Below are 56,779 nucleotides of genomic sequence, written 5' to 3'. Positions count from 1 at the left end.
AGCAGATCCTCTCCAAGAGCCACCTGGCCGAGCACCTCTACGACGGTGAAACCGAGCGCGATTCCAATGTGCTGGAAGTCCACGTCAACCACCTGCGACGCAAATTGGGGCGCAGCGTGATCGAAACCCGCCGTGGCCAGGGTTATCTGTTCGGTGGACAAGGCCGGTGAGGTCGATTCAACGCCGCTTGAGCCTGGGCCTGATCAGCGTGATGGTGGTGGTCGGCCTGGTCATGGCGCAAACCAGCCTGTGGCTGTTCGAAATAGGCTTGCAGCGTTACCTCGAAGATGGATTGCGCAACGACAGTGAGAGCCTGCTGCTGGCAATGGTGCGCGGGCCGCAGGGTTTGCAACTGGATGAGCGCCACCTGTCGCCGGCCTATCAGCGGCCGTTTTCCGGGCATTACTTCCGCATCGATTTTGCCGACAACCACTGGCGTTCCCGCTCGTTATGGGACCAGGAGCTGCCGCCACTGGCCCAACCCGGATTAAACAGCAACCTGCAGCTAGGTCCGGATGGCCAGCAGTTGTTGGTGTTGCGTACGGACTATCGGCGCCAAGGCCAATCGATCTCCATCAGCGTCGCCCAGGATTACACCCCGGTGCGCGAGAGTTTTCGGCGCATCCGCCAGATCGGTCTGGGCCTTGGCCTGGCCGGGTTGCTGGTGATTTTGCTGCTGCAACGGATCACCGTACGCCGCGCCTTGCGCCCGCTGGAAACTGCCCGTGAGCAGATCGCCCAGTTGCAGCAGGGACAACGTTCGCAACTCGACGACCGGGTGCCGGTGGAACTGGAGCCGCTGGTGGCGCAGATCAACCATCTGGTGGCCCACACCGAAGACAGTCTCAAGCGTTCGCGCAATGCGTTGGGCAACCTCGGCCATGCCCTGAAAACACCATTGGCGGTCTTGCTGAGCCTGGCATCCAGTGAGCAGCTCGACGCGCATCCGCAACTGCGAAAGACCCTCAAGGCACAGCTGGAACAGGTCCAGACGCGGCTCAATCGCGAACTCAATCGCGCGCGCCTGTCCGGCGACGCGCTGCCTGGTGCGCTGTTTGATTGCGATGGGGAACTGCCAGGTTTGCTGGCGACCCTGAACATGATCCACGGCGAACACCTTGAGCTGAGTTACCGCGCACCGACCGGCCTGCAATTGCCGTGGGATCGTGAAGATCTGCTGGAGTTGCTGGGTAACCTGCTGGACAACGCTTGCAAATGGGCGGACGCCGAGGTTCGCCTGAGTGTGGTCGAGACTGTGCAAGGCTTTGAACTCAGCGTGGAAGACGATGGCCCGGGGATTCCCGAAGATCGCCGCGATCAGGTGTTCAGCCGGGGGACGCGGCTGGATGAGCAGACTGACGGGCATGGCTTGGGGTTGGGAATCGTGCGTGACATCGTCGACGCCTGGGGCGGGACACTGTCGTTGCTCGAGAGCGAGTGGGGCGGCTTGAAGGTGCTCATCGAGTTGCCCGCCCGCAATCTGTAGGAGCGAGCCTGCTCGCGATGGTCGTCAACGCTGACGCGGGGAGTCTGGTTCCCCGCGGTGTTCTTGAGTCCATCGCGAGCATGCTCGCTCCTACGGGGATCTGTGGCAGCTACAGGGCTCGCATTCACTGTAGGAGCGAGCCTGCTCGCGATGGTCGTCAACGCTGACGCGGGAAGCCTGACACCCCCCGGCGTTCTCGGGTTTTTCGCGAGCATGCTCGCTCCTACAGGGGGTCTGTGGCAGCCACAGGCTAAGACCAACGGGCCTATGTATTATTAATCTCCCGATCCTTGGTTTCCGGCAGGAAGAACGTGCCAAGTATCGCCGTCATCACCGCGATGACGATCGGGTACCACAGCCCGTAGTAGATATCCCCCGTGGCCGCCACCATGGCGAATGCTACCGTTGGCAGGAAACCACCGAACCAGCCATTGCCGATGTGGTAGGGCAGGGACATCGAGGTGTAGCGGATGCGCGTCGGGAACAGCTCCACCAGCCAGGCGGCAATCGGGCCGTAAACCATGGTCACGTAGATCACCAGGATGGTCAGCAATAGCAACACCATCGGGTAGTTGGTCTTGGCCGGGTCGGCTTTTTCCGGGTAACCGGCTTCCTTGAGCGCACCGCCGAGGGTGGCGGTGAAGGCGTCGTTGCGGGTCTTGAATTCGGCGGCGGGCAGGCTGCTGCCTTCGAAACTCTGGATCACTTTATCGCCGATGCGCACCTGGGCAACGGTGCCCGGTTCGGCCTTCTCGTTCTTGTAGGGGATAGCCCGCTTGGCCAGCAGGGTCTTGGCCAGGTCGCAGGAACTGGTGAATCTGGCCTTGCCCACCGGGTCGAACTGGAACGAACACTGGTCGGGATCGGCAATGACCGTGACCGGGTTCTTCTCCTGGGCAACAAATACGTCGGGGTTACCGTACTGGGTCAAGGCATGGAAGATCGGGAAGTAGGTCAGTGCCGCGAGGATGCAACCGGCCATGATGATGCCCTTGCGGCCTATACGGTCGGACAGGCTGCCGAAGATCACGAAGAACGGCGTACCGATCAGCAGTGAGCCGGCAATCAGCAGGTTGGCGGTCTGCGGGTCGATCTTCAACGTCTGCAGCAGGAAGAACAGCGCATAGAACTGCCCGGTGTACCAGACCACGGCCTGTCCGGCGGTACCGCCGAGCAGGGACATGATGACGATCTTGAGGTTGTCCCAGCGGGCGAAGGACTCGGTCAGCGGCGCCTTGGAAGCCTTGCCTTCAGCCTTCATCTTCAGGAACACCGGCGACTCGCTGAGTTGCAGGCGGATATACACCGAGATGATCAGCAGCAGGATCGACAGCAGGAACGGAATACGCCAGCCCCAGGCTTCGAAGGCTTCAGTGCCAAGCAAGGTGCGACAGGCGAGGATCACCAGCAGTGACATAAACAGGCCGAGGGTCGCCGTGGTCTGTATCCATGAAGTGAAGAAGCCGCGCCTGCCTTTGGGGGCGTGCTCCGCGACGTAGGTCGCCGCACCGCCGTACTCGCCACCCAGGGCCAGGCCTTGCAACAGGCGCAGGGTAATCAGGATGACCGGTGCTGCAACGCCTATGGTCGCATAACCTGGCAACAGGCCGACCACGGCTGTGGAAATACCCATGATCACGATGGTGATGAGGAAGGTGTGCTTGCGCCCGATCATGTCGCCCAAGCGGCCGAACACAATGGCGCCGAAAGGCCGAACGGCGAAGCCGGCGGCAAAAGCGAGCAGGGCGAAGATGAATGCGGTGGTTTCGTTGACGCCGGCAAAGAAGTGCTTGGCAATGATCGCAGCGAGTGAGCCGTACAGGTAGAAGTCGTACCATTCGAAAACGGTACCCAGTGACGAGGCAAAAATGACTTTGCGCTCCTCCTTGGTGATCCCGTGCCCGGACGCGTTGCCCGAGGTTGCATTGTCGATTGCCGCCATGAGTGTTCTCCGTTTTTTTTGTTGTAGGCCGGAGTACCTTCACTGAATATCTTCGCACCCTGGCCCTGGGGCTGATGTCGTCGGATTACGGGGCTTGCATTCCAGGTTGACGCCAGAAAACGCTGCAAGATTCCATGAAGCATAATCGGCTTGTGGCATATATCCACTTGCCATCATTTTGTTGAGCCGTGCGCAGAAAAAAATGTGGGAGCGGGCTTGCTCGCGAAAGCGCAGTGTCAGGTAGTAGATTTCTCACTGACACTGCGCTTTCGCGAGCAAGCCCGCTCCCACAGGGGCATTTTGCCGGGTTTAAACGCGGAACTGATCCATCAGGCTCTGCTGCTGGTTAGCCAGGCTGTTGAGTGACTGGCTGACCCGCGCGGACTCATTGGCCTGGCCCGACAGTGATTCGGTCACATCGCGGATGGTCGCCACGTTGCTGTTGATTTCCTCGGCCACCGCGCTCTGCTCCTCGGCGGCGCTGGCGATCTGCATGTTCATGTCATTGATCACGGTGACTGCATCGCCGATCTGGCGCAGCGCGGTCACCGCCTGGCTGACCTGCTCGACGCTGCCCTGGGCCTGACGATGGCTGTTGTTCATCGAGCCGACCACATCCTGAGTGCCGCTTTGCAGTTGCTCGATTACCAGGCGGGTTTCTTCCACGGACTCCTGGGTGCGTCGTGCCAGATTGCGTACTTCATCGGCCACCACGGCAAAACCGCGCCCGGCTTCACCGGCCCGGGCGGCTTCGATCGCCGCATTGAGGGCCAGCAGGTTGGTCTGTTCGGCAATGGCGCGGATCACTTCCAGCACCGAGCCGATCTTCTCGCTGTTGGCCGCCAACCCCTCAACCTGGGCCATCGCCGTGCTCATGTCGGCGGCCAGGGTGTCGATGCTGGCGGTGGTGCGGTCGATCACGGTCAGGCCCTGGCGGGTCGCCTGATCGGCGTCCCGTGCGGCATGGGCCGCTTGCGCCGCGCTGCGGGCGACGTCCTGGGCGGTAGCGCTCATTTCGTGGGACGCGGTGGCCACCTGATCGACCTGGCGGTACTGCTGCTCCATGCCGGCGCTGGTCTGGGTAGCGATGGCGGCCGACTGGTCAGCGGTGCTGCGCGCGTCCTGCACCGAGCGTTTGACCTCGGCAATGACCGGTTGCAGCTTGTCGAGGAAACGGTTGAACCAGCCGGCCAGTTGGCCCAGTTCGTCCTGCTTGTCGTAGGCCAGACGACGGGTCAGGTCACCTTCGCCGCTGGCGATGTCTTCGAGCATGTGCGCCACGCCGAGGATCGGCCGGGTGACACTGCGGGCCATTAGCCACACCAGCAGCAGACCGATCAAGGCCGCCAGGGCGCCAAGGCCGAGTTCGACCAGGGTGCCGGCGGTGTTGCTTTCATCCAGTTGCTGTTTCAGGGCTTCGGCGCGGCTGACCAGGACTTTCTCCGGCACGTCGAGCAACACGCCCCACGACTTGCCACCGGGAATCGGCTGGAACGGCGCCAGCACTTTCAACTGCTGCTGACTGTGCAGGCTGGTGGTCGTGCTGCTGGAAGCGAGCAGGCTCAGCAACTGTGCGCCACTGACCTTGTCCACGGCCTCCAGGCGCTGGCTGAGCTTGCTGGTGTCCGGGCTGTAGCCGGCGAGCAAACCGGCGGGGCTGATGATGCTGACGCTGGTCTGGCCGTCATAGAGTTTTTTGCTTGCGCTCTGGCTGAGGCTTTGCAGGCTGTCGAGGTTGATGTCCACCGACAGCGAGGCGATGACCTTGCCATTGACCATCAGCGGAAAAACGATGCTGGTCATCAGCACGTTCTGGCCGTCGATCTGATAGAAGTAGGGTTCAATCACGCAGGGCTTGAGCGTGGTGCGCGGGCAGGTGAACCAGGCATTGGCCGGCTCGCCGCTGGGGCCGGTTCTGGTGTCGGCCAGTTCATTTTCCGGCAACGCCATGGAGGTCACCTTGCCCGGCGTCGGTTGCGACCAGTACAGCGCAAAACGGCCTTTGTCGTTGCTGCCCAGCTCCGCCTGGCCGCTGAACAGTTCATCCTTGCCGTCCAGCGCGTTGGCTTCGAATACAAGGGACAGGCCCAGCAATTCAGGGTTGGCCTGCAGGGCCGCCTTGACTTGGCGGGTCAGGTCTTCGCGCAGGTCGAAGGCGTCGAGAAAGCGCTTCTCGGCCTGCTCGCGCAGAAACAGCACTTGGCGCGAAAAACCGTGACCATATTGATAGGCGTCCATGAACTGTTGGCGAATCCCCAGCGCCTGGTTTTCACTCTGGGATTCGATCCGGGCTTGAGCCGCTTCAGTCAGCATCTCCATGCTCGAGGCTTTAACCAGCTCGGAGCTGTGCTCCATGCGATAGAGTGAAAGACCGACCAGAAGGGTCACGATACCCGCCAGGCACAGGCCGGCGAGCAGGGTGATTTTCCATTGAATGGAAAGGTGTCTGAGTGACATGGCGGCGTCCTTTATTCGATAAATATCTAAGACTTTGCCCTTTAACGGCCTCAAAACAGCTTTCTTGAGCTACAAGCTGCAAACTGCCAGTGAAAAACACAGATGCTTGCACCTTCACACTTGCAGCTTGTCGCTGCTTCATTCAAAGTGCGCGCCCTCTAATAAAACCCATTACTTTTTCCGCTGGCGGCTCATGCAGACTGCCGGACGGACTCTTTCCGTTTGTCTCGAGGTAGTGAAATGAATGCAGTGATTGCCGCGGTCGGCATCATGCTGATCCTCAGCCTGTCCCGCGTGCACGTGGTGATCGCGCTGATCGTGGGCGCATTGGTGGGCGGGCTGACCGGCGGCCTGGGCATCGACGCGACGCTCAAGGCGTTCAACAGCGGCCTGGGTGGCGGTGCGACCGTGGCATTGTCCTATGCGCTGCTCGGCGCCTTCGCCGTGGCCATCGCCAAGTCCGGCCTGGCCCATGCCCTGGCGGACAAGGCCCTGGCGATGGTTGAGCGGCAGCACGCCAGCGGTGGCCGACAGATCAAGTGGCTATTGATCGGGCTGTTAGGTGCGGTGGCCATCGCCTCGCAGAACATTCTGCCGATTCATATCGCCTTTATTCCGTTGCTGGTCCCGCCGCTGTTGTACGTGTTGACCAAGCTGCAACTGGATCGCCGCCTGATCGCCTGTGTGATGACCTTCGGTCTGATCACGCCGTACATGTTCCTGCCAGTGGGCTTCGGCAACATCTTCCTCAATGAGATTCTGCTGGCCAATGTCGCCCGCAGCGGTGTGGACATCAGCGGGATCAACGTGACCCACGCCATGGGAATCCCGGCGTTAGGCATGGTGGCAGGCTTGCTGATCGCGTTTGTCAGCTACCGCAAGAAGCGCGTCTACGACCTGGAAAAGATCGAGCAGGTCGAGCAGGTGGCGGTGCAATACAACCCGCTGAGCCTGATGGTGGCTGGGGTGGCGATTGCCGCCGCGTTCGTCATTCAGTTGCTGCTGGACTCGATGATCATCGGTGCGCTGACCGGCTTCCTGATTTTCTCGGTATCGGGCATCGTCAAATGGCGCGACACCGATGATCTGTTCACCGAAGGCATGAAGATGATGGCGATGATCGGCTTCATCATGATTGCCGCCTCGGGGTTTGCCGAAGTAATGAAGGCTACTGGCGAGGTGCAGACCCTGGTCGAATCGTCCGCCTCGTGGATCGATCACAGCAAAGGCGTCGGCGCCTTGCTGATGTTGCTGGTGGGGCTGCTGGTGACCATGGGCATCGGCTCGTCATTCTCCACCGTGCCGATTCTGGCAGCGATCTTCGTGCCGCTGTGCGTGCAACTGGGCTTCAGCCCGCTGGCGATCGTCTGCATCGTCGGCACTGCCGGTGCGCTGGGTGACGCCGGTTCGCCCGCCTCGGATTCGACCCTCGGCCCGACTTCCGGCCTGAACATCGATGGACAGCACCATCACATCTGGGACACCGTGGTCCCGACCTTCCTGCACTACAACCTGCCGTTGCTGGTGTTTGGCTGGGTAGCGGCGATGGTGCTGTAGCAAGGTTGGTTATTGTGTAGCTCCTACAGGGCTGCGGCCGGTCAGGGTTTCACCTTGCGTCCGGCCATATGCTGCAAATACCCCACCAGCATCTGCAGATCCTGATCCGGCAGGACCTGCACCGTAAATCCGGGCATTTTCGCCTGCGGCCACTGGCGCAGACTCTGTGGATCACGGATATAGCGCTTGAGGAAGTCCGCCCCGAAGTATTCGGTCGGGCTGAACGGAATATTCAGGTCCGGCCCGAACTGCGCGTCCCCGGCACCGTTCAATCGATGGCACGCCAGGCAGTTCTTTTGAAACAACGCGAACCCCTTGTTCACCGGATCGTCGGCCTTCAATGCCGGATCAGGCAGCAGGGCAGGGAAGCGCTCGGCCACAGGCGCCATGCGCTTGATGCTGGCGACCTGATATGGCCACTGTTCCGGGCTGATATTGCCGGCCTCTGGGTCGGTCCAGACCAGATAGAAGGGGCCTGCACCAGGTTTGCCCGCTGACAGGGGTGGCCAGGGTTGGGCCGGGTCTTCAACCGCCAGCCAGGCCCGCGCACCCTGGGAGTTGAGCAATGGCGCTGCGGCCATTTCCGCGGCAAAACCGTCCAGTGCCACGGCCTGCAGATGGTCCTCGGGCGTGACGCCTTGCAAGAGCGCCGAAAGGGGCACGGCGCGATAGCTCATGTCCCGCTTGTAGGAGACGTCGTTGCGGATGTTGATGGTTTGAACCTGGGGATGCTTGAGCAACTGCTCGGTCTGCCAGGTGCGACTGTTCGCGCCCAGCTCCAGATTCAGCTGTGCGGCATACAGGGGCGTGCCGATCAGCAGGGCCCCGAGCAATATGAGCATTTTCAATGGGTCGCCGTCCGTGTCGTGAAAGTGCGAAAAAGATTGGCACAGTCACGCAGGCCCCGATAGCGGGCCAGTCACATTTTCAACGTGGCAATACAAATAACCGTGACGCCGTTTTTTCCAGCGACTAGCCGAGCACCTTGGTCAGGTTCGGCAAGATCAATAACAGCGTGGTGGCGAAAAGGATGAGTCCGGCTTGACGTACTTTTGGTTGTTTGAACATGGCTTGACCGCCTTTTTTGTTATTAGTTGATGCCTGCCCCAATTGCTCCACACGGCAGTGCGTTGCACATCCTGTAACGACGAGCGCCTCGGCAAAACCCGACGACAACTTCGTACAACTTCACCTTAGAGCCCGCGTCACGCTTGGTTTAGATCCTTTTCGTATGTTTTAAGTACCAATAGCTTTAAAAAAAGCATGAGGCATATTGCCAGCAACATGCGCGCCCGTTAGCTAGACAGCTTGGCGTCCTGAAACGGTTCATCCGCGGACCAATGACCGTCCGTCTGAGCGTGCACGTCAACGTCAGTGAGCGTTGCGGTCATTGAATCGATGCGGGCTCGGAATAAGGTGGAAGCCTGTTCTTCATCACCATCAGGTTCGAGGACGTCATGACCCAGGCTTTGATTTTCGACGCATTACGCACGCCCCGTGGCAAAGGTAAGGCCGATGGCGCGCTGCACAGCGTCAAACCGGTGAATCTGGTGGCAGGTTTGCTCACCGCACTGCAACAGCGCACTGCCCTGGACACCAGCCAGGTCGATGATGTGGTGCTCGGTTGCGTGACGCCGATCGGCGATCAAGGCAGCGACATCGCCAAGACTGCGGCTCAGGTGGCTGATTGGGACGTCAGCGTGGCCGGGGTGCAGATCAATCGGTTCTGCGCCTCGGGGCTGGAGGCGGTGAACCTTGGCGCCATGAAAGTGCGTTCCGGTTTTGAGGACCTGGTAGTGGTCGGTGGCGTCGAGTCGATGTCGCGGGTGCCGATGGGCAGCGATGGCGGTGCCTGGGCACTGGATCCGGCAACCAACCTGCACAGTCACTTCACCCCTCAGGGTGTGGGCGCCGACCTGATCGCCACCCTTGAAGGCTTCAGCCGTCAGGACGTCGATGCCTATGCGCTGCATTCCCAGCAGAAAGCGGCGCGGGCCCGGGCGGATGGCTCGTTCAACAAGTCGCTGGTGCCGGTGCAGGACCAGAACGGCATCATCCTGCTCGATCACGATGAATTCATTCGCGCCGATTCGACCCTGGAAGGCCTGGGCAAGCTCAAGCCGAGTTTCGAGATGATGGGGCAGATGGGTTTCGACGCGACCGCGCTGAGGGTCTACAGCCATGTAGAACGGATCAATCATGTCCACACTCCCGGCAACAGTTCCGGGATCGTCGATGGCGCGGCCTTGATGCTGATCGGCTCCGAGGCCAAGGGCCGGGCGCTGGGCTTGCAGCCACGGGCGCGAATCGTCGCCACGGCGGTCACCAGTACCGATCCGACCATCATGCTCACCGGCCCCGCGCCGGCTACCCGCAAGGCGCTGGCCAAGGCCGGGCTGCGGGTCGAAGACATTGACCTGTTCGAGGTCAATGAGGCGTTCGCGTCCGTGGTGTTGAAGTTTATCAAGGACATGGCCGTCGACCCGGACAAGGTCAACGTCAATGGCGGCTCCATCGCCATGGGCCACCCGCTGGGCGCCACCGGCTGCGCGATCCTCGGCACATTGCTCGATGAACTGGAAGCCAGGCACCTGCGCTACGGCCTCGCGACTCTGTGTGTCGGCGGCGGCATGGGCATTGCCACCATCATCGAACGCCTCTGAGCCCGCCATTCAAGGAAAAGTGACATGACCCAAGACATTCGTTACGAAAAGGACCAGGATCGCATTGTTGTCCTGACCATCGACATGCCGGGCCAGAGCGCCAACACCATGAATGCCGTGTACCGCGAGGCCATGGCTGACTGCGTCGCGCGGCTGGTGGCCGACAAGGACGCCATCGCCGGCGTGATCATCACCTCGGCGAAGAAAACCTTTTTTGCCGGCGGTGACCTCAATGAACTGATCAAGGTCGGCAAGCCCGAGGCCAAGGCCTTCTACGACATGGTCCTGACCCTCAAGGGGCAGTTGCGCACCCTGGAGACCCTCGGCAAACCGGTGGTCGCGGCGATCAACGGCGCGGCCCTGGGTGGAGGCTGGGAAATCTGCCTGGCCTGTCATCACCGGGTGGTCGTGGATCATCCGTCGGTGCAGCTTGGCCTGCCGGAAGTGACTCTCGGCCTGCTGCCGGGTGGCGGCGGAGTGGTGCGCATGGTGCGCATGCTCGGTCTGGAGAAGGCCCTGCCTTATCTGCTCGAAGGCAAGAAGGTGCGGCCGCAGCAGGCGTTGCAGGCTGGGCTGGTCGATGAGCTCGCCTCGGACCAGGATGACTTGCTGGCCCGGGCGCGGGCGTGGATTCTCGCCAATCCGACGGCAGCGCAGCGTTGGGATGTGAAGGGCTACCAGATTCCCGGTGGCACGCCATCGAACCCGAAAGTCGCGCAAATGCTTGCCATTGCGCCATCGATCCTGCGCAGCAAGACTCAGGGCACGATGCCTGCCCCGGAGAAAATCCTCTGTGCCGCGGTCGAGGGTGCCCAGGTGGATTTTGACACGGCGCATCTGATCGAAACCCGTTACTTCACCGAACTGACCACCGGGCAAATATCGAAAAACCTGATCGGCACCTTCTGGTTCCAGCTCAACGAAATCAATGCCGGAGGCTCGCGACCCCAGGGATTTGCACCCTATGTCACGCGCAAAGTGGGCGTGCTGGGTGCCGGGATGATGGGCGCCGGTATCGCCTTTGTCAGCGCATCGGCAGGGGTGGAGGTGGTGCTCAAGGACATCAGTCTCGCCGCCGCCGAGAAGGGCAAGGCGCATTCGGCGGCGTTGCTGGACAAGAAAGTCGCGCGCGGCCAGATGAGCGCCCAGCAGCGCGAGGCCGTGCTGGCACGCATCCAGGCGAGCGAAAGCGATGCCGACCTGGCCGGTTGCGATCTGATCATCGAAGCCGTGTTCGAGGACCGTGAGCTCAAGGCCAAGGTCTCCCTGGCCGCGCAGCAAGTGGTCGGTGCCGACGCCGTGATCGCTTCCAACACCTCGACCTTGCCGATCAGCGGCCTGGCCACCGCCGTACCCGACCAGAGCAAGTTCATCGGCCTGCATTTCTTCAGTCCGGTGGAAAAAATGCCATTGGTGGAGATCATCAAGGGCGCCAACACCAGCGATGAAACTCTGGCTCGCGGCTTTGATTTTGTCCTGCAAATCAAGAAAACCCCGATTGTGGTCAACGACAGCCGTGGTTTCTTCACCTCGCGAGTGTTCGGCACCTTTACCAACGAAGGCATCGCCATGCTCGGCGAAGGCATCAGCGCGGCGATGATCGAGACCGAAGCGCGCAAGGCCGGCATGCCCGTGGGGCCACTGGCGATCTCTGATGAAGTGTCCCTGAGCCTGATGGACCACATTCGCCAGCAAACCGCCAAAGACCTGCAGGCGCAAGGCACGCCGCAGCAAGAGCATCCGGCGTTCGCCGTGATTGACTTGCTGCTCAATGAGTACAAACGTCCGGGCAAGGCTGCCGGAGGGGGTTTCTACGAGTACCCGGCCGGTGGCCAGAAGCATCTGTGGCCGGAGCTGAAAACCCGCTTCGAGAAAGCCGACGGGCAGATTTCACCCAAGGATGTGCGTGATCGCCTGTTATTTGTGCAAGCCATCGAAACTGTGCGTTGCCTGGAGGAGGGCGTGCTGACCTCAACGGCGGATGCCAACGTCGGCTCGATCTTCGGCATCGGCTTCGCCGCCTGGACCGGTGGCGCACTGCAATTCATCAATCAGTATGGCGTGCAGGATTTTGTCGCCCGCGCCCAGTATCTGGCCGGGCAGTACGGGGATCGATTCGCACCGCCTGCGCTGTTGCTGGAGAAGGCGGCCAAGGGCACGGTGTTCTAAGGGGAGGGGACACATTGCGGGGCTTGCCTTGTCACCCTGTTTCAAGGCAGGCTCTGGGGTGTGCATTATTCCCATCACGTGTCAGGTATTTTTTATGTCGTTACGCATCTGCATTCTGGAAACCGACATCCTGCGTCCGGAGTTGGTTGACCAATATCAGGGCTACGGGCAGATGTTCAAACACCTGTTTTCGCAGCAACCGATTGCCGCCGAATTCACCGTCTACAACGTGCTGCAAGGTGAATATCCAAGTGATGATCTGACCTTCGACGCCTATCTGGTGACAGGCAGCAAGGCCGACTCCTTCGGCACCGACCCGTGGATCGAAACCCTGCGAGCTTATCTGCTGACCCGCTACGAGCGCGGCGACAAACTGCTGGGTGTGTGTTTCGGCCATCAGTTGCTGGCGCTGCTGCTCGGTGGCAAGAGCGAACGGGCGACCCAGGGCTGGGGCGTCGGCACGCACAACTACAAACTGGCAGCCAAGGCGCCATGGATGAGTCCGGTGCGCGAAGAACTGACTCTGTTGATCAGTCACCAGGATCAGGTCACCTCATTGCCGGAAAATGCCACAGTGATCGCATCCAGCGATTTCTGCCCTTTTGCCGCGTACCACATCAACGATCAGGTGTTGTGCTTCCAGGGCCATCCTGAGTTCATTCACGACTATTCCCGGGCATTGCTGGAGATACGCCAGCAAGTACTGGGCGAGCCGGTCTACTCCAAAGGCATTGCCAGCCTTGAGCAGGAGCACCATGGCACCACGGTGGCCGAGTGGATGATGCGGTTTGTGGCGCATAAACCACAGTCAGAAGCTGTTTAAAGGCAAACGCCGCTCCCACATGGGAATACGGTCAACTGTAGGAGCGGGCAGGCTCGCGATGGACTCAAGAACACCGCGGGGAACCAGACTCCCCGCGTAATCGTTAACAACCATCGCGAGCCTGCTCGCTCCTACAGGGGTATGCGGTCAACTGTAGGAGCGAGCAAGCTCGCGATGGGCTCAAGAACACCGCGGGGAACCAGACTCCCCACGTTATCGTTAACGACCATCGCGAGCCGGCTCGGTCCTACAGGGGGGGATTGCGGCCAGGCACAATGCCTGGCAACGCCATCGAAGCGCTCGCCTGCTTCTAAAGCCAGCCGGACTTCTTGAAACTCGCCCACAACCCCACGCATCCCACCGCAATAAACCCCAGCACCCCGAAGTACCCGTAGTGCCAGGTCAGCTCCGGCATGTTCTGGAAGTTCATCCCGTAAATCCCCGCGACTGCCGTCGGAAACGCCAGAATGGCTGCCCACGCCGCGAACTTGCGTTGCACCACACTCTGACGCGACGCCTCCAGCAGCACCCCGATCTCGATCGTCTGGCTGGCAATATCCGCCAGGGTCGTCAGATCTTCCATCTGCCGGGTCACGTGAATCTGCACATCGCGAAAGTACGGACGCATGTTCTTGTCGATGAACGGGAAGTTGAGTTTTTGCAGTTCCTCACCGATTTCTACCATCGGCGCGGCGTATCGGCGCAGGCGCAGTACATCTCGACGCAGGCCGTGGAGTTTCTGGATATCGCGCTCATTCAACGCACTGCACAGGACGTTGCGCTCCAGTTCGTCGATTTCGGCATGAATCGCTTCGCCCATGGGCTGGTAGTTTTCGATCACGAAGTCGAGCAGGGCGTAGAGTACGAAATCTTCCCCGTGCTCCAGCAGCAGCGGGCGCGCCTCACAGCGCTGCCGGACATAGGCGTAGGATGCTGAGTGACCGTTGCGAGCGGTAATGATGTAGCCGTTGCCGGCAAAGATATGCGTCTCGATGAACTGGAGTTTGCCTTCGTTGCGGATTGGCGAGTACGTAACAATGAACAGCGCATCGCCGAAGGTTTCCAGCTTGGGCCGGCTGTGTTTCTCCAGGGCATCTTCAATGGCCAGTTCGTGCAGGTTGAACTGGCGTTGCAGGTTGGCCAGCTCCTGGGCGTCTGGCTCTTCGAGACCGATCCAGACAAAGTGATCAGGCTTTGCAGCCCAGGCCGCGCCTTCGTCGAGGGTGATATTGGTGACTTTTTTACCAGCGCTATAAACCGCAGCAGCAACAACTCTACCCATGATGGTGGTTCACTTCTTGGTGGCAGCTATGTAAGCAAAGATGACAGTGGCAGGCGGTAGTCAGCTTAGCCGGGTCTGGTGTTTAAGAGTCAGTAAAATCTGTGGAGTTCGCGGGTGGTGGGGGGAATGTTGATTGTGTATATAACCGTTTCTGCGCAAACGGCTACTGGGAGTGAGCCTGCTCGCGATGGCGGTAGGTCAGGCGACATTGATGGTGGAAGTGCCGGCCTTATCGCTGGCAGGCCAGCTCCCACAGCTTTTGTGTGGCCGCTCGATCCCTGTGGGAGCGAGCTTGCTTGCGATGGCGGTGGGCTAAGCCCTTTGGTTACTTTGGGCCCGCTCTATGGGCGGAACCGCCAGTAGCCGTTATCGCAGAAATGGATTTGTACTTTGAACCAGCGGATTTCTTCAGGCGGCCTGCAACTGCCGATCCATCGATTCAATACACTCACGCATCTGCTCACGACACTGGTCAATCAGCAACGGCATGTCATCCAGGCTCAACCCGGCCGTAGGAATCGCCGGCAACGAGCGAATCAGAATTTTCCCGCTATTCCAGCGGTTCAAGCGCATGTGCTTGACGTAACTGCTCACACAAACCGGCACGATCGGCACCCCGGCGGCGATTGCCATCTGAAATGCGCCTTTCTTGAACGGCAACAACTCTTCACCCAGATTGCGCGTACCTTCCGGAAAGACCCAGATCGAGGTGTCCTTGTTCTGCAGGGTATGGGTGGTGGTCAGCATCGATTGGCGCGCCTTCTGCGCATTGCCACGGTCGATCAGCACATTGCCGGCCAGCCAGAACAATTGTCCGAAAAGAGGCACCCATTTCAGGCTCTTTTTGCCGATGCACACGGTGCGGCGCGGCACCACGTTGCCGAACACGAAAAGATCGTAGTTGGACTGATGATTGGCGATGATCACGCAGCTGTCGGGTTTGTCTATCAGGGGCCCGACCTCGGCCTTCACCCGCAGGCGCAAAATGCACATGGCCGGCCACGCGTACAGGCGCGCGCACAGTCGGCTGTTGTCCGGGTTGAACGGCCGGCACAGGCCGAGAATCACCCCGAGCACACCAGCCACGATAAAGTGCAGCCCCATCAACGACATACGCAAAACAAACAGCATTTACAGGCCCCACCGGGACAAAAGGTGGCGCAGTGTACGGATGTGCACTGTTTTCGGCAATTGCCGTTATAGAGCTGGGAGATGGCCGATGTTTGTACGCATGTTTCCGACTTGTTGGTCAGCTGCGAAGTAGAGCGGTTCCAGGCTTATAAGTAGCACCTGCAAGAAAAAAGCCCGACACGACGGTCGTAATGCTGTTCACTTAAGCTGGGGCACACACATGTGGCGAGGGGGCTTGCCCCCGTTCGGCTGCGAAGCAGTCGTAAAACCATTGCACACGGTGTATTTGGTACGCCTCGGTGGCAGGTTTTGGGGCCACTTCGCGGCCCAACGCGGCGGTCCGACAAGCCCCCTCGCCAGAAGGTGTATTGCCCCGCTTAAGTGAACAGCATTACGACACGACGGTCGGGCTTTCACTGTGTCAGCTTTACGGCTTAAACCAGGTGTTCCTGATCCAGACGGATAGCGTTATCCAGGGTTTCCAGCAAGGCTTTGCGCACTTTGAGCTTGGTATTCTTGTGCGCCGTCATGTTGATTTTTTTCAGCTGACGAGCCGCTGCCAGCGCGGCACCCTGCAACTCCTCGGCCGTGACCACGACGTCAAGGAAGCCGGCATCCACTGCGCTCTTGGGAGTGAACATTTCACCGTTGATCACCGAGCGGTGGAACGCCGCCTTGCTCAGTCGATCGCGGGCCAGCTCGATCCCTGCGTGGTGCATGGTCATGCCGATCTGCACTTCATTCAATCCGATGCTGAACGCGCCTTCGACACCAATGCGATAGTCGGCTGACAACAACAAAAAGGCGCCCTTGGCCACTGCATGCCCAGGGCATGCCACGATCACCGGGAATGGATGCGACAACAGACGACGGGCCAGCGTCGAGCCAGCGGTCACCAGGCTCACGGCTTCTTTAGGGCCGGCGGTCATCACCTTCAGGTCGTAGCCGCCGGACAGAATGCCCGGCTGCCCGGTAATGATCACTACCGCACGATCAGTCACCGCCTGATCCAGCGCAGCATTGAACGCGGCAATCACGTCCGGGGAGATGGCATTGACCTTGCCGTTGCTCAGGGTCAGGGTCGCGATACCGTCTTCGAGATGGTAGGAAATCAACTCACTCATGACGCCATTCCTTTCAATAAAGATGGGCAGACGTTACCCACCGCTGCAGGCCAGGTAAAGCGCCGTGACTGACCCGCCAGTCACCCTTTCCCCGCCTATCTGAGGTAGCCCGCCGCGCCGGCCGTGCTTTGCTCTCTATATAGAGGAGGGCGTGAAGACGGAGATTGACCGGTTTGCCATGTCCCTGATTGCCCGCAAATGGCGAATTGCGTTAAGCGCATGAAAATTCTCAAAAAAATGTTTGCCATCGGAAAAGCTTTCGACTACATTAGCGCGCCTCGACAGACAGAACTTGTTTGAAGAGATACGGTGAAGTGTCCGAGTGGCTTAAGGAGCACGCCTGGAAAGTGTGTATACAGGAAACTGTATCGAGAGTTCGAATCTCTCCTTCACCGCCAAATTCTGTACCTGAAGGCCCCATTTAATGGGGCCTTTTTGCATTCTGCGATTCCTCTTTCCCATCTATACCCCTCCTTCCTGTGATTGGCGCTACCGTCTTTCAAAAACTTCAAACGAACGACTTGAACCTGTTGGCGTCCGCCAGTTTTTCGAAAGGGCAGAAGCTTTCAGCGTTTTTCATCCCCAACCCTGAGACGATTCATGCCTTTTCACAGCGGGCTCACGGACTGCATGCGTTAATGCAATCGCCTGGCACAGGCAACAAAACAGCCAGGTGGCCAGCGACTGCAGACGGTTGGGGATGATGTCCGATTACGAAATTTTGAGTGATGCCGAGCGTGAAGCAATCAATGCCGTCATGCACGAAACAGATTTGCTCCATCAAACGGTCCTGATCGTCGAGGATGATCAGTTTACCCGCGAGATGCTGGCTGAAATTCTGCAGCTCAATGGTATTTCATGTCTGGCCGCCGCAAGTGTCGCCGAGGCTTTGAGTTGGCTTGCCACTGACAAGTCCATCGGGCTGGTTATCACTGACCTGCGGATGCATCCGCAAAGTGGCTTGACGCTGATACGCAATATTCGCGAATCAGACCGGGCGCAGATGCCCATTGTGATCATGTCCGGTGATGCGGGTGTTCGGGATGCCATCGATGCCATGCATTTGGATGTCGTCGATTTTTTACTCAAGCCGTTCGACCCGGAGCAATTGGTGCAACTGCTGCATGAGGAGCTTGGCATCCAGGCGTTATAGCGTTGAAGGGCGGGTTTCGCTGCTTTTATCTGCCACAACGTCGCGATTGCGGTTACACAGGACAATCAATTCGGTCCCGTTTTCGATCAGATAATGTGATTCGTCGAGTACCCGTAGGCGATAGCTGAGGCTGGAGCCTGGCTGAAAAATGAAGAGTCCGAGTCTGGGATATTCAAAAGGCAACTGTGTATCTGTCTGGCCTTTGCCTGCTTCCTTGACCTGAACCAGCAAGCGGTCACCCTCACGCTTTGCCGTGAATGTGCTGTAGCGCTGCATGACGTCTGTTATGCGCCCCTGGTCGGTGTCAACGCGTTCAATGGCCATGCGTAGATAGCTGAGTTTGTCTTTATTCAGATCCACACTTAAACGCGCTAGCACCAATTCCGACTGTTTTGCCCCACGCTGTGCGTACACGCTTTCTGCGGTACACATCAGATCGAGTCCGGCCGTGTGTTGACCCCAGCGCGCCCCCGCCCAGGCGCAGGCCGCACTGACCACAACAAAAGCCGCGCACCAGGCCCAACGCTTGTTCAGGCTAATCACGCAGATTTACTCCGATGCATTGGCTGTTGGTAGTTTTCATTTCACCTGCACACAGCAGGAAGTGGCGACCCAGATAATCGGGCAGCAGGTACAGATGCCTACTGTCGTTGGCCATACCCATCCAGTTGGCTACCTGTTTGCCCGTGTGCAGCACTCTCTGCAACCGTTCCGGCGGGATGGTGACGCCGCTGGGCAAGTGCACCCGGGTGTTGTCCATGGCTTGCGGGGCGGCAAAGTCGAATGGCTGGGCACGCAATGGTTGCGCATACCAGGATGCAGTCAGCTGAAATACCAGGGCCCCCCAAAGCGTGACGGCGCCCAGAATCAAGGCTATGCCGACTCTGCTTCTTCGGGGCGCCGATGGCGCTGCGGCAGGGGCATGAGTCGGGAAGGCCGCGGGTGCCATTGTTTCGGTCAAGGGCTCGTCGCCGGGCAAGGGATTGTCGCTGTCGTTCGCTGGTGGTGCCGCAGCCAGTTCGACAATCTGAACGCCCTCGGCAAGTTTGTAACCGATACGAGGATGGGTCTGGATCAGGTCAAGGCCTGGCTGGAACCTGTCGATGGCCACCCGCAGTTGCCGCACGGCCTGCGCCAGGCTGTTATCGGTCACCTCGAGTCCATATTGCCCCCAGGCACCGGCGATAAGTTCGCGTTTGCGTACTACGGACCCATTCGACCTGAGTAACTGGGCCAGGCAACGACTGGAAATCGCGTTGAGCCGATAAGGCTCAACGGAAGCGTCGTCGGCAAGAAAAAGTAGAAAGTTGTCTTCGTCGAAGACCAGTCGGCTGTCGATCAACATCCTGCTCATGCGAGCTCCGAATTGAACATGGCGAGAGCTCTTCGCGGCGGACAGTGAGTTATTTCGGGCGTGGATTTTTGGGAACTGTACACAGTGCTTGGGATATTTGTGGTCATTATTGTTCCCGTATTCTAACTGGTGAGTATAACACGAGCGAAATTTTTCAAGAGGCTGTCGCCTTTGCGAAGCTTATGAACGTGCGCAGGCGCGTCTCGGCCCAGCGCTGAGAAGCATGCGCAAAGTACTGGCTGCAAATGTTCGGGAAGCAGGCGGGGTATGGCTCTGCAGGGTGCGGATCAGAATTTTTCAGCGCTTTTCAGCGTTGCGCCGGATGCGGCTCAGTCCAATTCAGAGCAGCTTGGTACGGGGCGTGAGTTACTGACGGCAATGACAAATTCGACTTTGCGTCGCTTGTCTCTTGTTCGTGCATTTGCGGCACCAGCGTTTGCACTGGCTGTTTGAGCCGGGCATTCGTGAGCCCCCGTAAGGAAGTTCTGTTGAGTCTCCCACCCCACAAACCCACCGTGCTGGTCGTCGACGATGTGCCGGCCAACCTGCGCCTGATAAGTGAGTTGCTGCAGGAGCATTACCAGGTGCGTGTCGCTACCAGCGGTGCGCAGGCATTGCGCATTGTCGATCGAACCATACCCGATCTGATTTTGCTGGATGTGATGATGCCAGAAATGGATGGTCATGAAGTCTGTCGTCGACTCAAGGCAGATCCCAAAACGTGTGACGTGCCGGTGTTGTTTCTCAGCGCCAGGAGCCAGGACGAGGATGAATGCCTGGGGTTTGCACTGGGTGCGAGCGACTATCTGAACAAGCCGATCAGTCCGCCGATACTGCTGGCGCGGGTGCAGACGCAGATTCGCCTGAAGGTCGCGACCGATCAGTTGCGCCTGCAAAATACTTTTCTCGATCAGCAAGTGATGGCGCGTACCCGCGAGCTGCAAGCCACCCATGACGTGACCATCCTGGCGCTCGCGTCATTGGCCGAGACCCGTGACAACGAGACGGGCAACCACCTGCGGCGAACACAGCATTATGTGCGGGCGCTGGCCGAGGAACTGCGCCATCACCCGCGCTTCAGTGCGGATCTGGACGAGCAGAGCATTGAGTTGATGTTCAAATCGGCTCCCCTGCACGACATTGGCAAGGTCGGTATTTCTGACCATATCTTGCTCAAGCCGGGGCGCTTCGAGCCGGCCGAATTCGAAATCATGAAGACTCACGCGCAGTTGGGTTATCAGGCGCTGGTCCATGCCGAAGAGTTGTTGGGCGCGCAGGTTCCCTTCCTGCGCATCGCCAAGGAAATCGCCCTGTGCCACCACGAAAAATGGGATGGCAGCGGCTATCCCCGTGGCCTGGTCGGCGACGCTATTCCCGTGAGTGCCCGCCTGATGGCGCTCGCCGACGTCTACGACGCGGTTATCAGCCGGCGCGTGTACAAATCGGAAATGAGCCACCAGACCGCGGCGGCAATCATTTATGACGGGGCCGGTCGGCATTTTGATCCGGACGTGGTTGCGGCGTTCAAGGTCCTGGAAGAAAAGTTCGAACAGATTGCCCGGTGCTTCGCCGACACCGATAGCGAAGAGCCAAAGTAGGGGCCGGAGCGACTCCAGGCTTTCCCCTAAAATCACGATTGGTATGTACTGGCGTCAGGAACACAAAAAAAATGAAATCAACCAAAAGTTCGAAAGTCATCCAGTACGTACTTGTTGCAATCGCGATTACGTTCGCAGGTCTGCTCTATACCTTCATCAGCATCAAACAAGCGGCATACGATGCCCATGCAGCCAGCGAGAAGCGTTACCGGTCTTATTTACTGGCCGAAGAACTGCGCCGCAGCTCCGATGAATTGACCCGCCTGGCACGTACTTATGTGGTGACGGTGAACCCGGAGTTTGAACGCCAATACCTGAAGATCATTGATATCCGCAAAGGCGATGCGCCACGCCCCAAGGACTATCACCGCATCTACTGGGACTTTGTCGCGGCGGGCGATTGGCAGCCGCGCCCCGATGAGGCGCCGGTTGCCTTACTGACGCTGCTCAGGCGCGAAGGGTTCACCGATGAGGAGTTCGCCAAGCTCACGGACGCCCAGGCCCATTCCGATAATCTGGTGCGCCTTGAGGTTCAGGCGATGAACGCGGTCAAGGGCCGGTTTGCCAATGTCCGGGGCAGTTACACGGTGGAAGGCGAGCCTGACCTGCCGCTGGCCCGGGAACTTCTGTATAGCCCCCAGTACCATGCCTTCAAGGCACAGATCATGAAGCCGGTGGATGAGTTCTTCGGGTTGATGGACGCTCGGACTTCGCGGGAAGTGGCTCAGTCCAACAGTGCCCTTGATTTTGCGCAGAACCTGTTCGTGGCAATTTTGCTGCTACTGATTGCCGAGTTTTGCCTCCTGATCTATTTCGGGCGCAGACAGATCCTCGAATTGCTGGGGGGCGCTCCTGGCGAACTTAATCGGGTGTTGAACGAGCTGGCTACCGGCAATTTGGGCGTATCGATTGCGCAAGCGCCTGCCAACAGTGCGTTGGGTCGTGTGCGGATAATGGCCGACAAGTTGAGGGATCTGATCGATTCAACGAACAAAGCCAGTGAGCAGTTGCGGCACTTTTTCATCGAGATTCAGGAAAAAAACCGCCAGCTTGAAATCGCCGACCAACACAAAAGCGACTTCGTGGCCAATATGAGCCATGAAATCCGCACGCCAATGAACGCCATCATCGGCATGAGCTACCTGGCGCTGAAAACCGACCTGAATCCTCGTCAGCGCGACTACATCGAGAAGATCCAGCAGTCCGGCAGGCATTTGCTGGGCATCATCAACGACGTGCTCGATTTTTCCAAGATTGAAGCCGGCATGCTTAACGTCGACCAGGGCGAGTTCACTCTTGAGGAACTGCTGGACAATGTGGTGAATCTGGTCGGGACCCGCGCCGCGCAACGCAATCTGGAGTTGATCCTCGATGTAGGCCGCGATGTCCCGCCGGTGATGCTGGGCGACGCGCTGCGCATGGGGCAAATCCTGGTCAACTATGCCAGCAACGCCGTCAAGTTCACTGAGCGCGGCCAGATCACCATCGAGGTCAATCTGCAGGAGCGCGGCGAGTCCGATGCGCTGTTGTACTTTGCGGTCAAGGACACCGGCATCGGTCTGTCTGAAGAGCAGATGCAGCGTCTGTTTCAAAGCTTTCAGCAGGCAGACACCTCGACTACCCGCAAGTACGGCGGCACCGGCCTGGGCCTGGTGATTGCGAAAAAACTCGCTCAGTTGATGGGCGGTGCGGTCGGCATGGACAGCATTGTCGGTCAGGGTTCGACCTTCTGGTTCACGGCCCGTGTCGGCATTGTGGCCACCGCGCGCAGAAAGCTTCAACGCCCGGACCTGCATGGTCGCCGGGTACTGGTAGTGGACGACAATGCCAGCGCCCGACACACCCTCTCGGAAATGTTGACCGAGATGGGCTTCAGGGTGCTCAGCACGGAGTCGGGGGTGATGGCCATCGGCGCACTGCGCGACGCCAATGTTGCAGGCACGCCATTTGATGTCGTGTTGCTGGATTGGCAGATGCCAGGCATGGACGGCATCGAGACGGCGAAACTGATCAAGCGTGGGCATGCTGGCAAGGTGCCGCGCATGGCGCTGGTGACGGCTTACGGCCACGACAACTTGCTGGCAGATGCGAGCGACACCGGGCTGGAGGCCGTGTTGGTCAAGCCGGTCAGCCCCTCCACGCTGTTTGACGCCATGGGCAAACTGCTCAGCAACACGCAGGGTGAAGTCGAGTCAATGCCTGACGATGGGGCAGTGGAGGACGCCATGGCAACGATCCGTGGTGCGAGAATCCTGCTGGCCGAAGACAACGAACTGAACCAGCAGGTGGCGACAGAATTGCTGACCGACGCCGGCTTGCTGGTGGATATCGCCGACAATGGACAAATTGCTGTCGCCAGGGTGCAAACGGCTGACTACGACCTGGTGCTCATGGATATGCAGATGCCAGTACTCGACGGCGTGAGCGCGGCGCGGGCCATCAGGGATCTGCCAGGCAAGCGTGATCTGCCGATCGTGGCCATGACCGCCAACGCCATGCAGGTTGATCGGGAGCGTTGTCTGAGCGCGGGCATGGTGGATTTTGTCGCCAAGCCGATCGATCCAGAGGTGCTGTTTCGCACGCTGTTGCGCTGGATCAAACCGACCGGCGTGGCGCTTTGTGCGCTGAGAGCTGGAGCGGTCGATACGGGGTCCCTGGTTGATGTGCTGCCGGCGGCTATTCCCGGTCTCGATATCCAGGTGGGCCTGCGCACGGTGCAGGGCAAACCCGATCGCTACATCAGCCTGTTGCGCGGATTTTCCACGAGCCAGTCATCCACGATGCAGGACATACGCGACGCGCTGGCGCGAGACGATCGTTCCACCGCCGAGCGCCTGGCGCATACGCTGAAGGGCCTGGCCGGGATGATCGGCGCGTACGAGTTGCAGCGCCACGCCAACAACCTTGAACAGCAGTTGCGCCAAGATGTCGATGGCCGCCATGGCGCGGCCTCCATCGACACTCTGCAGTCGCTGCAGGGCTTGTTGGAGCGACAGATAACCAGCATTGCCCGGGCCTTGCCCGAGCCGGTGGCAACGGTATGCGGTCCGGTTGACTTGTCGCTGGGCGATACGGTGATTGCTCAATTGGATGCCTTGTTGCGTGACGACAATCCGAAAGCGGAACAACTGCTGCAGGAGCACAAAGCACTGTTGGCCACGGTTTTTCCCGAGCATTTCCGTGAGCTGAATCACGCCATCGAACAGTACGACTTTGAAAACGCGCTGCTGGTCCTGGCGCAAGCCACCACGGGCGCGAGGTCGTCCGCGGGGTAGTCGGGTGCTGTCATCAATAGCCAAGCGCCTGTCGTCGAATGAAAAGCCCTCTCGATTCGGGGGCTCTTTAATGTCAGCCATAAAAAAACATCTGGCGATTGAGCCAGTCTGGTCGCTCACAAGGCGACCTAAACCGGGCGAGCAACTGCAAGCCGGCGCAACGCGAAGAGTTTGCCAGTCCTGTTTGAATGCACTGCCAGCCTTGGAAGGCCGATATCTGAGGCAGGGTGTACAGCGAACTGCCGCTTGAGCCGACGGATGCGACTGCTGCGCCTGAGTACAAAGTGCCTGGTCCGCCAGGCCGGAGAATAACAATATGAAATTCGTGAAAAGTCTTCTGGCTGCTTCACTCCTGCTGAGTGTGGCGATTGATGCTCAGGCATTGGTATCGAGTCAGGAAGCGGCCCGGCTGGGCACCAGCCTGACTCTGGTAGGCGCTGAAAAAACCGGTAATGCCGATGGCTCAATCCCACCTTACAGCGGTGGCCTGAAAACGGCCCCGGCCGGCTTCAAGAGCGGCGACAGCATGCGCCCGGACCCCTTTGCGGACGAAAAACCGTTGCTGGTGATCAATGGCAAGAACATTGACCAGTACAAGGGCATGCTCACGGCCACCACCGTCGAGCTGGCCAGGCGCTATCCCGGCTACCGCATTGACGTGTATCCGACCCATCGCACCGCAGCGCTGCCCCAGGCGGTACAGGAAAACAGCCGCAAGAACGCCACCGGTGCCAGGTCCCTCAACGGCGGCATCGCCTTCGAAAATGTATTGCCTGGTGTGCCGTTCCCGATCCCGCAATCGGGCGCCGAGGCGATGTGGAATTTCCTGCTGCGTTACCAGGGCGTCAACATCCATTCCAAGTACGACTCCTGGAGCGTCGACACGTCGGGAGTGCCTAGTCTGGCTGTCACCGGCGAGGCGTTCGTCTCCTTTCCGATTTATGAAAATATGTCGAAGCCCATCGACAACTCCGACATCTACTACCAGTTAAAACTGTCCTATAGCGCACCTGCGCGGCGAGCTGGCGAGTCGATCATGCTCAAGAACGCCACCAACCCGCTGCAGCGCCCTGGCCGTGCCTGGCAGTACATGCCGGCCCAGCGCCGGGTCAAACAGATTTCGATCCTCGCCTACGACACGCCGAACCCCGGCACAGCCCGTGCCCTGGAACTGTACGACTGGACGCTGGTGGGCAAGCAAGAAATGATTGTGCCCTACAACACTTACAAACTGACCTACGCACGGGAAGCCAAGTCGCTGACCACTCCCAATTTCATTTCCCCGGACTTCGTACGCTGGGAAAAGCACCGGGTCTACGTCGTCGAGGGTAACCTCAAGCCCGGTGCAAAGCACATCTACCAGAAGCGCCGCTTTTACCTGGATGAAGATACCTGGGCCGCTGTGGCTTCCGATCAGTACGACACCGGTGGCCAGCTATACCGTGGCTCCTTTGCTTTCCTCAGTCAGAGCTATGACCAGCAGGTTCCGGATGCCACTCCTTTCATGACTTACGATCTGTCCCGTGGCACCTACAACATCAATGGCGTGGTAGGCCCCCATGGTGGTATCCGCTACACCGATCCGCTTTCAACGGCGCAGTGGATTCCTGAGTCCATGGCCGGTGCCGGCATTCGCTAGGCTCGGGGCGTTACGACACCGCAACCTGCAAGGCTGATAAACCGCCAGTTCGACCAGACAAAACCCCCGACTTTGCCAGGAAGTCGGGGGTTTTTCGGTTTCTACCCAGTGATATTTTCCACGCGTTGTACTGCTCTCGCGTGCGAGTCGGCCTTGCCGGGCAGAGTCGGTCTTCAGGCTGTTTGGTTACACCTGTAGACTGGCCGCCACTTTCGAACACAATCGTCTTCGTGCGATTGGCTGAGGCTGCCGGTTTTTGCTGCGCTGGCTCACTACCCGGACAACAAGGAAATCCGATGATCACAACCACGACCCATGCCGTTGAAGGCCGCTCCATCACCGCCTACCTGGACATCGTCAGCGCCGAGTCGGTGCAAGGCATCAACGTTGTCCGAGACATGTTTGCCGGGATGCGCGACATTTTTGGCGGGCGCTCCCAGACCCTGGAGCGGGCATTGCAGGAAGCGCGCATTCAGGCGACTGAAGAGATCAAGGACCGGGCGCGGGCACTGCAGGCGGATGCAGTGGTAGGGCTCGATTATGAAATCAGCATGCCCGCCGGCAAGGGGGGGATGGTGGTGGTTTTTGTAACAGGAACGGCGGTCAAATTGAGATGAGCCACGGTATCGGCCATTCGTCGGGGATCGAGGATTGTGAACTACAAGTCCAGTAGTGACCGGCTAGTCTGAAAAACTTGGTGGTCGATATTTTTCAGGCAAAGGGCTTGCCGGTGTCGATCCCGTTTTTGAGAGGGGTGAAGTGATGGCTGATCCATATATCGAAGACGATGGCGCAGAGTTTCCGATCAACAACCATGTACAGTGTGGCCAGACCCACTATGTATCCGGCTTTGGAGAGGACAAGACCGAGGTCGACAAGATCAGGAGTCGAGCCTGCCGGGTGCTCAAGGGCAAGTTTCTACCCAAGGTCGCGGCGCCGATCAGGAAGTGATTGAGCCACCAACAAACCCCGTCATTGAGCGACATTGAGCGTAGCGGGTTACACACATGTGGCGAGGGGACTTGCCCCCTCGCCACATATGTGTGTGCCCCAGCTTAAGTGAACAGCGTTACGTCATTGAGCGGGGTTTTTCATAGGTGAAGAATTATTTATCGGATGACCAGCGGTACTTTTTTTCACAAACTTTTCACAAGCCCCTAAGTAGTCTGAGCTCATCCGTTAGAAAGCAATACCTGCCCGTTCCCCAGCGGGCTTTTTTTTGCCTGTGATAAAACCTTTCCCGATAATGCTGTCCAACTGTCGCCCGGCGAAGTTGAACCGGCATGCTGGACTTTGTCTGCGCGAAAGCATTCAATCTCGCCCCCTTATGCTTAATCCTATTGTTTGAGGTTTGTCATGCGTTTAACACTGCCCGCTCTGGTTCTGGGGCTTTTGGTTGCTCAAGGTGCAATGGCCAGCGACACCACTGCTGCGCTGGGTGGCGGCCTGGGTGGCGCGTTGGGTAACGTTGTTGGCCACCAAATGGGTGGCAGCACGGGCGCAGCGATTGGTGCGGGTGTCGCGGGTGCAGCAGGCAGTGCCGTTGCCGCCAAAAAAGGCCACCGCACCAGCGCTGCCATAGGCGGCGGCGTGGGCGCGGCCGGTGGTTCGGTCATCGGCAACAGCCTCGGCGGCAAGACCGGTTCGACCATCGGCGCAGGCCTTGGTGGTGCACTGGGCGGCGGCGTGGGCAACAACATGGCCAAAGGTCACAAGCATCACTGATCCCGATGGATCCTGCGAAAGAGCCCGGTTTGATGCCGGGCTTTTTCGTTGATGAACGAAATTCAGTTTAACGGCTCAAATCTACATTCCCCGTAAGAAAGTGAGGCACACCATGAAGCCCGTACCCAACAACAATAAATGCGCAAATGGCAGTCTGAATGCACGACGCTTGACGTTGCCCGCCCTGGTTTTCGCCATGTTGGTTGCACCGGTGGCCCTGGCGTCGGGTGATACCGACGCGGCGGTAGGGGGTGGGCTTGGCGGCGTATTGGGTAACGTTGTGGGTGGACAAGTGGGCGGCAGTACCGGTGCCGCGGTCGGCGCCGGCCTTGGCGGCGCGGCAGGTAGCGCGGTCGCGGCACCCAAAGGCAGTCGCACTGAGGCGGCCGTGGGTGGTGGCCTGGGTTCGGCGGGTGGCTCGATAATCGGCAACAGTCTGGGCGGCTCGACCGGCTCGGCCATCGGTGCCGGTCTGGGTGGTGCAGCTGGTGGTGCCATCGGCAACAACCTGGGCAGCGACAACGACAACTCCCACTCCGGCGGCGGTCATAAGCACAAAAACAAAAACAAGCACCATAACAAGCATCACTGATACGACAGTAACCACGAGCCCTGTCTCTGGCGGGTGTGAGGCATGCCATGACCCCTGAAACCGAAGGCGAGGAAGAAAAAGGCCCAAGCGGACTACCGTTCATCAATGATCCCGGCAACGAAGATCCGGGTTCATTGATGGACGATGCGACCGTACCGCTCAACGATGCGGATGAAGCGGGTGACGTGGGCAATATCGAGCACGAAGAAAATGAAGCCCAGGAAGACGATGACCACTGATCGTCTTCATGTTTGATTGACCGATTGTCTCCCCGGGCGAACGTGCCCATCGCACCGTCCTCGAAGTATCAAGGCCTGCCTTTCAGGCCCCTTGAGAGGTGCGAGATGAACGCCGATCCAAAAGACAGCAACGTTGACGAAACCCCCGAGTACCCGCTGCCTTCCCCGACCGATTCCCTGAGTCGCGATCAACGTCCGCCCGACGATGAGGCAGGCGTCGAACAAGTCCCTGACGATAATGTGGAGCGCGGTGATGTCGAGGCCATTCCCTCTGACCCGGACGATGCGGGCGAGGACGGCTCGGCTGAACCGCGCTGATGGATTGGCTGTCCTGCATTGCGCTCCTCGATTGAGCGGTACCCTTGAAAAGTGACAGCTGCCAGAAGTGAGGTAAGCAACCTTTAAAGGAGGTGCACCATGAACCAATCTAAATGGACAGGCATGGCGCTGGCCGGATTGTTATCGGTCAGTTCATGGGCGGTGTTTGCCGGAGACGGCGCCCCCGTCGACAAGGGCGGAATGCCACCGTCCACGGAAATGAATGCCGGCCCGGGGCCTGAGAATGCGTTGCCGCCGGGTTCTATCGGTGGCGGTAATGGTGCCGATGCCAATGGCAGCAGCACCAATCCAGGAGCGGCCAGTGAACCGATGCGTGGGGGAAATACGATGGGCAGTGGTTCCGGAAGCGGGGCTGGCGGCTCAGGCAGTTCCGGGGGCAGTGGTGGCGGCACGGGAAGTGCCGGCGGTGGCACCGGCAGTGGAGGAGGGGGGACGGGAGGTTAGTGCGGCGTGACTTTGCAATGCACAAGCCCGGCTGATGCCGGGCTTCTTGCTATCTGGCTGGCGAACTGCAGGATTTCGCATTGCCCTGGGCCATCTTGGCTCGCTATGCTGCTGAAACCTTTAATCCACCTGGAAGCGCCCCTGTCTGGGCCATCCGGGATGCCTTTGGAAACGGATCAGACGTGATGAATGCACCGCTCAAAGAGTTCGGCCCGATCAAAGCTGTGATCTTCGATATGGACGGCTTGCTGCTGGACACCGAGGGCATTTACACCGAAGTCACGTCCATCATTGCCGCGCGTTATGGCCGGACTTTCGATTGGAGCATCAAACAGAACATCATCGGACGCGGTGCAGGTGATCTGGCGCGTTATGTCGTCGAGGCGCTGGAGCTGCCGATCACCGCTGAAGAATTCCTGGTGATTCGCGAACCCCTGATGCGGGAGCGTTTTCCCGGGGCGCAGGCGATGCCTGGTGCACAGCAGTTGGTCCGGCATCTGAAGGCCAACAACATCCCCATTGCGGTGGGTACCAGTTCCTCGAGTCAGTCGTTCAGCCAGAAAACCACCTTGCATCGCGACTGGTTTGCCATGTTCGACTTCATCGTCACCGCCGATGACCCGGAGGTTGGCGCGGCCAAACCGGCGCCGGATATCTTCCTGACGGCGGCGCGTCGCCTGGGTGTTGCGCCGCAGGACTGCCTGGTGTTCGAAGATTCGCCATTTGGCGTCACGGCGGCGAAAGCGGCGGGGATGACGGCGATCGCGATTCCCGATGCGGCGATGGCCGATGAAAAGTACGCCCATGCCGATGGCATCCTGCGTAGCTTGAAGGCGTTCGAGCCGGGTGTTTGTGGCTTGCCGGCGCTTGAATGGACCTGACGATTATTGGTTATGCAGCAAAATACTGTGGGAGCGGGCTTGCTCGCGAAGGCGGAGTGTCAGTGAACATGGATGTTTCTGACACTCCGCCTTCGCGAGCAAGCCCGCTCCCACAATTGGTTTGGCGTCAGCAGGCCTGAGTCAGGCGCCGAAACCGCCGTCTATGGTCAGGCTGGCCCCGGTGATGTAACCGGCCTCTGGACCGACCAGGTAAGCCACGAAACTGGCAATCTCCTCAGCTTTGCCGTAACGACCCACGGCCATCAGCGGAATCAGGCTTTCAGCGAAATCGCCATGGGCCGGGTTCATGTCGGTGTCGACCGGGCCAGGCTGCACGTTATTGATGGTGATGCCTTGGGGCCCAAGGTCGCGGGCCAAGCCTTTGGTCAGGCCGACCAGCGCCGATTTGCTCATGGCATAGGGGCCGCCACCGGCAAAGGGCATGCGATCGGCGTTGGTGCTGCCGATATTGATGATGCGGCCGCCTTCAGTCATGTATTTTGCCGCCGCCTGAGAGGCAATGAATACGCTGCGCACGTTGATGGCCAGGGTCTGGTCGAAGTCTTCGAGTTTGAAATCGGCCAGCGGCGCGACGGCCAGTACGCCTGCGTTATTGACCAGGATATCCAGGCGGCCGAAGGCTTCTACCGTGGCGGTCACGGCGTTGCGGATAGCCTCGGCGTCTGCACTGTCAGCCTTGATTGCCAGCGCTTTGCCGCCATTGGCGGTGATGCTGTCTTGAAGTTCCCGGGCCTTGGCCGTGGAGCTCACATAAGTGAAGGCAACGGTTGCGCCTTCAGCGGCCAGGCGGTTGACGATGGCCGCGCCGATGCCGCGAGAGCCGCCTTGAATCAAGGCCACTTTGCCGCTGAGATTCTGAGTAGTCATATCGATCTCCAACTTCCCGAGGCGAGATGTCCCGGTTGATGGAGCCTAGTATCGATAAAGGATTACAGGCTGTGTAGACGGTAATTGCTATAGTCTGAGTAAACCAGAAGTTTATAGTGGCTTGTATGGAAACCTTCAGCAGTATCGAATGCTTCGTGCGCAGTGCCGAGGTCGGCAGCTTTGCCGAAGCGGCGCGGCGCTTGAGCCTGACCCCGGCGGCGGTGGGCAAGAGCGTTGCCAAGCTTGAGGCGCGCCTGGGGGTCAGGTTGTTCCAGCGCAGTACCCGCAGCCTGACGCTGACCGAGGCCGGTCAGCTGTTTCTCGGCGAAGTCAGCGCCAGCCTGCAAACCATCCAGAATGCCGTGGCCAACCTGGCCAGCGCCGAAGGGCGTCCGGCGGGAACGTTGAAAGTCAGCATGGGCACGGTGTTCGGGTGCCTGTACGTGGTGCCGCTGCTGGGTGAATTTCTGCGGCGCTATCCGGCGATCAATCCGGACTGGCATTTCGATAACCGCCAGGTGGACCTTATCGCCCAGGGTTTCGACGCGGCCATCGGCGGCGGGTTCGAACTGCCCCAGGGGGTGGTGGCACGCAAGCTGACCCCGGCGCATCGGGTGTTGGTGGCGTCTGCCGATTACCTGGCGAGCCATGCCGCGATTGTCGAGCCTGATGATCTCAAGCTTCACGATGGCATCCTGATCCGCTCGCCGCAGACCGGAAGGGTGCGTTCCTGGCAGTTGACCAGCCGAAGCCAGCAGCATTGTCCGTTGAGTCTCAGAGCGCGGATGACCCTGAGTGATTCGCAAGCCGCTTGTGCCACGGCAGCTCAAGGGTTGGGCATTGCGCTGGTGAGCATGCCGTTCGCGGTGGGGTACCTGGAGGCAGGTGCTTTACAGCGAGTGCTGCCGGACTGGTATGTCGATGACGGCAACATTTCCATCTATTACGCCGAGCACAAGTTGATGCCGGGCAAGACCCGGGCGTTTGTCGATTTCATTATTGAACAGTTTGCCGAGCAGGGGTTGGGGCGGCGATTTAGTGCGGTTTGAGTCAGGCAACAGACCGAGGCGCTGCCATCGTCGGAACGCCGCCCGGACCAAGCCACGCTTGTATGTTTAGACTTGAAGGGGTGGGGTGGGACTAAATTATCGAACGTCCGCGGTCCTGTGGGAGCGTGGCTTGCCCGCGATGGCAGCGCCTCGGTCTATCTGCCAATCGCTAATTTCTCGCGTCCACACTCGTCCGCAGAACGCGTGGAATCAGGATTTGCCGATGATGTTCCCGGCATGCAGCCCGCATTCTTTCTGGGTGGCTTCTTCCCACCACCAGCGGCCTTCGCGTTCGTGCTGGTTCGGCAGCACCGGGCGGGTGCATGGCTCGCAGCCGATGCTGATGAAGCCGCGCTCATGCAGGCTGTTGTAAGGCAGTTCCAGCATGCGGATGTAGCCCCAGATCTCTTCGCTGGTCATCTGCGCCAGCGGGTTGAACTTGTACAGGGTGCGCTGCGGGGTGGAGAACGCGGAGTCGATTTCCATCACGGCGACGGCGCTGCGGGTGCCCGGGCTCTGGTCCCGACGCTGGCCGGTGGCCCAGGCCTTCACGCCGGACAGCTTGCGCCGCAGCGGCTCGATCTTGCGGATGCCGCAGCATTCGCCGTGACCGTCCTTGTAGAAACTGAACAGGCCTTTTTCCTTCACGAACGGTTCGAGCCTGGTGTAATCCGGGGACACCAGTTCGATTTCGATCTTGTAGTGCTCGCGCACCTGATCGATGAAGCGGTAGGTCTCGGGGTGCAAGCGGCCGGTGTCGAGGCTGAACACTTTGACGTTCTTGTTCAGCTTCCATGCCATGTCCACCAGTACCACGTCCTCGGCACCGCTGAAGGATATCCACAGGTCATCACCGAACTCGGCAAATGCCAGTTTCAGGATGTCCTGGGCGGATTTGTTGGCATAGGTCGTGGCGAGTTCCACGACGTCGAACGTTGGGCTCATCAGGGCGGCTTCCTACAGGTCGGTGGCGCTGGGCGCTCTATATAGGGCCGATGGTAACAAAAAGCCGGGCGGATCGGGGGCCCACTGCGTTGCGCAGGCAGGCCCGAGTCGCTAGAGTTCGGCAGTCTTTTTACACGCTCGACTCAATAATCAATACAAATGGGGTGTCTTGTGGAAATTGCCTGTCTGGATCTTGAAGGTGTGCTGGTCCCGGAAATCTGGATCGCCTTCGCCGAAAAAACCGGGATCGAATCCCTCAGGGCCACCACCCGGGACATTCCCGACTACGACGTGCTGATGAAACAGCGCCTGCGGATTCTCGACGAGCATGGCCTGAAGCTGGCCGACATCCAGGAAGTGATCGCCACGCTCAAGCCGCTGGACGGTGCCATCGAGTTTGTCGACTGGCTGCGCGAGCGCTTCCAGGTGGTGATTCTGTCGGACACCTTTTACGAGTTCTCCCAGCCGCTGATGCGTCAGCTGGGTTTCCCGACCTTGCTTTGCCATCGTCTGATTACTGACGACAGTGGGCGCGTGACGGGTTACCAGTTGCGCCAAAAAGACCCCAAGCGCCAGTCGGTGTTGGCGTTCAAGAGCCTTTACTACCGGGTGATTGCGGCGGGTGATTCCTATAACGACACCACCATGCTGGGCGAGGCGGATGCCGGGATCCTGTTCCATGCGCCGGACAACGTGATTGCCGAGTTCCCGCAGTTCCCGGCAGTGCACACGTTCGAGGAGCTCAAGCAGGAGTTTATCAAGGCTTCGAATCGGACTTTGAGCCTGTAGTCGTCTGAACTGACGCCTTTGCGGGCAAGCCCGCTCCCACAGTGGTTTTGCGTTGATCACAAAATCTGTGAACAACATGTAACCTGTGGGAGCGGGCTTGCCCGCGAAGCTCTTAAAGATTCTGCAGGGTATCGAGCAGCACCTTCACTTTGGTGATCGACTCCTGATATTCGGCCTGCCACTCGGAATCGGCGACGATCCCGCCACCGCCCCAGCAACACACCTGGCCATCCTTGACCAGCAAACTGCGAATGGCGATGGAGCTGTCCATCTCGCCGCGTACGTCCAGGTACAGCAATGAACCGCAGTACAGGCCGCGCCGGGTCGGTTCCAGTTCGTCGATGATCTGCATGGCGCGAATCTTCGGCGCTCCGGTGATCGAGCCGCCCGGGAAACTGCCGGCGATCAGGTCCAGGGCATCGCGGCCCTGCGCCAGTTCCCCGGTGACGCTGCTCACCAGGTGATGCACATTCGGATAGCTTTCCAGGCTGAACAATTCAGGCACCCGTACCGAGCCGATACGACAGGTGCGCCCGAGGTCGTTGCGCAGCAGGTCGACAATCATCAGGTTCTCTGCGCGATCTTTTGGGCTTGCCAGTAATTCGGCGGCGTTCGCCGCATCTTCGTCGGCGTTCCGCCCGCGGGGGCGGGTACCCTTGATCGGTCGGGTTTCGACCTGGCGCTCACTGACCTTGACGAAACGCTCGGGCGACAGGCTCAACACTGCGCCGCCGTCGGGCAGGCTCTGGAAACCGGAAAACGGTGTCGGGCACGCCGCCCGCAGCGCGTTGTACGCGGTCCACGGATCACCCTGGCAGGGCGCGCGGAAACGCTGGGCGAAGTTGACCTGATAGCAGTCGCCAGCCTGGATGTATTGCTGGATGCGCTCGATGGCCTGGCGATATTCATCAACGCTCAAGTCGGCGTGCATCGGCGCCTGCAGGTGGAATGGCTCGAGCGTTTGCGGGGCAGGCTGGCTGAACAGGTCGATCAGGCGCTGGCGCTCGCTGTCCGCCAGCGTCGGGTGGAATACCAGTTGGCTGCTCATGCGCAGGTGATCGCTGATCAGCGCCCAGTCGTAGAGGCCGAAACGCGCATCGGGTAGTTGCAGGTCATCCAGCGCCTGACTCGGCAGGTTTTCCAGATGCCGGCCGAAGTCGTAGCTCAGGTAGCCGATCAAGCCGCCCGCGAAGGGCAGTTCAAATGGCTCGGGGATAGTGGCTTCGCCCAGGCGTGCCAGGTTATCGCGCAGGCGTTGCAGGAAATCGCCGCCATTTTCGTCGGGCGCTATGGCCAGTTGTTCCAGCGGCCAGGCACTGAGCAGGTCATAACGGCCGCGTTCGGCGCTTGGCCGGCCGCTGTCGAGCAGTACGGCGCCAGGGGCATGACGAATTGCCGCGAAAAATCCGGCGGGGTTGGCGTGATAGGGGAGTGGGTGTACGGAGCAGGTCAGCATGGGTGAAGGAGATCGGCCATTGAGGCGGGGTGGGGATTGTAGTCCTCTGGGGGAGTTGCTCCTAGAGGGTTGAATCAAGAGCTACCCTCACCCCAGCCCTCTCCCGGGGGGAGAGGGGGCCGACCGAGGTGTCTGGCGCTATACATCGACCTGAAAAATCGAGTCGATTATGGATTTGGTTCAGCGTTTTCAAGTCGCTGTGTGTCTATTGTGGGTACAGCTTTTTCCAGCCGCAGTATTTCGATTATGGATTCGGTATAGCACTTTCAGGTCGCCGTATTTCTAGAGAAACCCACGGTCAGTCCCCTCTCCCCTTGGGAGAGGGTTAGGGTGAGGGGCTTTTCAGCCTTCCACCGCAGGAATATGCCCAAACATCTCCTGCACAAACGCCACACGCTCTTCGACGGTTTCACTCACCCCACGAGCCTTCAACTCTTCCAGCCGCGCCTCGACCGCATGGCAACGCAGCGTCAACCCACAGTCATTGGCGATCTGAATGTTCAACCCCGGCCGGGCGTTGAGTTCGAGAATCAGCGGCCCCTTGTCCTGGTCCAGCACCATGTCGACACCGATGTAACCCAGGCCGCACAGCTCATAACAGCCGGCGGCGAGTTTCATGAAGCCGTCCCAGTAGGGCAATTGCACGCCGTCCACCGCATTGGTGGTATCCGGGTGCTTGGTGATGATGTTGTTCAACCAGGTGCCGCGCAGAGTCAGGCCTGTGGCCAGGTCCACGCCGACGCCGATGGCGCCCTGGTGCAGGTTGGCCTTGCCGCTGGACTGGCGGGTCGGCAGGCGCAGCATGGCCATTACCGGATAGCCCATCAGCACGATGATGCGGATGTCCGGCACGCCTTCGTAGCTGATGCTCTTGAAGATCTGGTCGGGGGTGACACGGTACTCGATCAGCGCCCGGTCGCGGTGACCGCCCAGGGAATACAGGCCGGTGAGGATGCTGGAGATGTGGTGCTCGAGCTCTTCGTGGGCAATGATCTTGCCCGACACCGTGCGGTAGCGGCCTTCGAAGCGGTCTGCGACAACAATGATGCCGTCGCCGCCTGCGCCTTGGGCCGGCTTGATCACGAAGTCGTTGCGCCCGCCGATGATCTCGCCGAGCTTGTCGATTTCCTTCTCGGTAGAGATCACGCCATACAGTTCCGGCACATGAATGCCGGCAGCGATGGCGCGCTCCTTGGTGATGATCTTGTCATCGACAATCGGGTACAGGCTGCGCTTGTTGTACTTGAGCACATAGTCTGCGTTGCGCCGATTGATGCCCATGATGCCCCGGGCTTCCAGGGCCTTCCAGGTCTTCCAGAAGCCGAACATCAGGCGTCAGCCTTCTTCAGGAAAGCCTTGAACCGGACCAGTTCGGTCAGGCGGTAGCCGCGATAGCGACCCATCGCCAGCATGAAACCGACCAGAATCAGCAGGATCGCCGGGAAGGTGAACACGAAGTACACCAGTTCCGGGACGGTCATGATCAGGTGCGCCAGGGAGGCGGCGAACAAGGTGCCGATAGCCACTTTCATGGCATGGCTGGCGCCGCGCTCTTCCCAGGTGATCGACAGGCGTTCGATGGTCATGGTCAGAATCACCATCGGGAACAGTGCCACTGACAAACCGCGTTCCAGGCCCAGTTTGTGGCTGAACAGGCTGATGGCCGCGATCAACACCACCACGAACGTCAACACCACCGACAGCCTCGGCAACATCTGCAGCTTCAGGTGTTCGAGGTAGGAGCGCAGTGACAGCCCCAGCGCGGTGATAACGGTAAACAGCACAATGCCGAAGCCGAGCTGGGTTTCGCGGAAGGCCAGGGCGATCAGCACCGGGGTGAACGTGCCCAGGGTCTGGATGCCGATCAGGTTGCGCAGGATCAGGATCACCAGCACGCCGATCGGGATCATCACCATGATCATGAAGGTCTGCTGGGTTTGCAGCGGCAGGCCGTACAACGAGTATTCGAGGAACTTGGCGTCGGTGTTTTCGTCGGTCAGCTTGGCCAGGCGAATGGCGTTCATTTCGCTGTTGTTCAGGCTGAAGGTCACGGTTGCTTTCTTGCCGCCGTCGACGGTAATCAGGTTTTCATCGCCGCTCCACCACAGCAGGCGGTCGGTCGGCAGCCCCTGTTCGCCGGTTTCCGGGTTGAAGTACAGCCAGTCGGTACCGTTGAAACTGCGCAGCCACAGTTCCGGGACTTGCGGCTGGTCGGCCACCAGGCGAATGGTGTGGACCTTTTCTATTGGCACGTGGGCAATGGACAGCAGCAGTTCGACGATTTTCGCCTTGTGCGCCGTGGTCGGATCGCCGGCCAGCAGCAGTTTCACATTGTCATCGTTGACGTTGTTGACCCGCTTGATGGCTTCGCCGATGAAGGTTTCGACGTCCGCCGAATGCTGGCGAATGGGTGCAAGCAGGGCCTCGGCGGCGACTTTCTCAGGGCCTTCGATGGGCATGCTGTCGCGGAACGTCGCACCTTTGATCTTGGGTTTTTCGCCGGAGTAGCGTTTGGTCAGTACCAGGCGGTAATAGAGCGTCTGGTTGCCCTTGGCGCGGCGCGCCGACCAGGTAACCTTGCGGTTGCCGTCAACGCGGTTCACGGCCACGCCGTAGTTATTGGAGATGAAGCTCTCGTTGAGGCTGACGAAGTCGCGGCTCAAGGGCGGCACGAACATCTGGATCTTGACCGGATCCTTGGCACTGGCGACGAACTCGACCTTGGCGTCGATGTTCCATAAGTCGTCGGTGGCATCTTCGGTCACCGGAATGCCCAGCACGAAGATCTGATAGGCCGTGACTGAAATGCCCAGCACCACCAGGATGGCGATCAGCAGTTTCAGATGAAGGGTAAGAGCGCGCATTTAAATTACTCTGCGATATGAGCGTCGGTGGTGCAGGCGGGTTTGCCTGCAGCATATTTAAGGCTGGGGTCGACCAGCGCATCGAAACGTTTGAGCGCTTCGGAGCCAATCAGCAGCGGATATTGGAATGCGCTGCGGTCAGTCAGGTTCACTTCGATGCTGCGTAAGGCCGAGCCCATGCAGATATCCAGTTCGATCACCGGGCGGGCCGTGTACTTCTTGCCTTCTTCCGGGTCGTAGTCGCCGGCCCGGCGCTTGATCTTGCTGACGCGGGCCAGGGGGCGTTCGATCGGATGCGAATGAGCGGTGTCGATGGCCAGGTAGAAGCGCACCCACGACTCGCCATTGCGTTTAAAGCGCTTGATGTCCCGGGCACTGAGTGAAGCGGTTTTCGCTCCGGTGTCGAGTTTGGCCGCAACTTCCAGGTCGATGCCGCCCAGCGATGCGTACTCATTGAGGCCGTACACGGTCTTTTCACCCGCCGCTGCAAAATTGGGCAGGTAAAGGAGAAAAAGAAGTGCAGGGAAGGGCTTGAGTCTCATAAATCCTGGTGCGCAGCAGTCCGTGTTTCGATTCAAGGCCCTGGCATCGCTGCGCAAGCTCCCTCGTATGCCTGCCAGGGTTTCGTGACAGGCAGTGCAGATGTGACACACAAATGCGGGCGGCATTCTAGCACGGTGGTTTTATGGCGCCAGCGTGGCCCTGTGCTCCAGTTGTAGACATCTATACGTGATGGAACTGCCGGTTATCAGAAGATTGTCGACAATATCCAATTATCCTTTGACTCCCATGGCGCTTTTCGCTAATTTTTGCGGCATTGGATTTCAAGGTGTCGACAATATGCTGGATCAACTCGATCCCCCGGTGATTGCGCAGGACGATTCGGAGACTCTCTCCGAGAACGTCTTCCGGCGTATTCAGGCGGCTATCGTCAAAGGCGATATCGCCCCGGGCAGCAAAATCTCCGAGCCGGAACTGGCGCGCACCTACGGTATCAGTCGTGGCCCGCTGCGCGAGGCCATCCATCGCCTGGAAGGCCAGCGTCTGCTGGTGCGTGTGCCGCACGTCGGCGCCCGGGTGGTATCACTGGACCACGCCGAGTTGATCGAGCTCTACGAAATCCGCGAGTCCCTCGAAGGCATGGCCTGCCGTCTGGCCGCCGAACGCATGAGCGTCGAGGAGATCGATGAGCTGCGTCAGGTGCTGGTCACCCACGAGCGCGACGAGGCGTTTCAGGCCGGTCGTGGCTATTACCAGCAGGAAGGCGATTTCGACTTCCATTACCGAATTATCCAGGGCAGCGGCAATCGCACGCTGACCCAAATGCTCTGCGGCGAGCTGTACCAGCTGGTGCGCATGTACCGGATGAAGTTTTCCAGCACGCCCAATCGCCCACACCAGGCGTTCGCCGAGCACCACCGCATTCTCGATGCCATCGCCGACCGTGACGGTGAACTGGCCGAGTTGTTGATGCGCCGCCACATCGGCGCTTCCAAACGCAATATCGCCCGTCATTACCAGGACGGCGCCAACCCGACAGCCAAACGAGGTGAGTCATGAGTTTGAACAAGAGCACTCCAGGTCAGCGTTTCCGCGATGCGGTCGCCAGCGAGCATCCATTGCAAGTGGTCGGTGCAATCAACGCCAACCACGCGTTGCTGGCCAAGCGCGCCGGTTTCAAGGCGATCTACCTGTCGGGTGGCGGGGTAGCTGCCGGCTCCCTCGGCCTGCCGGACCTGGGCATCACCGGCCTGGATGACGTGCTGACCGACGTGCGTCGTATCACCGACGTTTGCGACTTGCCGCTGCTGGTTGACGTGGACACCGGTTTCGGTTCGTCGGCCTTCAACGTTGCCCGTACCGTGAAGTCGATGATCAAGTTCGGCGCCGCGGCGATCCACATCGAAGACCAGGTCGGTGCCAAGCGTTGCGGCCACCGTCCTAACAAAGAAATCGTTACCCAGCAGGAAATGGTCGACCGCATCAAGGCTGCTGTTGATGCGCGTACCGATGATAGCTTCGTGATCATGGCCCGTACCGACGCCCTGGCGGTGGAAGGTCTGGAATCCGCTCTGGATCGCGCTGCTGCCTGCATCGAGGCTGGCGCCGACATGATCTTCCCGGAAGCCATCACCGAGCTGGACATGTACAAGCTGTTCGCCAGCCGCGTGAAAGCGCCGATCCTGGCCAATATCACCGAATTCGGCGCGACGCCGCTGTACACCACCGAGCAGTTGGCTGCGGTCGACGTGTCCCTGGTGCTGTACCCGCTGTCGGCCTTCCGCGCCATGAACAAGGCAGCGGAAAACGTCTACAACGCACTGCGCCGCGATGGCACCCAGGCGAATGTCATCGACACCATGCAGACTCGCATGGAGCTTTACGATCGCATCGACTACCACACCTTCGAGCAGAAGCTCGATGCGTTGTTCGCCGCGAAGAAATAATCAACGCCCTGTCACTGTAGGAGCGAGCAAGCTCGCGATGGACGTCAACGAAAACGCGGGAAGCCGCGGCGTAGCGTCCACCATCGTCGGAGCGCCGCCCGGAGCATGCTCGCTCCTACAGGAAGACGGACGAAGTTTCCCTGACAAATTCAAGAATGCTGGAGACAAAAAATGGCCGAAGCAAAAGTACTCAGTGGCGCCGGGCTCCGTGGCCAGGTAGCCGGGCAAACCGCACTGTCCACCGTGGGCCAGGCGGGTGCCGGTCTGACCTATCGTGGTTATGACGTCCGTGAACTGGCGGCTGACGCACAGTTCGAAGAAGTCGCCTACCTGCTGTTGTACGGCGACCTGCCGAGCAAAGCACAACTGGCTGCCTACGTCGCCAAGCTGAGCAAGCTGCGTGACCTGCCGCAAGCGTTGAAAGAAGTGCTGGAGCGCATCCCTGCCGATGCCCACCCGATGGACGTGATGCGCACTGGCTGCTCGTTCCTGGGTAACCTGGAAGCGGAGAACAACTTCTCCGAGCAGCACGACAAGACCGACCGTCTGCTGGCCGCCTTCCCGGCGATCATGACCTACTGGTATCGCTTCAGCCACGAAGGCAAGCGCATTGACTGCGTGAGCGACGAGCAAAGCATCGGTGGTCACTTCCTGCACCTGCTGCACGGCAAGAAGCCGAGCGAGCTGCACGTCAAGGTGATGAACGTTTCGCTGATCCTCTACGCAGAGCACGAGTTCAACGCATCGACCTTCACTGCACGTGTTTGCGCGTCGACCCTGTCCGACCTGTTCTCCTGCATCACTGCGGCCATCGGTTCGCTGCGCGGCCCGCTGCACGGCGGCGCCAACGAAGCGGCGATGGAAATGATCGAGCGCTTCAGCTCGCCTGAAGAGGCGATCAGCGGCACCCTCGGCATGCTCGAGCGCAAGGACAAGATCATGGGCTTCGGTCACGCGATCTACAAAGACAGCGATCCACGTAACGAAGTGATCAAGGGCTGGTCGAAAAAACTCGCTGAAGAAGTGGGCGACAAGGTGTTGTTCCCGGTTTCCGAAGCCATCGACAAGACCATGTGGGAGCAGAAGAAACTGTTCCCGAATGCGGACTTCTACCATGCCTCGGCGTACCACTTCATGGGTATCCCGACCAAGCTGTTCACGCCGATCTTTGTCTGCTCGCGCCTGACCGGCTGGGCTGCTCACGTATTTGAGCAACGCGCCAACAACCGCATCATCCGCCCGAGCGCCGAATACACCGGCGTTGAACAGCGCAAGTTCGTGCCAATCGAACAACGCTGAACGGTGGAGGCTTCCACGCGGGTTGCTGATTGAACCGGTGATCATTGTGGGAGCGGGCTTGCTCGCGAAGACGGGCTGACATCCAACATCGATGTTGACTGATACACCGCTTTCGCGAGCAAGCCCGCTCCCACAGTTGACCGAGTTCAATTCGGCAGCTGCGCCAGGGCCCCCCCTTTGTATTTACCGTGACCGAGTCCCGACTGATGAACACAGAATTCCGTAAAACGCTTCCCGGCAGCCATCTGGATTATTTCGACGTCCGCGCGGCGGTCGAGGCCATCCAGCCCGGCGCCTATGACACCCTGCCGTACACCTCCCGCGTGCTGGCGGAAAACCTTGTGCGTCGCTGCGACCCGGCCACGCTCAACGAATCCCTGAAGCAATTCATCGAGCGCAAACGCGACCTCGACTTCCCTTGGTTCCCGGCCCGTGTGGTGTGCCACGACATTCTCGGCCAGACCGCCCTGGTCGACCTCGCCGGTCTGCGTGATGCGATCGCCCTGCAAGGTGGCGATCCTGCGCAAGTCAACCCGGTGGTGCCGACCCAACTGATCGTCGACCACTCCCTGGCCGTCGAGCGTGGTGGTTTCGATCCGGAGGCGTTCGAGAAGAACCGCGCCATCGAAGACCGCCGCAACGAAGACCGTTTCCACTTCATCAACTGGACCAAGAAGGCGTTCAAGAACGTCGACGTGATCCCGCCAGGCAACGGCATCATGCACCAGATCAACCTGGAGAAAATGTCTCCGGTGATCCAGGTGCGTGACGGCGTGGCCTTCCCTGATACCTGCGTCGGTACCGACAGCCACACCCCGCACGTCGATGCGCTGGGCGTGATCGCCATTGGTGTTGGCGGCCTGGAAGCCGAGAGCGTGATGCTCGGCCGCGCCTCCTGGATGCGTCTGCCTGAGAGCGTCGGCGTAGAACTGACCGGCAAGCTGCAACCGGGCATCACCGCCACCGACATGGTGCTGGCGCTGACCGAGTTCCTGCGCAAGCAAAAAGTCGTTGGCGCATGGCTGGAGTTCTTCGGTGAAGGCGCAGCGGCCCTGACCCTGGGCGACCGCGCGACCATCTCCAACATGGCCCCGGAATACGGCGCCACCGCTGCGATGTTCTATATCGACCAGCAGACCATCGACTACCTCAAACTCACCGGCCGTGAAGACGACCAGGTGCAGTTGGTGGAAAACTACGCCAAGACCACCGGTCTGTGGGCTGACAGCCTCAAGGGCGCGCAATACGAGCGCGGCCTGACGTTCGATCTGTCCTCGGTAGTGCGCAACATGGCCGGCCCGAGCAACCCGCACGCCCGTGTAGCGGTTTCCGATCTGGCTGCCAAAGGCATCTCCGGCCAGTGGGACGATGTCCCGGGTCAAATGCCGGACGGCGCGGTGATCATCGCCGCCATTACCAGTTGCACCAACACCAGCAACCCGCGCAACGTGATCGCCGCCGGCCTGCTGGCGCGTAATGCCAACAAGCTCGGCCTGGCCCGCAAGCCATGGGTCAAGTCGTCCCTGGCCCCGGGTTCGAAAACCGTGGCGCTGTACCTCGATGAAGCCGGCCTGACCGATGAGCTGGAACAGCTCGGTTTCGGCGTCGTCGCGTTCGCCTGCACCACTTGCAATGGCATGTCCGGTGCACTGGATCCGGTGATCCAGCAAGAGATCATCGACCGCGACCTGTACGCCACTGCCGTATTGTCCGGCAACCGTAACTTCGACGGCCGGATTCACCCGTACGCCAAACAGGCATTCCTCGCTTCGCCGCCTCTGGTAGTTGCTTACGCGATCGCCGGCACCATCCGTTTCGACATCGAGAAGGACGTGCTGGGCGTAGTAGACGGCAAGGAAATTCGCCTGAAAGACATCTGGCCGAGCGATGAAGAAATCGACGCAGTGGTCAAGGCGTCGGTCAAGCCGGAACAGTTCCGTCAGGTCTACATCCCGATGTTCGCCATCCACGAAGACACCGGCCCGAAAGTCGCGCCGCTGTACGACTGGCGCGAAATGAGCACCTACATCCGTCGTCCGCCGTACTGGGAAGGCGCACTGGCCGGCGCGCGTCCACTCAAGGGCATGCGTCCTCTGGCAGTGCTGCCGGACAACATCACCACTGACCACCTGTCGCCGTCGAACGCAATCATGCTCGACAGCGCCGCCGGCGAATACCTGGCGAAAATGGGCTTGCCGGAAGAGGACTTCAACTCTTACGCAACTCACCGTGGTGACCACCTGACCGCGCAGCGCGCGACCTTCGCCAACCCGAAACTGTTCAACGAAATGGTTCAGGAAGACGGCAAGGTCAAGCAGGGTTCGCTGGCTCGCGTGGAGCCGGAAGGCAAGGTCATGCGCATGTGGGAAGCGATCGAAACCTACATGGATCGCAAGCAGCCGCTGATCATCATCGCCGGTGCCGACTACGGTCAGGGTTCGTCCCGTGACTGGGCCGCCAAGGGCGTGCGCCTGGCCGGCGTGGAAGCGATTGCCGCCGAAGGTTTCGAGCGCATCCACCGCACCAACCTGGTGGGCATGGGCGTGTTGCCGCTGGAGTTCAAGCCGGGCACCAACCGCCACACCCTGGCCATCGACGGTAGTGAAACCTACGACGTCGTCGGTGCTCGCACACCGCGCGCTGATCTGACGCTGGTGATCAATCGCAAGAACGGCGAAGTCGTCGAGGTCCCGGTGACCTGCCGTCTCGACACTGCCGAAGAAGTGTCGATCTACGAAGCCGGCGGCGTGCTGCAACGCTTCGCCCAGGACTTCCTCGAAGAGTCGGCAGTGGCCGTATAACACAGGCTGTACAGACATGGGACCTTGGGTCCCATGTCTGTTTCTGGATTAGGAGAGACGAGCATCATGGCTCATGCACCACAGATCAAAGTCCCTGCCACCTACATGCGTGGCGGCACCAGCAAAGGCGTATTTTTCAGCCTGCAAGACCTGCCTGAAGCAGCTCAGGTTCCCGGCCCGGCCCGCGATGCCCTGTTGCTGCGCGTGATCGGCAGCCCCGATCCTTACGACAAGCAAATCGACGGCATGGGCTGCGCAACTTCCAGCACCAGCAAAACCGTGATCCTGTCCAAAAGCATCAAGGCCGATCACGACGTCGACTACCTGTTCGGTCAGGTTTCCATCGACAAGCCATTCGTGGACTGGAGCGGCAACTGCGGCAACCTGACGGCTGCAGTCGGCTCGTTCGCCGTCAGCAATGGCCTGATCGATGCCAGCCGCGTTCCGCACAACGGCGTGGCCGTGGTTCGCGTGTGGCAGGCCAACATCGGCAAGACCATCATCGCTCACGTGCCGATCACCAACGGTGAAGTGCAGGAAACCGGCGATTTCGAACTCGACGGCGTGACCTTCCCTGCTGCCGAAGTGCAGATCGAATTCCTCGATCCGGCTGCGGAAGAAGAGGGCGGTGGCGGTTCGATGTTCCCTACCGGCAACCTGGTGGATGACCTGGAAGTACCCGGCGTGGGCACCTTCAAGGCCACCATGATCAACGCCGGCATCCCGACGATTTTCGTCAATGCCGAAGATATCGGCTACACCGGTACCGAGCTGCAGGGCGCGATCAACGGCGACCCGAAAGCGTTGCTGATGTTCGAAACCATCCGTGCTTATGGCGCGTTGCGCATGGGGCTGATTGGCAATATCGACGAAGCGGCCAAGCGCCAACATACGCCGAAGGTGGCTTTCGTGGCCAAGCCTGCGGACTACGTGGCATCGAGCGGCAAGGCGATTGCGGCCGGTGATGTCGACCTGCTGGTGCGTGCACTGTCCATGGGCAAGCTGCACCACGCAATGATGGGCACCGCTGCGGTGGCCATCGGTACGGCGGCGGCTATTTCCGGCACCTTGGTCAATCTCGCTGCCGGTGGTATCGAACGCAATGCGGTGCGTTTCGGTCATCCGTCGGGCACCCTGCGTGTCGGCGCCGAGGCCAGCCTGGTGAACGGCGAGTGGACCGTGAACAAAGCCATCATGAGCCGCAGTGCGCGGGTGTTGATGGAAGGTTATGTTCGCGTTCCTGGCGACTCGTTCTAACTGACGCCTATCCCTGCAGGAGCGAGCCTGCTCGCTCCTGCAGGGTGTGCAGTGAAGCTATTTCACTTGAACCGCCGCTCTACACCTTTCTCCACCAGAATTTTCGCCGAAATCTCTTCCACCGAAAAATGTGTGGAGTTGATGTGCGGGATGTTCTCGCGACGGAACAGGTTCTCCACTTCGCGCACTTCGAATTCACACTGGGCGTAGCTCGAATAGCGGCTGTTGGGTTTGCGCTCGTTGCGGATCGCGGTGAGGCGGTCCGGGTCGATGGTCAGGCCGAACAGCTTGTGCTGGTGGGCGCGCAGGGCACTTGGCAGGGTCAGGCGTTCCATGTCGTCTTCGGTCAGCGGGTAGTTGGCGGCGCGGATGCCGAACTGCATGGCCATGTACAGGCAGGTCGGGGTCTTGCCGCATCGGGAAACGCCCACCAGGATCAAGTCGGCCTTGTCGTAATAGTGCGTGCGGGCCCCGTCGTCGTTGTCGAGGGCGAAGTTCACCGCTTCGATGCGCTCCATGTAATTGGAGTTGGTGCCGATGGAGTGGGACTTGCCGACGGTGTAGGAAGAGTGCTCGGTGAGTTCCTGTTCCAGTGGTGCCAGGAAGGTCGAGAAAATGTCGATCATGAAACCATTCGAGGTTGCGAGAATCTCACGAATGTCCTGATTGACGATGGTGTCGAAGATGATCGGGCGAAAGCCATCGTTTTCGGCGGCTTTATTGATTTGCTGGACCATTGCCCGCGCCTTGTCGACGTTGTCGATGTACGGTCGGGTGAATTTGCTGAAGGTGATGTTTTCGAACTGCGCCAGAAGGCTTTGGCCCAGCGTTTCGGCGGTAATGCCGGTGCCATCGGAAATAAAGAAAGCAGATCGTTTCATTTGCACCTTGGGCCTTAAGCTCATGACGATTTTTCGATATGATAGGCGCGATTTGCAGGCCGCCAATGGCCTGCATTCTCACTTATTTTCCAGGTCCAGGCCATACAGCTGGCAAACGCTCCCTTGAGCAGCCGGTTCCTGAGCTTTTCCAACACAGTTAGTGGAGAGATCACCTTGGTAGAGTACGTAGTTTCCCTCGACAAGCTCGGCAAAGACGACGTTGAGCACGTGGGGGGCAAGAACGCATCCCTGGGCGAGATGATCAGCAACCTTGCAGGTGCCGGTGTATCGGTACCCGGTGGCTTCGCCACGACCGCTCAGGCTTATCGTGATTTCCTGGAACTGAGCGGCCTGAACGATCAGATCCATGCCGCCCTCGACGCCCTGGACGTCGACGATGTCAATGCCTTGGCTAAAACCGGTGCCCAGATCCGTCAATGGATCATGGAAGCCGAGTTCCCTGAAAAACTGAATGCCGAAATCCGCACCGCGTTCGCCGCGCTGTCGGCCGGCAACCCTGACATGGCCGTGGCCGTGCGCTCTTCGGCTACCGCCGAAGACTTGCCGGACGCTTCCTTCGCCGGTCAGCAGGAAACCTTCCTGAATATCCGTGGTGTCGAAAACGTCATTCGCGCCGCCAAAGAGGTGTTCGCGTCCCTTTTCAACGACCGCGCGATTTCCTACCGCGTGCACCAGGGTTTCGACCACAAGCTGGTTGCCCTGTCGGCCGGCGTTCAGCGCATGGTCCGTTCCGAAACCGGCACCGCCGGCGTGATGTTCACCCTCGACACCGAGTCGGGCTTCCGTGACGTGGTGTTCATCACCGGCGCCTACGGCCTGGGTGAAACTGTCGTACAAGGCGCGGTGAACCCGGATGAGTTCTATGTCCACAAGGGCACGCTGGAAGCCGGTCGTCCGGCCATCCTGCGCCGCAATCTGGGCAGCAAGGCCATCAAGATGATCTACGGCGACGAAGCCAAGGCCGGTCGTTCGGTCAAGACCGTCGACGTGGACAAGGCCGAGCGCGCACGTTTCTGCCTGTCCGACGCTGAAGTCAGCGAACTGGCCAAACAGGCGATGATCATCGAGAAGCACTACAAGTGCCCGATGGACATCGAATGGGCCAAGGACGGTGACGACGGCAAGCTGTACATCGTGCAGGCCCGTCCGGAAACCGTGAAGAGCCGTACCCAGGCCAACGTCATGGAACGTTACCTGCTGAAAGAAACCGGCACTGTGCTGGTTGAAGGTCGCGCCATCGGCCAGCGCATCGGCGCCGGCAAGGTTCGCATCATCAAGGACGTGTCCGAGATGGACAAAGTCCAGCCTGGCGACGTACTGGTTTCCGACATGACCGACCCGGACTGGGAACCGGTCATGAAGCGCGCCAGCGCCATCGTTACCAACCGTGGCGGTCGTACTTGCCACGCGGCGATCATCGCCCGTGAGCTGGGCATTCCAGCGGTTGTCGGTTGCGGCAACGCCACCCAGCTGTTGAAAGACGGCCAGGGCGTGACCGTTTCCTGCGCTGAAGGCGACACCGGTTTCATCTTCGAAGGCGAACTGGGCTTCGATATCAAGAAGAACTCCGTGGACGCCATGCCTGATCTGCCGTTCAAGATCATGATGAACGTCGGTAACCCGGACCGCGCCTTTGACTTCGCACAGCTGCCGAACGCCGGTGTGGGCCTGGCCCGCCTGGAATTCATCATCAATCGCATGATCGGCGTGCACCCCAAGGCACTGTTGAACTACGACGGTCTGCCGCAAGAAATCAAGGAAAGCGTCGACAAGCGCATTGCCGGTTACAGCGATCCGGTCGACTTCTACGTCGACAAACTGGTCGAAGGCATCAGCACCCTGGCTGCAGCGTTCACGCCGAAAAAGGTCATCGTGCGTCTGTCGGACTTCAAGTCCAACGAATACGCGAACCTGATCGGCGGCAAGCTTTACGAGCCGGAAGAAGAAAACCCGATGCTGGGCTTCCGCGGCGCTTCGCGTTACATCAGCGAATCGTTCCGTGACTGCTTCGAACTCGAGTGCCGCGCCCTCAAGCGCGTGCGCAACGAGATGGGCCTGACCAACGTCGAAATCATGGTGCCGTTCGTCCGTACCCTGGGCGAAGCCAGCCAAGTGATCGATCTGCTGGCCGAAAACGGTCTGGCTCGCGGTGAAAACGGTCTGCGTATCATCATGATGTGCGAACTGCCATCCAACGCGATCCTGGCAGAAGAGTTCCTCGAGTTCTTCGACGGCTTCTCGATTGGTTCCAACGACCTGACCCAGCTGACTCTGGGCCTGGACCGTGACTCCGGGATCATTGCGCACCTGTTCGACGAGCGTAACCCTGCGGTCAAGAAGCTGCTGGCCAATGCCATCGCTGCGTGCAACAAGGCCGGCAAATACATCGGTATCTGCGGTCAGGGTCCTTCGGACCACCCGGACCTGGCCAAGTGGCTGATGGAGCAGGGCATCGAAAGCGTTTCGTTGAACCCTGACTCCGTGCTGGAAACCTGGTTCTTCCTGGCTGAAGGTCAAGCGCAGGCTTGATGTAGTGTGAACGGGCCGCTCCCTCTGTAGGGGCGAGCCTGTGGCGAGGGGGCTTGCCCCCGTTTGGGTGCGCAGCACTCACAAGATCTTTGACGCAATAGAGATTTTGTGAGTGCTACGCACTCAAGCGGGGGCAAGCCCCCTCGCCACAAGTTCTCTCTCACATTGAGCGGCCCATTAGAAGTTCAAGCAGGGCGGGCTCCTCCGGATGCCGCCCTTTTTTGTGCAAGAGATTATGCAAAGCAGCAGCAACCTGTTTCCTGTCGCCCTGATCAGCGCCGAACGACGCGGTGATCTGAGCGAAGATGTCTATCGTTTGAAACCCGGTAACAGCCCTGACGGTACCGTCGAACTGGCTGTGACCCGCCTCGGCATGGCTGATGAACCCGCCTGCCGTGGCGTGCCGGTGATCCTGTTGCACGGCAGCTTTTCCAATCGCCGGTTCTGGTTTTCACCCAAGGGGCTTGGGCTCGGCGCTTATCTGGCTCGCCTGGGATTTGACGTGTGGATCGCCGAAATGCGCGGTCACGGCTTGTCTCGGCGTAATCAGGACTACCGCAACAATCGTGTCGCCGACTACGCGCGCTATGATCTGCCCGCCATTGGCGCGTTCGTGCGCGAGCAGAGTGGGCAGGCCCCGCACTGGATCGGTCATTCGCTGGGGGGTACTACCCTGGCAGCTGCATTGGGCGGCGAGTATATCGGTGAGCCAGTGGTGGCCTCGGCGGCGTTTTTTGGTACGCAAGTCAGCCGCAACTACTGGCCGTTGAAGATTCCACCCGTGGAGTGGGGCGGTCGCTTCATTCTCAAGCGTTTTGCCCAACTGTCAGGTTCGCGGCTCAAGCGCGGTCCGGAGGATGAGCCGATCGGCCTGGCCCTGGAAAGCATGCGCTGGTTTGGCCTGTTCGGGCGCTTTGGCGATGCGGACAAGGATTGGTGGGCCGGTCTGGCCAGCGTCCAGGTGCCGGTGCTGGCCATGAGTGCGGCCGGTGACCATCAGGACCCAGCGTGGGCCTGTCGCAAGTTGTTCGATCAGGTCGGTTCTGAGCACAAGCAATTTATCAATCTGGGTCATGAACAGGGTTTTGCTGACAATTTCGGTCACGTCGAAATGCTGGTGAGCAAGGCCGCCCAGAATGAAGTCTGGCCGTTGGTAGCGCGTTGGCTTGCGGATCCCCAGGCACCCTTGATGGCTGAAAAAGCGGATTTTTCCAAGGTGATTTGAGTCTGCCGCTCTAACAAGGGCATTTCGCTCTGTTCGGCTTGCGGCTAAGATATGACGGATTGAGCTGTTCTGGTCACTTTCAGTGACTGAGTCATCACTGATGTTCGTGCTGTCTTCCTCTTTACAGGAGTTTCTCGATGAACCATTACCTCACGCCTGACCTGTGCGACGCTTATCCGGAGCTGGTGCAGGTGCTGGAGCCGATGTTCAGCAATTTTGGCGGCCGTGATTCCTTCGGCGGCGAAATCGTGACCATCAAGTGTTTCGAAGACAACTCGCTGGTCAAGGAGCAGGTCGAACTCAAGGGTAATGGCAAAGTCCTGGTGGTTGATGGTGGCGGCTCTCTGCGTCGCGCGCTGCTGGGCGACATGCTTGCCGAGAAGGCGGCCAAAAATGGCTGGGAAGGCATGGTGATCTACGGCTGCATCCGTGATGTGGACGTGATCGCGCAAACCGACCTGGGGGTTCAGGCGCTGGCCAGCCACCCAATGAAAACCGACAAGCGCGGCATTGGCGATCTCAACGTTGCCGTGACTTTCGCGGGCGTAACCTTCCACCCTGGCCAGTATGTTTATGCGGACAACAACGGCGTGATCATCTCGCCAAGCCCGCTCAAGATGCCTGAATAAAGTCCGATCAACAAAGGAATGCGGATGTTCGAGGAAGACAACGCGCAATGGGGCCTGGTGCATGCCTTGGTGCTGGACGGTAAAGGCGGCGCGCGTTCGATAGCCCGGACTGAACTCGACGACTTGCAGTTGCAGGCCCATGAAAGCCTGTGGCTGCACTGGGATCGCAGTCATCCGCAAACCCATACCTGGTTGCGTAAATCCAGTGGCCTGAGCGAGTTCAATTGCGATCTGTTGCTGGAAGAGAACACTCGACCGCGACTATTGCAACTGTCCGACAGCGAACTGCTGCTGTTCTTGCGCGGGGTTAATCTGAACCCTGGCGCCGAGCCGGAAGACATGGTCTCGGTTCGGATCTTCGGCTCGGCCCGGCGCGTCATTTCCCTGCGTTTGCGCCCATTGCGCGCCACCGAAGAGTTGCTGGTGCAACTGGAGGCTGGCAAGGGGCCGAAAACAGCCTCCGAACTCATTCTTTACCTGGCGCAGTACCTCACCAACAAGGTGCAGGATCTGGTCAGCGATCTCTCCGAAGTGGTCGACGGGGAAGAAGAAAAACTCGATGCCGACGAACGGTATACCCCGGAGCACGGAGCGATTTTGCAGATCCGTCGTCGAGCCGCCGCGTTAAAACGCTTTCTCGCGCCGCAAAGGGATATTTTTGGCCAGCTGACACGGATAAAATTGCCCTGGTTTGTCGAAGACGATGGCGATTACTGGAACGAATTGAACAACAGCCTGACCCGTTATCTCGAGGAGCTGGAATTGACCCGGGAGCGGGTGGGGCTGGTCCTGGAGGCTGAAGACCGACGATTGAGCGTGCGCATGAACCGCACGATGTATCGCTTTGGTGTCATCACCGGGATTTTTTTGCCGATGAGTTTTCTTACCGGTCTTCTGGGGATCAACGTCGGCGGAATTCCATTCTCCGAGAGCCCCTATGGCTTCATGGTTGCGTGCCTGATGATGATCTCGGTAGCGCTGGGACAGTGGTGGTTATTTCGGCGTTTGCGGTGGGTCTGAAGGTGAGTCATGTGACCCGGGCAAATCTGGCCGCGTCTTTCACAGACATCACGAGAGGTGCGTATGCACGATCCGTTTGAACAGTCTTTACGCGACATGCTCAATGCATCACCCTCCACCCGGGACGACGATGCGTGCCTTGGTCGCGTGCTGAAAACCGCCAACCGCCAGGTCGGCGCCGGTGATTTGTTCAGTCTGCTGGGCCGCTGGTTGCCCGCCCTGATGATCGCCTTGAATAATGGATCGGCCCATGTCGCGCCGGTATCCCGTTTACGTAAACCTGCCGCCCGCACCGCTGATAAGGCTGATTGAATATGGAACTTGATCTCTGGACTCAGAGCCTCGTCACTGCAATGACTGCGTTGTGGACCAAGGTTGCGAACTTCATCCCGAACCTGTTTGGCGCCCTGGTTGTGCTGCTGTTGGGCTTCGTCGTGGCGAAACTACTGGACGCGTTGCTGTCCAAGTTGCTCGCCAAGCTTGGCCTTGATCGCCTGATGGGCGGTACTGGCCTGACCAAGTTGCTGTCCCGTGCGGGACTTCAGGTACCGATCTCGACGTTGATCGGAAAAATCGTCTATTGGTTCGTTCTGCTTATTTTTCTGGTTTCTGCCGCAGAATCCCTTGGACTTGAGCGAGTTTCAGCTACGCTGGATATGCTAGCGTTGTATTTGCCGAAGGTATTCGGTGCGGCGCTGGTGCTGCTGGTGGGTGTCTTGCTGGCGCAACTGGCCAATGGGCTGGTACGCGGTGCGGCAGAAGGCGTAGGACTGGACTACGCTTCCGGGTTAGGGCGAATTGCTCAGGGCCTGGTGATTATCATCAGCATCTCGGTCGCGATCAGCCAGTTGGAGGTCAAGACTGACCTGCTCAACCATGTGATTGTGATTGTTTTGATCACCGTTGGTCTGGCAGTAGCGCTGGCAATGGGGCTGGGAAGCCGGGAAATAGCTGGACAGATTCTTGCGGGAATCTATGTGCGTGAGTTGTATCAGGTTGGGCAACAAGTACGTGTTGGCGAGGTCGAAGGCCAGATCGAAGAGATCGGCACGGTTAAAACCACATTGCTGACCGATGAGGGTGAGCTAGTCTCTCTTTCCAATCGGATCCTCCTTGAGCAGCATGTGAGTAGCCGCTAACCCGGCAAACCCTGCTAATGTATGCCGCCGCATATTGCCTGCTGACGCTGGCGCTGCGGCGGACATTGACCTGAACTGTCGGCCCGACTTGTTTTGAATAAAGCCCAATCGTTATCCACGCGCTACGACCCCCGCGAGCTCTCTGATGAGGAGTTGGTCGCGCGCTCGCATACCGAGCTGTTTCACGTGACGCGCGCCTACGAAGAACTGATGCGGCGTTACCAGCGAACATTATTTAACGTGTGTGCACGATATCTTGGGAACGATCGCGATGCTGACGATGTCTGTCAGGAGGTCATGTTGAAGGTGCTGTATGGCCTGAAGAACTTCGAAGGTAAATCGAAGTTCAAGACATGGCTCTATAGCATCACGTACAACGAGTGCATCACGCAGTATCGGAAAGAACGGCGAAAGCGTCGCTTGATGGACGCATTAAGTCTTGACCCCCTTGAGGAAGCGTCCGAAGAAAAGGCGCCGAAACCCGAGGAAAAGGGTGGACTTGATCGCTGGTTGGTGTATGTGAATCCGATTGACCGTGAAATTCTGGTGCTACGATTTGTCGCAGAACTGGAATTTCAAGAGATCGCGGATATCATGCATATGGGATTGAGTGCGACAAAAATGCGGTACAAACGTGCTCTAGATAAATTGCGTGAGAAATTTGCAGGCATTGCTGAAACTTAGTTCAGCGCAAATATCTCTTACGTGTAGGCAAGTTCTGTTAGACTTGCCGCCGAGTTGTCCCCCGGTTTGCGGGACTGCTTCACAATCACCAGATGGGGATTTAACGGATGAAACTGAAAAACACCTTGGGCTTGGCCATTGGTTCTCTTATTGCCGCCACTTCCTTCGGCGCTCTGGCACAAGGCCAAGGCGCAGTTGAAATCGAAGGCTACGCGAAGAAGCAATATTTCGATACCGACCGTAACTTCCGGAACGACGGCATCCTGCCGGGTGGTTCCATCGGTTACTTCCTGACTGACGACGTTGAACTGCGTCTGTCCTACGACGAAGTCCACAACGCTGTGACCGACGACGGCCAGGACGTTAAGGGCTCGAACGCAGCTCTGGACGGCCTGTACCACTTCAACAACCCAGGCGACATGCTGCGTCCTTACCTGTCGGGCGGTTTCTCCCACCAGAGCATCGACCAGAACGGCTCGGGCGGTCGTAACCACTCCACCTTCGCCAACGTTGGCGGCGGTGCCAAGCTGTACTTCACCGACAACTTCTACGCCCGTGCCGGCGTTGAAGCTCAGTACAACATCGACCAGGGCAACACCGAGTGGGCTCCTAGCGTCGGTATCGGTGTGAACTTCGGTGGCGGCAACAAGCCTGCTGCTCCGGTTCCAGCTCCAGAAGTTTGCTCCGACAGCGACAACGACGGCGTTTGCGACAACGTTGACAAGTGCCCGGACACCCCAGCCAACGTAACTGTTGACGCTGACGGCTGCCCAGCAGTTGCTGAAGTTGTTCGTGTTGAGCTGGACGTCAAATTTGACTTCGACAAGTCGGTAGTCAAAGAAAACAGCTACGGCGACATCAAGAACCTGGCTGACTTCATGAAGCAGTACCCAGCCACCACCACTACTGTTGAAGGTCACACTGACTCCGTCGGTCCTGACGCTTACAACCAGAAACTGTCTGAGCGTCGTGCAAACGCCGTTAAACAAGTTCTGACCAACCAGTACGGTGTTGAATCGTCCCGCGTTCAGTCTGTTGGCTACGGCGAATCCCGCCCAGTTGCTGACAACAAAACTGACGCTGGCCGCGCTGTAAACCGTCGCGTAGAAGCGCAGGTTGAAGCTCAAGCTAAGTAATTAGCTCGCAGCTCTGAGAAAAGCCCGGCTTAGGCCGGGCTTTTCTTTGCCTGCGATTTGATCAACCGAAGCTGAGTCGGACAGGTTCAGGCTGGCTGGCAGGCCTTCATCGCGGGCACGTCACGCTCCCACAGAGAGGACTCTGCATGGGCCGCCACAGCACCGATCACTAGGATAGCCGGGCTCTTGAGTTGGAAGATGTAGGAATCTTCTTCCATTGCTGTAAGGCTGCTCCGGCATTCCCTTTGATGGGGCAGGGAGGCGTTCTCAATCATCGCCACTGGCGTATCCGCCGCCATTCCACCTGCCAGCAACTGCTCGCGAATCTCGCTCAATTTCGCCACGCCCATGTAAACCACCAGGGTCGTACCGCCCTGGGCCAATGCCTGCCAGTTGAGGCTGCTGTCGTCCTGGGTGTGAGCGGTCACCAGCGTTACCCCGCGGGCAACGCCGCGCAAGGTCAAAGGGATGTCGCATTGCGTCGCGCCAGCAAGCCCGGCGGTGATGCCGTTGACCAGCTCGACTTCCACTCCCTGCTCGCGCAGCCATTGCGCTTCTTCACCACCACGACCAAAGATGCACGGGTCACCCCCCTTGAGCCGCACCACGCATTTGCCTTGGCGGGCATAACGCAGCATCAATCGATGAATGAATGCCTGCGGCGTGGAGCGACAGCCACCGCGCTTGCCCACCGCAATGATCCGCGCCTGAGGGCAATGCTCCAGGATCGCGTTGTTGACCAGGTCGTCGATCAGCACCACTTGCGCTTCTCTCAATGCGCGTACCGCCTTGAGGGTCAGTAATTCCGGATCGCCAGGGCCCGCACCCACCAGCCAGACTTTTGCGCTCATAGTGTTGCTCCTCACGAGTTGACGGCGATCGGCTGGGCAGAGACTGCCAGCAATCGCTTGATTTCCGGAATGCAGGACCCGCACTGCGTACCGCAGCCCAGTTCCTGTTTGAGCCCCTGCAGGTCCAGGCCACGACTGATGCTGGCGCAAATCGCGTTTTGGCTGACGTTCTTGCAGTTGCAAAGGGTTTTGTTGCCGTTTGATGCCAAGGCATTGCCCGGTGGTACGCTCAGCGGCGCGAGCAACCAGCGACGCAGCTGTTCGTCGGCGCTTCCTTCGAGCCAAAGGCCTTGCAGCCAGTGCTGGGCGAGGGTTTCACCGGCCAGGCGAATCGCGGTGATGCGGCCATTCTCGATGCGCACCCGTTTGCCAATGGAGCGTCGCGGGTCGTCGTACGCCAGCACCGGCCCGCTGTTCAATTCCAGGCACTGATCAATGTCTGCCAATAGCTGTGGCGGCGGCGCTGACGTGCTGGCAGCGCGTATGAGCAGTGCTGGGCGTTCACGGCCGGCGAGGCTGAGGCTGGCATAGGAAAACGCCTCACAGAGTGGGCGCAGTGCCTCGAAATGCCGTTGAACGTCACCTTCGATGAGGGCGAACAATTGCCATGGCAGTTGCACAGGCTCCAGGCGTACGCCGCTGTGCTTGAGTTCGGGCTGTTTTGACAACGGATCGAAAGCGGCAAGGGTCAGACTGTTCACGCCGCCCTTGAGAAAACGGTCACCAAAGTGCATCGGCAGAAAAGCCTGGCCGGGGCGTACGCTGTCGTCGCTGCCGACCGGCACGATCACCGCACCGCGACGGCTTTTCAGGCTGACCAGATCTCCGGATTGCAGGCGATGCCGACGCAACTCATCCGGGTGCAGGCTCAAAACGGCTTCGCTGACATGGCCAAATAGTTGTGCAGCTGTGCCAGTGCGGCTCATTCCGTGCCATTGATCGCGCAGGCGGCCGGTGATCAGGGTCAGCGGAAAACGCGCATCGCGCTGTTCTTTG

The 56,779-nt window shown here is 59.4% G+C and carries 51 protein-coding genes, 1 tRNA gene and 1 pseudogene (2 of these 53 running past the window's edge); 35 read left to right on the top strand and 18 right to left on the bottom strand.

Annotation, left to right across the window (positions count from 1 at the left end; all coding sequences use genetic code 11):
- Positions 1–170, top strand: the 3' end of a protein-coding gene (locus KW839_RS12840; RefSeq protein WP_060539862.1) for a response regulator transcription factor. It extends 499 nt beyond the left edge of the window; 170 of the gene's 669 nt are visible here — the last part of the coding sequence; the start codon falls outside the window, past its left edge; its stop codon occupies positions 168–170.
- On the top strand, positions 167–1,486 hold the full coding sequence (locus KW839_RS12835) for a sensor histidine kinase (RefSeq protein WP_218424538.1): 1,320 nt from the start codon (positions 167–169) through the stop codon (positions 1,484–1,486). The genes KW839_RS12840 and KW839_RS12835 overlap by 4 nt, the downstream gene beginning before the upstream one ends.
- A 265-nt stretch (positions 1,487–1,751) precedes the next feature.
- Here KW839_RS12835 and KW839_RS12830 read toward each other — a convergent pair whose 3' ends face one another.
- The 3 genes and pseudogenes from KW839_RS12830 to KW839_RS28120 all read right to left on the bottom strand — a co-directional run.
- Entirely contained in the window at positions 1,752–3,428 is a 1,677-nt protein-coding gene (locus KW839_RS12830) for an MFS transporter (protein WP_218424537.1), read from the bottom strand.
- Positions 3,429–3,737: 309 nt separating this feature from the next.
- Positions 3,738–4,493 carry a methyl-accepting chemotaxis protein gene (locus tag KW839_RS28125; RefSeq protein WP_371318071.1) on the bottom strand — a complete coding sequence of 252 codons (756 nt, stop codon included), beginning with the start codon at positions 4,491–4,493 and terminating at the stop codon, positions 3,738–3,740.
- 102 nt (positions 4,494–4,595) lie between these two features.
- Positions 4,596–5,666 (bottom strand): annotated as a pseudogene (locus tag KW839_RS28120) (HAMP domain-containing protein); the annotation flags it as partial.
- A 459-nt stretch (positions 5,667–6,125) separates the two neighbouring features.
- Between KW839_RS28120 and KW839_RS12820 the strand changes: the two are divergent.
- Positions 6,126–7,442 (top strand): Na+/H+ antiporter family protein, encoded by a 1,317-nt coding sequence (locus tag KW839_RS12820; protein ID WP_060539858.1) that lies wholly within the window; start codon positions 6,126–6,128, stop codon positions 7,440–7,442.
- A 41-nt stretch (positions 7,443–7,483) separates the two neighbouring features.
- Here the strand turns inward: KW839_RS12820 and KW839_RS12815 are convergent, their stop codons facing one another.
- Positions 7,484–8,284: a cytochrome c gene (locus KW839_RS12815; RefSeq protein WP_218424583.1), complete on the bottom strand. Its 801-nt coding sequence runs from the start codon at positions 8,282–8,284 to the stop codon at positions 7,484–7,486.
- 615 nt (positions 8,285–8,899) lie between these two features.
- Between KW839_RS12815 and KW839_RS12810 the strand changes: the two genes are divergently transcribed.
- The 3 genes from KW839_RS12810 to KW839_RS12800 all read left to right on the top strand — a co-directional run bounded on the left by KW839_RS12810 (position 8,900) and on the right by KW839_RS12800 (position 13,097).
- Entirely contained in the window at positions 8,900–10,105 is a 1,206-nt protein-coding gene (locus tag KW839_RS12810) for an acetyl-CoA C-acetyltransferase (RefSeq protein WP_218424535.1), read from the top strand.
- A gap of 24 nt (positions 10,106–10,129) precedes the next feature.
- Positions 10,130–12,274 (top strand): 3-hydroxyacyl-CoA dehydrogenase NAD-binding domain-containing protein, encoded by a 2,145-nt coding sequence (locus KW839_RS12805; RefSeq protein ID WP_218424534.1) that lies wholly within the window; start codon positions 10,130–10,132, stop codon positions 12,272–12,274.
- 94 nt (positions 12,275–12,368) lie between these two features.
- Entirely contained in the window at positions 12,369–13,097 is a 729-nt protein-coding gene (locus tag KW839_RS12800; RefSeq protein WP_060539854.1) for an amidotransferase, read from the top strand.
- A 310-nt stretch (positions 13,098–13,407) separates the two neighbouring features.
- Here KW839_RS12800 and KW839_RS12795 read toward each other — a convergent pair whose 3' ends face one another.
- The 3 genes from KW839_RS12795 to KW839_RS12785 form a co-directional block, all read right to left on the bottom strand.
- Entirely contained in the window at positions 13,408–14,379 is a 972-nt protein-coding gene (locus KW839_RS12795; RefSeq protein ID WP_060539853.1) for a magnesium and cobalt transport protein CorA, read from the bottom strand.
- Positions 14,380–14,787: 408 nt separating this feature from the next.
- Positions 14,788–15,510, bottom strand: coding sequence for a 1-acyl-sn-glycerol-3-phosphate acyltransferase (locus tag KW839_RS12790; RefSeq protein ID WP_060539852.1), 723 nt, complete (start codon positions 15,508–15,510; stop codon positions 14,788–14,790).
- A gap of 434 nt (positions 15,511–15,944) precedes the next feature.
- Positions 15,945–16,634, bottom strand: coding sequence for a crotonase/enoyl-CoA hydratase family protein (locus KW839_RS12785; protein ID WP_218424533.1), 690 nt, complete (start codon positions 16,632–16,634; stop codon positions 15,945–15,947).
- A gap of 308 nt (positions 16,635–16,942) precedes the next feature.
- Here KW839_RS12785 and KW839_RS12780 point away from each other — a divergent pair.
- Positions 16,943–17,032 (top strand) — tRNA-Ser (locus KW839_RS12780).
- Between the two features lie 305 nt (positions 17,033–17,337).
- Positions 17,338–17,787 carry a response regulator gene (locus KW839_RS12775; protein WP_060539916.1) on the top strand — a complete coding sequence of 150 codons (450 nt, stop codon included), beginning with the start codon at positions 17,338–17,340 and terminating at the stop codon, positions 17,785–17,787.
- On the opposite strand, the gene KW839_RS12770 is transcribed toward KW839_RS12775, so the two are convergent.
- Positions 17,782–18,330 (bottom strand): hypothetical protein, encoded by a 549-nt coding sequence (locus KW839_RS12770; RefSeq protein WP_060539846.1) that lies wholly within the window; start codon positions 18,328–18,330, stop codon positions 17,782–17,784. The genes KW839_RS12775 and KW839_RS12770 overlap by 6 nt on opposite strands.
- The gene (locus KW839_RS12765) at positions 18,323–19,141 is read right to left on the bottom strand and encodes a winged helix-turn-helix domain-containing protein (RefSeq protein WP_218424532.1); all 819 of its coding nucleotides are present in this window, start codon (positions 19,139–19,141) and stop codon (positions 18,323–18,325) included. Before KW839_RS12765 ends, KW839_RS12770 begins: the two co-directional genes overlap by 8 nt.
- Before the next feature lie 267 nt (positions 19,142–19,408).
- Here KW839_RS12765 and KW839_RS12760 point away from each other — a divergent pair, with 267 nt between their 5' ends.
- From KW839_RS12760 to KW839_RS12705, 12 genes are all read left to right on the top strand, one after another.
- Entirely contained in the window at positions 19,409–19,594 is a 186-nt protein-coding gene (locus KW839_RS12760) for a hypothetical protein (RefSeq protein ID WP_156465465.1), read from the top strand.
- 35 nt (positions 19,595–19,629) lie between these two features.
- Positions 19,630–20,739 carry a two-component system response regulator gene (locus tag KW839_RS12755; protein WP_256352635.1) on the top strand — a complete coding sequence of 370 codons (1,110 nt, stop codon included), beginning with the start codon at positions 19,630–19,632 and terminating at the stop codon, positions 20,737–20,739.
- A gap of 71 nt (positions 20,740–20,810) precedes the next feature.
- Positions 20,811–24,014, top strand: a complete 3,204-nt coding sequence (locus tag KW839_RS12750) for a response regulator (protein ID WP_218424531.1) — start codon at positions 20,811–20,813, stop codon at positions 24,012–24,014.
- Between the two features lie 316 nt (positions 24,015–24,330).
- Positions 24,331–25,653, top strand: a complete 1,323-nt coding sequence (locus KW839_RS12745; RefSeq protein WP_060539842.1) for a DUF1329 domain-containing protein — start codon at positions 24,331–24,333, stop codon at positions 25,651–25,653.
- A gap of 296 nt (positions 25,654–25,949) precedes the next feature.
- Positions 25,950–26,270 (top strand): YbjQ family protein, encoded by a 321-nt coding sequence (locus KW839_RS12740; protein ID WP_060539841.1) that lies wholly within the window; start codon positions 25,950–25,952, stop codon positions 26,268–26,270.
- Positions 26,271–26,415: 145 nt separating this feature from the next.
- A complete protein-coding gene (locus tag KW839_RS12735) occupies positions 26,416–26,604 on the top strand; it encodes a hypothetical protein (RefSeq protein WP_218424530.1) in 189 nt (62 codons plus the stop codon).
- 405 nt (positions 26,605–27,009) lie between these two features.
- Complete coding sequence (locus tag KW839_RS12730; protein WP_060539839.1) at positions 27,010–27,378, top strand: glycine zipper 2TM domain-containing protein; 369 nt, start codon at positions 27,010–27,012, stop codon at positions 27,376–27,378.
- Positions 27,379–27,490: 112 nt separating this feature from the next.
- Positions 27,491–27,970, top strand: coding sequence for a glycine zipper domain-containing protein (locus KW839_RS12725; protein WP_218424529.1), 480 nt, complete (start codon positions 27,491–27,493; stop codon positions 27,968–27,970).
- A gap of 47 nt (positions 27,971–28,017) precedes the next feature.
- Positions 28,018–28,209 (top strand): hypothetical protein, encoded by a 192-nt coding sequence (locus KW839_RS12720; protein ID WP_218424528.1) that lies wholly within the window; start codon positions 28,018–28,020, stop codon positions 28,207–28,209.
- 105 nt (positions 28,210–28,314) lie between these two features.
- On the top strand, positions 28,315–28,527 hold the full coding sequence (locus KW839_RS12715) for a hypothetical protein (RefSeq protein WP_218424527.1): 213 nt from the start codon (positions 28,315–28,317) through the stop codon (positions 28,525–28,527).
- A 99-nt stretch (positions 28,528–28,626) separates the two neighbouring features.
- Positions 28,627–28,992: a hypothetical protein gene (locus KW839_RS12710; RefSeq protein WP_218424526.1), complete on the top strand. Its 366-nt coding sequence runs from the start codon at positions 28,627–28,629 to the stop codon at positions 28,990–28,992.
- 185 nt (positions 28,993–29,177) lie between these two features.
- Positions 29,178–29,873: an HAD-IA family hydrolase gene (locus tag KW839_RS12705; RefSeq protein WP_218424525.1), complete on the top strand. Its 696-nt coding sequence runs from the start codon at positions 29,178–29,180 to the stop codon at positions 29,871–29,873.
- Positions 29,874–30,014: 141 nt separating this feature from the next.
- On the opposite strand, the gene KW839_RS12700 is transcribed toward KW839_RS12705, so the two are convergent.
- Entirely contained in the window at positions 30,015–30,761 is a 747-nt protein-coding gene (locus tag KW839_RS12700; protein ID WP_218424524.1) for a 3-oxoacyl-ACP reductase family protein, read from the bottom strand.
- Positions 30,762–30,886: 125 nt separating this feature from the next.
- Between KW839_RS12700 and KW839_RS12695 the strand changes: the two genes are divergently transcribed.
- Positions 30,887–31,810, top strand: a complete 924-nt coding sequence (locus KW839_RS12695; RefSeq protein ID WP_060539834.1) for a LysR family transcriptional regulator — start codon at positions 30,887–30,889, stop codon at positions 31,808–31,810.
- Between the two features lie 210 nt (positions 31,811–32,020).
- Here the strand turns inward: KW839_RS12695 and KW839_RS12690 are convergent, their stop codons facing one another.
- Positions 32,021–32,755 (bottom strand): phosphoadenylyl-sulfate reductase, encoded by a 735-nt coding sequence (locus KW839_RS12690; RefSeq protein WP_060539833.1) that lies wholly within the window; start codon positions 32,753–32,755, stop codon positions 32,021–32,023.
- 171 nt (positions 32,756–32,926) lie between these two features.
- Between KW839_RS12690 and thrH the strand changes: the two genes are divergently transcribed.
- Positions 32,927–33,544 (top strand): bifunctional phosphoserine phosphatase/homoserine phosphotransferase ThrH, encoded by a 618-nt coding sequence (gene thrH, locus KW839_RS12685; RefSeq protein ID WP_060539832.1) that lies wholly within the window; start codon positions 32,927–32,929, stop codon positions 33,542–33,544.
- Positions 33,545–33,656: 112 nt separating this feature from the next.
- Here the strand turns inward: thrH and pabB are convergent, their stop codons facing one another.
- The 4 genes from pabB to KW839_RS12665 all read right to left on the bottom strand — a co-directional run bounded on the left by pabB (position 33,657) and on the right by KW839_RS12665 (position 38,406).
- The gene (pabB, locus tag KW839_RS12680) at positions 33,657–35,000 is read right to left on the bottom strand and encodes an aminodeoxychorismate synthase component I (RefSeq protein ID WP_218424523.1); all 1,344 of its coding nucleotides are present in this window, start codon (positions 34,998–35,000) and stop codon (positions 33,657–33,659) included.
- 342 nt (positions 35,001–35,342) lie between these two features.
- Complete coding sequence (locus KW839_RS12675) at positions 35,343–36,329, bottom strand: alpha-L-glutamate ligase-like protein (RefSeq protein WP_218424522.1); 987 nt, start codon at positions 36,327–36,329, stop codon at positions 35,343–35,345.
- Positions 36,329–37,864, bottom strand: coding sequence for an inactive transglutaminase family protein (locus KW839_RS12670; RefSeq protein ID WP_218424521.1), 1,536 nt, complete (start codon positions 37,862–37,864; stop codon positions 36,329–36,331). Before KW839_RS12670 ends, KW839_RS12675 begins: the two co-directional genes overlap by 1 nt.
- Before the next feature lie 5 nt (positions 37,865–37,869).
- Positions 37,870–38,406: an ATP-dependent zinc protease gene (locus tag KW839_RS12665; protein ID WP_218424520.1), complete on the bottom strand. Its 537-nt coding sequence runs from the start codon at positions 38,404–38,406 to the stop codon at positions 37,870–37,872.
- A gap of 301 nt (positions 38,407–38,707) precedes the next feature.
- Here KW839_RS12665 and KW839_RS12660 point away from each other — a divergent pair, with 301 nt between their 5' ends.
- The 5 genes from KW839_RS12660 (at position 38,708) to prpF (ending at position 45,668) form a co-directional block, all read left to right on the top strand.
- Positions 38,708–39,424, top strand: a complete 717-nt coding sequence (locus KW839_RS12660) for a GntR family transcriptional regulator (RefSeq protein WP_177336941.1) — start codon at positions 38,708–38,710, stop codon at positions 39,422–39,424.
- Positions 39,421–40,311 carry a methylisocitrate lyase gene (gene prpB, locus KW839_RS12655; RefSeq protein ID WP_007944511.1) on the top strand — a complete coding sequence of 297 codons (891 nt, stop codon included), beginning with the start codon at positions 39,421–39,423 and terminating at the stop codon, positions 40,309–40,311. Before KW839_RS12660 ends, prpB begins: the two co-directional genes overlap by 4 nt.
- Before the next feature lie 171 nt (positions 40,312–40,482).
- Entirely contained in the window at positions 40,483–41,610 is a 1,128-nt protein-coding gene (gene prpC, locus KW839_RS12650) for a 2-methylcitrate synthase (RefSeq protein ID WP_060539826.1), read from the top strand.
- 206 nt (positions 41,611–41,816) lie between these two features.
- Positions 41,817–44,411 (top strand): Fe/S-dependent 2-methylisocitrate dehydratase AcnD, encoded by a 2,595-nt coding sequence (gene acnD / locus KW839_RS12645; RefSeq protein ID WP_060539825.1) that lies wholly within the window; start codon positions 41,817–41,819, stop codon positions 44,409–44,411.
- 66 nt (positions 44,412–44,477) lie between these two features.
- The gene (gene prpF, locus KW839_RS12640) at positions 44,478–45,668 is read left to right on the top strand and encodes a 2-methylaconitate cis-trans isomerase PrpF (protein ID WP_060539824.1); all 1,191 of its coding nucleotides are present in this window, start codon (positions 44,478–44,480) and stop codon (positions 45,666–45,668) included.
- Between the two features lie 62 nt (positions 45,669–45,730).
- Here prpF and KW839_RS12635 read toward each other — a convergent pair whose 3' ends face one another.
- Positions 45,731–46,549, bottom strand: a complete 819-nt coding sequence (locus KW839_RS12635; RefSeq protein ID WP_060539823.1) for a pyruvate, water dikinase regulatory protein — start codon at positions 46,547–46,549, stop codon at positions 45,731–45,733.
- Positions 46,550–46,723: 174 nt separating this feature from the next.
- Here KW839_RS12635 and ppsA point away from each other — a divergent pair, with 174 nt between their 5' ends.
- The 8 genes from ppsA to KW839_RS12595 all read left to right on the top strand — a co-directional run bounded on the left by ppsA (position 46,724) and on the right by KW839_RS12595 (position 54,932).
- Positions 46,724–49,099 (top strand): phosphoenolpyruvate synthase, encoded by a 2,376-nt coding sequence (ppsA, locus tag KW839_RS12630; protein ID WP_060539822.1) that lies wholly within the window; start codon positions 46,724–46,726, stop codon positions 49,097–49,099.
- Between the two features lie 235 nt (positions 49,100–49,334).
- Positions 49,335–50,324, top strand: coding sequence for an alpha/beta fold hydrolase (locus KW839_RS12625; protein WP_060539821.1), 990 nt, complete (start codon positions 49,335–49,337; stop codon positions 50,322–50,324).
- 137 nt (positions 50,325–50,461) lie between these two features.
- Positions 50,462–50,953, top strand: a complete 492-nt coding sequence (gene rraA / locus KW839_RS12620) for a ribonuclease E activity regulator RraA (protein ID WP_060539820.1) — start codon at positions 50,462–50,464, stop codon at positions 50,951–50,953.
- A gap of 24 nt (positions 50,954–50,977) precedes the next feature.
- The gene (locus KW839_RS12615; RefSeq protein WP_060539819.1) at positions 50,978–51,973 is read left to right on the top strand and encodes a zinc transporter ZntB; all 996 of its coding nucleotides are present in this window, start codon (positions 50,978–50,980) and stop codon (positions 51,971–51,973) included.
- A gap of 63 nt (positions 51,974–52,036) precedes the next feature.
- On the top strand, positions 52,037–52,285 hold the full coding sequence (locus KW839_RS12610) for a hypothetical protein (RefSeq protein ID WP_008048593.1): 249 nt from the start codon (positions 52,037–52,039) through the stop codon (positions 52,283–52,285).
- Between the two features lie 2 nt (positions 52,286–52,287).
- Positions 52,288–53,112: a mechanosensitive ion channel domain-containing protein gene (locus KW839_RS12605; protein ID WP_060539818.1), complete on the top strand. Its 825-nt coding sequence runs from the start codon at positions 52,288–52,290 to the stop codon at positions 53,110–53,112.
- A 93-nt stretch (positions 53,113–53,205) separates the two neighbouring features.
- Positions 53,206–53,796, top strand: a complete 591-nt coding sequence (gene sigX / locus KW839_RS12600) for an RNA polymerase sigma factor SigX (protein WP_017337463.1) — start codon at positions 53,206–53,208, stop codon at positions 53,794–53,796.
- 107 nt (positions 53,797–53,903) lie between these two features.
- Positions 53,904–54,932: an OmpA family protein gene (locus KW839_RS12595; RefSeq protein ID WP_060539817.1), complete on the top strand. Its 1,029-nt coding sequence runs from the start codon at positions 53,904–53,906 to the stop codon at positions 54,930–54,932.
- 86 nt (positions 54,933–55,018) lie between these two features.
- Here KW839_RS12595 and cobA read toward each other — a convergent pair whose 3' ends face one another.
- Both cobA and KW839_RS12585 read right to left on the bottom strand, forming a co-directional pair.
- On the bottom strand, positions 55,019–55,783 hold the full coding sequence (gene cobA, locus KW839_RS12590; RefSeq protein ID WP_060539816.1) for a uroporphyrinogen-III C-methyltransferase: 765 nt from the start codon (positions 55,781–55,783) through the stop codon (positions 55,019–55,021).
- Between the two features lie 11 nt (positions 55,784–55,794).
- Positions 55,795–56,779 carry the final stretch of a nitrate reductase gene (locus KW839_RS12585; RefSeq protein WP_060539815.1) on the bottom strand. 1,730 nt of this gene lie beyond the right edge of the window, so the window shows 985 of its 2,715 coding nt (coding positions 1,731–2,715); its start codon lies off the right edge, out of view — the gene reads right to left on this strand; its stop codon occupies positions 55,795–55,797.

Origin of the sequence: Pseudomonas sp. PDM31 (genome assembly GCF_019218965.1) — a bacterium.
Taxonomy (GTDB): Bacteria; Pseudomonadota; Gammaproteobacteria; order Pseudomonadales; family Pseudomonadaceae; genus Aquipseudomonas.
This window is presented reverse-complemented; position numbering and strand designations above follow the sequence as displayed.

What these genes read in the sequence shown, in the direction of transcription:
- KW839_RS12830 (WP_218424537.1), bottom strand. Translation starts at nt 3,428, where the DNA reads ATGGCGGCAATCGACAATGCAACCTCGGGCAACGCGTCCGGGCACGGG.
- KW839_RS28125 (WP_371318071.1), bottom strand. Translation starts at nt 4,493, where the DNA reads ATGGAGCAGCAGTACCGCCAGGTCGATCAGGTGGCCACCGCGTCCCAC.
- KW839_RS12820 (WP_060539858.1), top strand. Translation starts at nt 6,126, where the DNA reads ATGAATGCAGTGATTGCCGCGGTCGGCATCATGCTGATCCTCAGCCTG.
- KW839_RS12815 (WP_218424583.1), bottom strand. Translation starts at nt 8,284, where the DNA reads ATGCTCATATTGCTCGGGGCCCTGCTGATCGGCACGCCCCTGTATGCC.
- KW839_RS12810 (WP_218424535.1), top strand. Translation starts at nt 8,900, where the DNA reads ATGACCCAGGCTTTGATTTTCGACGCATTACGCACGCCCCGTGGCAAA.
- KW839_RS12805 (WP_218424534.1), top strand. Translation starts at nt 10,130, where the DNA reads ATGACCCAAGACATTCGTTACGAAAAGGACCAGGATCGCATTGTTGTC.
- KW839_RS12800 (WP_060539854.1), top strand. Translation starts at nt 12,369, where the DNA reads ATGTCGTTACGCATCTGCATTCTGGAAACCGACATCCTGCGTCCGGAG.
- KW839_RS12795 (WP_060539853.1), bottom strand. Translation starts at nt 14,379, where the DNA reads ATGGGTAGAGTTGTTGCTGCTGCGGTTTATAGCGCTGGTAAAAAAGTC.
- KW839_RS12790 (WP_060539852.1), bottom strand. Translation starts at nt 15,510, where the DNA reads ATGCTGTTTGTTTTGCGTATGTCGTTGATGGGGCTGCACTTTATCGTG.
- KW839_RS12785 (WP_218424533.1), bottom strand. Translation starts at nt 16,634, where the DNA reads ATGAGTGAGTTGATTTCCTACCATCTCGAAGACGGTATCGCGACCCTG.
- KW839_RS12775 (WP_060539916.1), top strand. Translation starts at nt 17,338, where the DNA reads ATGTCCGATTACGAAATTTTGAGTGATGCCGAGCGTGAAGCAATCAAT.
- KW839_RS12765 (WP_218424532.1), bottom strand. Translation starts at nt 19,141, where the DNA reads ATGAGCAGGATGTTGATCGACAGCCGACTGGTCTTCGACGAAGACAAC.
- KW839_RS12760 (WP_156465465.1), top strand. Translation starts at nt 19,409, where the DNA reads ATGGCTCTGCAGGGTGCGGATCAGAATTTTTCAGCGCTTTTCAGCGTT.
- KW839_RS12750 (WP_218424531.1), top strand. Translation starts at nt 20,811, where the DNA reads ATGAAATCAACCAAAAGTTCGAAAGTCATCCAGTACGTACTTGTTGCA.
- KW839_RS12745 (WP_060539842.1), top strand. Translation starts at nt 24,331, where the DNA reads ATGAAATTCGTGAAAAGTCTTCTGGCTGCTTCACTCCTGCTGAGTGTG.
- KW839_RS12740 (WP_060539841.1), top strand. Translation starts at nt 25,950, where the DNA reads ATGATCACAACCACGACCCATGCCGTTGAAGGCCGCTCCATCACCGCC.
- KW839_RS12735 (WP_218424530.1), top strand. Translation starts at nt 26,416, where the DNA reads ATGGCTGATCCATATATCGAAGACGATGGCGCAGAGTTTCCGATCAAC.
- KW839_RS12730 (WP_060539839.1), top strand. Translation starts at nt 27,010, where the DNA reads ATGCGTTTAACACTGCCCGCTCTGGTTCTGGGGCTTTTGGTTGCTCAA.
- KW839_RS12725 (WP_218424529.1), top strand. Translation starts at nt 27,491, where the DNA reads ATGAAGCCCGTACCCAACAACAATAAATGCGCAAATGGCAGTCTGAAT.
- KW839_RS12720 (WP_218424528.1), top strand. Translation starts at nt 28,018, where the DNA reads ATGACCCCTGAAACCGAAGGCGAGGAAGAAAAAGGCCCAAGCGGACTA.
- KW839_RS12715 (WP_218424527.1), top strand. Translation starts at nt 28,315, where the DNA reads ATGAACGCCGATCCAAAAGACAGCAACGTTGACGAAACCCCCGAGTAC.
- KW839_RS12710 (WP_218424526.1), top strand. Translation starts at nt 28,627, where the DNA reads ATGAACCAATCTAAATGGACAGGCATGGCGCTGGCCGGATTGTTATCG.
- KW839_RS12705 (WP_218424525.1), top strand. Translation starts at nt 29,178, where the DNA reads ATGAATGCACCGCTCAAAGAGTTCGGCCCGATCAAAGCTGTGATCTTC.
- KW839_RS12700 (WP_218424524.1), bottom strand. Translation starts at nt 30,761, where the DNA reads ATGACTACTCAGAATCTCAGCGGCAAAGTGGCCTTGATTCAAGGCGGC.
- KW839_RS12695 (WP_060539834.1), top strand. Translation starts at nt 30,887, where the DNA reads ATGGAAACCTTCAGCAGTATCGAATGCTTCGTGCGCAGTGCCGAGGTC.
- KW839_RS12690 (WP_060539833.1), bottom strand. Translation starts at nt 32,755, where the DNA reads ATGAGCCCAACGTTCGACGTCGTGGAACTCGCCACGACCTATGCCAAC.
- pabB (WP_218424523.1), bottom strand. Translation starts at nt 35,000, where the DNA reads ATGCTGACCTGCTCCGTACACCCACTCCCCTATCACGCCAACCCCGCC.
- KW839_RS12675 (WP_218424522.1), bottom strand. Translation starts at nt 36,329, where the DNA reads ATGTTCGGCTTCTGGAAGACCTGGAAGGCCCTGGAAGCCCGGGGCATC.
- KW839_RS12670 (WP_218424521.1), bottom strand. Translation starts at nt 37,864, where the DNA reads ATGCGCGCTCTTACCCTTCATCTGAAACTGCTGATCGCCATCCTGGTG.
- KW839_RS12665 (WP_218424520.1), bottom strand. Translation starts at nt 38,406, where the DNA reads ATGAGACTCAAGCCCTTCCCTGCACTTCTTTTTCTCCTTTACCTGCCC.
- prpB (WP_007944511.1), top strand. Translation starts at nt 39,421, where the DNA reads ATGAGTTTGAACAAGAGCACTCCAGGTCAGCGTTTCCGCGATGCGGTC.
- prpC (WP_060539826.1), top strand. Translation starts at nt 40,483, where the DNA reads ATGGCCGAAGCAAAAGTACTCAGTGGCGCCGGGCTCCGTGGCCAGGTA.
- acnD (WP_060539825.1), top strand. Translation starts at nt 41,817, where the DNA reads ATGAACACAGAATTCCGTAAAACGCTTCCCGGCAGCCATCTGGATTAT.
- prpF (WP_060539824.1), top strand. Translation starts at nt 44,478, where the DNA reads ATGGCTCATGCACCACAGATCAAAGTCCCTGCCACCTACATGCGTGGC.
- KW839_RS12635 (WP_060539823.1), bottom strand. Translation starts at nt 46,549, where the DNA reads ATGAAACGATCTGCTTTCTTTATTTCCGATGGCACCGGCATTACCGCC.
- KW839_RS12625 (WP_060539821.1), top strand. Translation starts at nt 49,335, where the DNA reads ATGCAAAGCAGCAGCAACCTGTTTCCTGTCGCCCTGATCAGCGCCGAA.
- rraA (WP_060539820.1), top strand. Translation starts at nt 50,462, where the DNA reads ATGAACCATTACCTCACGCCTGACCTGTGCGACGCTTATCCGGAGCTG.
- KW839_RS12615 (WP_060539819.1), top strand. Translation starts at nt 50,978, where the DNA reads ATGTTCGAGGAAGACAACGCGCAATGGGGCCTGGTGCATGCCTTGGTG.
- KW839_RS12610 (WP_008048593.1), top strand. Translation starts at nt 52,037, where the DNA reads ATGCACGATCCGTTTGAACAGTCTTTACGCGACATGCTCAATGCATCA.
- KW839_RS12605 (WP_060539818.1), top strand. Translation starts at nt 52,288, where the DNA reads ATGGAACTTGATCTCTGGACTCAGAGCCTCGTCACTGCAATGACTGCG.
- KW839_RS12595 (WP_060539817.1), top strand. Translation starts at nt 53,904, where the DNA reads ATGAAACTGAAAAACACCTTGGGCTTGGCCATTGGTTCTCTTATTGCC.
- cobA (WP_060539816.1), bottom strand. Translation starts at nt 55,783, where the DNA reads ATGAGCGCAAAAGTCTGGCTGGTGGGTGCGGGCCCTGGCGATCCGGAA.